The organism is Microvirga sp. HS2 (assembly GCF_055792805.1).
In genome coordinates this window covers 1-55,770 of the sequence record NZ_JBVVAJ010000012.1, presented here as the reverse complement: position 1 = coordinate 55,770, position 55,770 = coordinate 1, and the positions used below count along the sequence as shown (strand labels likewise).

The following is a 55,770-nucleotide window of genomic DNA, read 5'->3' as shown; positions in this document are numbered from 1 at the left end:
CACCGTCTCCTCGGGAGACACCTGAGCCCCGATCGTCCGCACGGAGAACTCGGCCATGCCCTGGATCGGCGCCCGGAGGACGGCGGTGCGGGCGTTGATCGTGGCATCGGCGCTCGTGCCCAGCAGATACTCTCCGATGATGACGTAAAGTCCGCCGAGGACGAGGATCGCCCCCAAAATAATGCGAAAGACCTTCATGATGTGGGCGCTGTTCCGAATTGACGACAGGGAGATTTTCAACAGGTCGCCCACACTCCGATACTGCGCCGCTTCTACGCGCACACTGGCCGAATCATTCCGGTAGGCAATTTGAGGAAAGGATACCTCCAAAGGGGTAGCCCTACAACTCAGAGTCGGTCCTGGTGACCAGGCCAATATCTCAGAGGAGGTCCGATACCCAGAGCACCAGCTCGGTCGCGGCCTTGCCGAAGGCGTCGTTGAGGCCCGCCGCCGCCGCTGGCGCGTCGGTGGCCTTGACCGGAACGCTCGCATGCACGACGCGCGCGCCGACGATCCGCCCGTCCGAGGATAGGACCTTGGCCGAGAACTCCACGTCGGCGTTTGGCTCCGGGAGCAGCTCCAGCTGAAAGCCGCGGATGTCGATCAGCAGCTGGTAGTCGGCGGTCAAGCCTTCCGTGGGATATGCGACGCCCTGCGAGTCATGCGCGTTCTCGAAGCTCTGGATGATCTTGGCCTGGAGGAGCTTCGGCAGGCTGTCGCTCCACTGCGCGTCCAGCGCGACGCTTTCGTCGGCTTTCGGCCGCACGAGGATCTTCTGCGTCTGGAACAGCGCGAGGGCGGTCGGCTCCGGAACCACGAGCTGCCCGCTCGCCCCCTTGCTCGGCGGGGAGAAGGCTGTCGGGGCGATCAGGTCATAGACCACGGCCGGCGCTTTGGGCGCGCCTGCGCCGCCCAGACGCTCCAGGGCCTCCATGATCCGGTCGAGACGGTCCGCGTTGCGCGCGAGCGCCTCCGAGAACGTCTGGAGATTGACAATGGTGCCGTGCAGCGGCTCCGCGTTGTCGGCGATGAGCGTGTCGAGGCGGTGCAGGGCCTCCCGCGCCGCCTGGCTCAGGTCCTGGCTCGCGGCCGGATCGGCCTTGAGCACGGGCGCGCCGTCCGTCGCGCTGGGGCGCGATCCCGCGGCGGTGCCCCCCTGGAGGGCGATGGACGGCGCGCCCATGAGCCCCTGAGACGCGAGGCCGACCTTGGTGTCGGCCCTGATGGGCGTCTGCGGATCGAGGGAGAGCGTGGCGATCACCTGGTTGGGATCGTCCGGATTGAGCCGGAGCTCGGTGACCTCGCCGGCCGGGATGCCGTTGAACAGGACCGGTGAACCCCGCAGCACCCCCGTGACGGGGCTCTCGAAGACGACCCGATAGGTTTGCCGTTCGCTGAACCCGCCGGCGCCGCGAAGCCAGTAGATGAAAGCGAAGCCCCCCGCGATCACGCAGAGCGTGAAGAATCCGATCAGAGAATATCGTGCCTTCGTCTCCATGATCCCGTCTTCACAGCCCCCTCGAGGCTATCGCGTACCGCCTACCGGACCCGGCTCATGGTGATCGAGACCTGAGACAGCTCGGTGCCCTGGGAGCGGATGCTCACCGCCTGCCGCGTGCCTTGAGGGGCCATGGCGATCCCGGCCGAGAAGCCGGGTCCCTCCGCGACGGCGTCGATCCGACCGGCCGAGATCCGGCCGGAGATCCTCCCTTGCGTGTTGCGCGTGGCCTCCAGCCATTGACCGGCGACGCGGCCGCCCTGGGCGTTGATGTCCGTCCTGAGCTCGAAGGTGTAGCTGTCGCTCGCGCACCGGAGGTTCTGCCGCAGGTTCGTGCCGGCGGACGCCACCGCGTACGTGGCCTGACAGCGGAGGCGCTCGGTGGTGCCGTTCGAGAGGGCGATCGTGCCGCTGCCGGACCACGATCCGGCAAAGCCGGAAAAGGGACTCGAAGAGGCGGCTTGGGCCTGCGCCGCCACCGGCGAGCCGCACAACAGGGCCACCAATGCGCCAAGAGGCAGATGGCGTGTGCGCGAAAGTGCGTTGAGCAGGCCCGCTGGCATGATCGACGTCCATGACGTTCGGACAGGAGAAGCGTAGCGCCGATGACGCGAATTGGCGAGGCGGCACGAGCGCACGGCGGCGGCAGGGCCGACACTCCTCTCCTCCCCCCTCTCCTGTCCTCGTGCGACAGGCGAGGCTTGGGCCTCCTCCCCCTTCCAGGGTATCGTCTCAACGAAATGGCTAAGCCATTGAGCTTCAATAAAGGAAAAGAGGAAAACGGAAGCGATCCGGGACTTGGCTACGGTCTGATGAACGGTCCTGCTGCCGTGCCGATCGACCTGCGATTCTCTGTCCAGGGCCCGATCCGGGGGCTCATGGAGGTCTCTCCGCGCTCGAATCCCCGGAGAGCCCCTTCCCGCTCGAACTGGTTAGCAGAGCGCAGGCAGAAACGTCTACAAACGATCCGTGAATCCTTCCTTTCACCCCCATCTCTTCGCCCCGGCGAAGCGGTTCCCTTGGGACAGGTCTCCCCCACGGACCGTCGGCATCGTGGGCGCGAGCTTGACGCCTGACGACGCGCGACCGGCGCGGAAACAAGCATCCGCCGCGGCGAGAAACCTGCCGTAAGGACACAGGTCCGATCTGCGCACCTTGGCAGCGCGGATCGGGAACCTCGAGCCATTCCCGCATCAGCGGTCCGCCCCGCTTCGGCACAGAGTTCAGCGGATGGGACGAAGAGCAACGCCCCTCCCCTGCCGGGATGATTCCGAGCACCCGCGCCAAGCGGTGAGTTGAGCCGCCCTCTGCCGGGACTCCGGGCTCGATCAGGATCGGTGCCTCGGCCAAAGCGCCAGACGGAATCGAATCGGATGAGCTCCCGTCATTGCCCTCCTCGCCATGGACCCGGCGGAGCGGTCTGCCGGAGAAGACAGGGCCGGGAAGGCGCTTCCTGATCCCGCCCCATCCGCCCGGTCCTTCAGCCACACAGAGATACCCGTAGAAAGGGATCCTCGTGGACTCCGAATGCGGCATGGTTCTTTCGGCTGCCCTGCCCGGAGCCTTCCGGCCCCGCCTCTCTGCGGCCGCACCCGATGGCGGAATTCTGGAGAATTGGGAGCCGGCAACAAGCGGCCTGCCCTACCCGGAGAAGAGAGCCCATCGCCACCCCGATCGCTTCTTTTGTTTCCCGCTTCGGACCAAAGGGCACCGGCGCTGCTCCATATTACTCCGCACAATACCGAGGGCAGGCGAACGATGGAGAACACAAAGCGGTCGACGCGCATGGGCGGGCCCGTCCCCCCTCCCCGATCCAGCGCGGCGGGCGTGAGATCTGGAGCCTTTTCGGCGGAGCGGATCCGGTTCGCCGACAATGCGGCGTCGCGGATGATGTCGAGCTGCGACGCGAGGAGAGCCCGAATGGCGCAGGGAGAAGGTCTTCGCATCCAACCAGTGCGGAGTTGTCCCTTTCGCTTTCGGTGTTGGGAGCTCCCAACATCGGCGTTGATACCTGCTCGCGGCGCGAACGCCCTCAACCGCCTAGCATCAGAAGCGCAGGCGAATCGAAGGAGCGAACGTGGTGGCAGCGGCATCATGCTCGGAGCCGCGACGCCATCGGATTTCGGCATCGCTCCCGTCTCGTTGTCGACGAAGGAACCACTCTCCTTCCCAATGAACCGGCGGCATGAGGATCCGACGATGCTCCAACCCGGCAGGCTAGGAACGACGCTCCGAGGCGCCGGAAACCCGACAAGGGCTGCGCCATGAGGCACACGCCTCCCGACAGGCCGTCACGTCGCAGATCCGGGTGCCGCTCCGGCTCAGGCATCTGCGAGGAAAGCCCATCGCGGCCGATGATCCAGCAAGCGCGTCCTTCGGGGAGACGCCGGAGGACCGCATGGATTCGCATCAAGGCGTCGTCAGCCATCCATCGTCCGGATGGGAAGGGTCGGCGCGCCCGGCATTCAGGATGAAGCCCCCGTCGCCCTGAGCCGATATCCGCGCCGCTGCTTGCGCTGCAGCCATAGCGCCAGGGCTGCCGCCGCCCGCTCGGGCGTGTCATGCAGCTCGATCTTGCGCTGTCCGGACGTTCCGATACGACCCCATTCACGGACGAGCGCGGCATCGCCGAACAGGCTCGCCTGGATCGACAGCATATAGAAGCGGGCCATGTTTGCGCCCGGATCGCAGCGGTCGAGAATGAGGTATTGAATCGTGTCCTGAGGCATGCCGCAATGTCGCGCGGGCCCCGAATCGGATCCAATTCAAAGGTTGAATCCGTTACGCAGCAACCGATTCACGCCGCTGATGGGTGCCGGGTTCTCAACAGGTAAATGCCGTTGGGACCTCCCAACCGACTCGACTCTCGAGCCGAATCGAAGAATCCATTAACCTTTACGGTAGTAGGCGTGTATTTGTCGATTTGCCGTAAATGAAAGGACCGCCGTGAAACAGCAAGCTGTGCGATCAGACGCTGCAATGCCGTCTCCCGAATCGGGCTCTGCCATCGGCGAGCACGCTGCGATCCTACGCTCGCAGCTGCAAGCGATGGCAGCGGCCTTTTACCCCCCCAGCGCAGAGAAGGTTCTGCGCCGTTTCTCGTCCGGCGAGGCCGCGAAGATCCTCGGGATCTCCGACAGCAGGCTCCGACAGCTCTCCATCGAAGGCCAGGGCCCTCAGCCGGAGGTCACCCAGCACGGACGCCGGTCGTATTCGCTGGCAGATCTTCACGCGCTGCGCGACTTCTTCGACGAGACGACAAAATCGGGCCGGAAATTCTCACCCCGCCGCCAGGGCGACGAGCATCTCCAGATCATTTCCGTGGTCAATTTCAAGGGCGGTTCGGGCAAGACCACGACCTCGGCGCATCTTGCCCAATATCTCGTTCTCAAGGGCTATCGCGTCCTCGCCGTCGATCTCGACCCGCAGGCCAGCCTGTCGGCCCTGCACGGCGTGCAGCCTGAGATCGACGTCGGCCCGGGAGAAACCCTTTACGGCGCGATCCGCTACGGCGAGGAACGCCGCCCGCTGTCCGAGATCATCCGCCCGACCTATTTCACCGGCCTCGACATCGTGCCCGGCAACCTCGAGCTCATGGAGTTCGAGCACGAGACGCCCAAGGCGCTCACGTCGCGCCAGCGCGATCAGCTCTTCTTCGAGCGGGTCGCCAAGGCCCTCGATTCCGTGGCCGACAATTACGATGTGGTCGTGATCGACTGCCCGCCTCAGCTCGGGTTCCTCACGCTCTCGGCTCTGTGCGCGGCGACCTCGCTGCTCATCACCGTCCACCCCCAGATGCTCGACGTCGCCTCCATGTCGCAGTTTCTCGCGATGACGGACGACCTTCTCGAAGTCGTGCGCGGGGCAGGGGGCGTGATCCGCTACGACGCGCTGCGGTATCTGATCACCCGCTACGAGCCGCAGGACGGGCCGCAAACGCGCATCACCGCTCTGCTGCGCAATCTCTTCGGAGACTCGGTCCTCACCAGCCCCATGGTGAAATCGTCCGCCGTCTCGGACGCGGGGCTCACCAAGCAGACGCTTTATGAGGTCGGCCGCGAATCCATGAACCGGCAGACATACGACCGGGCCGTCGAGGCGCTCGATGCCGTGAACGGCGAGGTCGAGGCGATGATCCGCAAGGCATGGGGACGCGCAGCATGAGCCGCAAGACAGCAATGGATGCCATCTTCTCGGCATCGGTCAAAGCTCCCGAGAAGTTGGGAGCTCCCAACGATGCTCCTCAGACGCCGTCCGCGCCGCGCATCCGCAGCGGCGCGATCGCCGCGATGGGCGCCTCGCTCCAGCAACTGACGGATATCCGCGACCAGGTGGAATCCGGATCCGCCATCATCGAGCTGGACCCTGTCCTGATCGACGGATCCTTCGTGTCCGACCGCATGGCCGACGCCACGGACGCGAGCATCGATGCCTTGGCGGAGAGCATCCGGGAAAGCGGGCAGCAGGTGCCGATCCTGGTGCGTCCGCATCCGGACGCCCGCGACCGCTATCAGATCGCGTTCGGCCACCGACGGGTGAGGGCGGCCCGCCGGCTCGGCATCAAGGTCCGGGCCGTCGTGCGCGACCTCACCGACCAGGAACTCGTCGTCGCCCAGGGCAAGGAAAACCTCGATCGGCGGGACCTTTCCTTCATCGAGAAGGCCTTCTTCGCGCTTCATCTCGAAGCCCTCGATTTCGACCGCGCCGTCATCATGCAGGCGCTGTCCACCGACAAGGGCGACCTGAGCCGCTACATCGCGGTCGCGAAGTCGGTTCCCGAGAATATCGCAAGCGCCATTGGTCCCGCTCCGAAAGCGGGCCGGGCGCGTTGGATGGCGCTCGCGGATGCGCTGGCGACGGGCCCGGCCCGGAAAGCCGCCGAGACCGCGATCGCCGAACCGTCCTTCGCAGGTCTCGATACCGACAATCGCTTCTCCCGCGTGCTCTCGGCCGCCACGAAGAAGCCGCCCGTCGAGAGCCCCCAATCCGGCAGGGGAGGGGCCGAGATGATTTCAACCGTTTCTGGTCGGAAGGTCGCCAAGGTCAATCGCACCGGACGCGATCTGAAGATCAGTGTCGATAAGGGGTTTGACGCGGACTTCGCGGCATACCTTGTCGAGCAGCTTCCAGTCCTGGCCGAGGCCTATGCCAAGGCGAGGGAGGAGGGGACTTCGTGATGTAACCGCGGCAAAGCAAAAGGCCCCGAGGTTTGGCGACCTCGAGGCCTTTGGATCTCACCACTGGGTGGCGAGGATAAGTCACACCATTCTTATCCACCCAGACGAATCGCGTGTCAAGACACCGGTCCGGTGAACGGTCCCGCTTTGCCCTCGATAAGGAGGGTGTGGTGCAAATTGCATCGACAGGAGGCCGGCGGCTGGTTCATGCCGCTCTGGTCGCGAAGAAGCTCGCCCTGGAGGCGGGCAGTACAGTGACGCGCAAGGAGCTCTCGGCGGCGGCCCGCGACGCGGAGAAGGCGCTCGCCTTGCGCCCCGCGCAGCGCCTGGTGCTCTCGGAGCTCGTCGCTTGCTGGGGCGAGCAGGAATGGGAACGGCTGCTGGTGTGGCCGTCCAACGATTATCTGGCGAGCCGCACGGGCCTGAACGACCGCTCGATCCGGCGCATCCTGGCGCAGCTCACGGATCTGAAGCTGATCGTGGCGAAGGACTCGCCCAACGGGAAACGGTTCGCCATCCGCGACATGGCAGGCGCCATCGTGGACGCCTATGGTTTCGACCTCACCCCGATCTATGCGAGGCGAGGGGAGTGGACCACGATGCTGGCCGAGCAGAAGGTCATGCGCGACATCCGCAAAAGAGCCTACGACGAGGTCACGATCGCCCGGCGTGCCACGGAGGAGGCCCTCAGCGCCCTCGCGCAGCATTTTGCGGCCGTGGATCGCTCCGATCTCGAAAAGCGCTACACGGAGCTTCTGAAGCGCACCCCGGCCCGATCGACGGAGGAGCTTCCCCGGGACCTGCTGCACGACTGGCAGAGCTTGAGGCATCTGGCCGAAGAAATGTTCGATCAGACCGGCAATGGCGGACTCGGAGTCCGACACAGAGAAACAGAGAAAGAATCTCCCAGGGAATCTTGTACAAGGCGCGTCCGCAAAAAAGCCGAAGCCATCCCTTCGAGCATGCGTCCAACGGCTCCTCTCCCTCCGGGATTGGTCGTCGAGGCCTGCCCGGTCATCGCCGATTACGGACGACCGATCCACGACATGGGTGATCTTGTCGGAGCAGGGCGCTATCTGCGTGCATCGCTCGGCGCTCATGAAAGCGCATGGAATGAGGCCGTCGCCGAAATCGGTCCCGTCAACGCAGCGGCAGCGGTCGTCTATGTCCTGCAGCTCTGCGATGACGATGCTGCGGTCGGAGAATCCCGGATTCACAATCCCGGGGGCTATTTCCGAGCTCTCGTCCGGATGGTGAAAGGCGGGACACTCAACCTTGAAATGGAGCTCCAGGCGATGCGCAGGCGGAGAATGAGCTGAGGCATGCGAAGAGTCAGGCGAAAAGACGGAACGAACCTCACTCTGGATCGGGACCGCAACCATCCGATGACGGAGCAACCGGGACAAGTCCGGCCGGACATCGCTTTATCTCCGCACATGGCAGGTGACGGGCGGGAGGGACAGAGCGTCTCGTGGACGGGCGAACAGAGCCTCATTGGGAGTTACAGGATCCTTCAGCGCCGTCGATGTCGGTCCGGAGCGCGGATCGGCCCTATGCGGCGCCCGGATCCGGTCGCTCTGCCATGGTTTTCGAAGAACTTTCACCATCATCCATCACCGTAGCAAAGCCTTGCTTTGCTTCCTCTCGTTAAGCTATAGCTTGAAGCATCAATCATTTAGATGCGGGATCGAAGCGTGGCATTCGTTGGCAGGGGGGGTGACTTCGATGACGAGGAGTGGTCAGGCTCCCGTTCCTACGCGCTGCCGGAGCTGCCCTGGGAAACGATCGCCGGCAGGCTCGAGCAGGTCACGGTCGGCATCCTTCGCTTCGATGCCCGCCTGGAGGCGAGTGGGCTCTCCGCCGGCTGGCAGTCGCGTTGCGACACGACGGAGGCCGTGCGGGCACTGATGCTCGACGGACAATTGGTCGAGATCGGCGATCTGGTGCTCCACGATGCCGGCATGGATATCCGTCATCCCACCCACGAGCTGACGCGCGCGGCCACGACCCTGCGGGCCCGGCGAACCGCGCTCGCGCGTCCGGCCCCCTGGCCGCTCTCCATCGACGGGCTGGCGGCCCTGCGCGGCATCGCGCCCGGGCGAGGGGAGGGGGATCGCAAGCGGGCGAAAGGCATGCCGGATACGCAAGACGACGAGGCCTATCCGCCCTTCGCCAACGATGCCGATCCGTGGAAGGTGCATTTCGCCGAAATCGACGCTCTGCTCGAGCGCACCGACAAGGTGCTTGCCGGCGAAACCCCGCTGCTCCGGAGCCGGTCGCACCTGGTCTATGACCCCGATCTCGACGAAGCCGAGAACGAGGATCTCTGGCTCGATGTCGTGAAAAGAACCGCTCACTGGCCTGCCGTCGCCGCCGCCGCCATCGCCTGGGATGCCTGGCTCGATCTCGGCCTCTACACCCGCCTGCCGTGGCTCGGCCTGATCATGGCTGGAGCGGTCCTGCGGGCCCGCGGCCTGACCGGCCATCTGCTCCCCCTCGCGGCTGGGTTCAAGCAGTCCAAATTCCGGCCGCAGGGCCGGGAAGGCGCGCCTGAAAAGCTCGAAGGCTTCTGCACGGTCGTGGAGGAGGCGATCGCCATCGGCAACCGGGATCTCGACCGCCTGATCCTCGCCCGCGAGTTGATGCAGCGCGTGACCAGGGAATGCCGCTCGAACTCCAAGCTGCCCGAGCTGGTCGAGCTGTTCCTGTCGCGCCCGCTGGTGACGGTGCCGCTCGCCGCCAAGCTCCTGAAGGTCACGCCCAAGGCGGTCGATCTGATGCTGGCCCAGCTCGGCGGCGCGCTGCCCCGTGAGCTTACCGGCCGCACCCGCTATCGCGCATGGGGGATCGTGTAAGGCTCGTCAATCTCCGTCCGCATCCCGATCCGCCGACGAGACATTCACGCACCGGGCCGCTATGAGGGATGCCCGCCGATCCCATCCGTCGCCAACATCGCCCAGCCGATTGGACCCTCCTTGCACCCATGTTGACCCTGGAACGCCCCACCACGCTCGAACAAATCATCAAGAAGAGCCGGTTCATCGCGACAGCTGGCCCGGTTGCGAGCGAGCAGGACGCCAGGAACTTCATCGCCGCGCATTCGGATGAGGGGGCCAACCACAATTGCTGGGCCTGGAGGCTCGGCCAGAGCTATCGCTGCAGCGATGACGGCGAACCCAGCGGCACGGCCGGCAAACCGATCCTTCAGGCGATCGACCGGCTGGCTCTCGACAATGTCGCCGTCGTCGTCACCCGCTGGTTCGGAGGCGTTCTCCTCGGAAGCGGCGGTCTTGTCCGGGCCTATGGCGGAACCGCTGCGGCCTGCCTGCGGGCGGGGCCGTTGGTCGACGTCATTGCCGTTCAGGAGGCCATGATCGTCGTGGCGTTTTCCGATCTGGCTCTGGTGAAGGCGCGGCTGACGGGCACCCCAGGGGTTCGGATCCGCCAGGAGAGCTTCACCGAGACCGGCGCAACGCTGATCGTCGACCTGCCCGAAGCAGACGCCCTATCCATCGTCCGGATGATCACGGACATCACCAGCGGTCGGGCATCGGTCAGGATGGATCCGTCAATGTCCTCTTAGCGAATAATCGGCAACGATCATCCGGGATCGGGCGGCAAGGGAATGCGCGTCCTGAGACCCTCAGCGCTTGGTCATGAACGCCTTCACCCGCTCGACATAGCCCGGATCCTGTCCGGCCTCGCGCTGCAGGTCGCGTTCCAGGTCGAGCTGATCGTCAAGGCCATTCGTCCCGGAGGCTTCGAGCGCCTGCTTGATCAACGTCAGGCCGAGCGTCGGCTTCGATGCGAGGCGCGCGGCGATCGTCCTGGCCTCGGACAACAAGACCTCGTCCTCATGGACTCTCCAAATGAGCCCCCATGCCTCCGCCTGTTCCGCCGGGAGCGGTTCTGCGAGCAGGGTAAGGGCCCTGGCGCGGGCCGTCCCGATGGTCCGCGGGAGAAACCAGGTCCCGCCGCAATCGGGGACGAGGCCGAGATTGGAAAACAACTCGAGGAAGCGCGCCGAGCGCGCAGCGACGACGATATCGCAGGCCAGCGCGATATTCGCGCCCGCGCCGGCAGCGACGCCGTTGACGGCGGCGATGACGGGACAGCGGAACGAGCGCAGCCGCCGCACGAGCGGATTGTAGGAGCGGTCGAGGCTCGCTCCAAGGTCCGGCGCCGATCCGTCCGGACGAACCCGGTCCGCGAGATCCTGTCCCGTGGAGAAGGCGCGCCCCGCGCCGGTGAGGATCACGGCCCGGCAATCCGCATCCGCGTCCGCTTCATCGAGGGCAGCCATCAACGCCTCGTGCATGGCGATGTTGAAGGCGTTCAGGCGCGCGGGCCTGTTGAGCGTCAGGACGCGATAGCCCTCGCCCCGTTCCGTCAGGACGGGGGCGGCCTCTGCAGCGGATGGATCAGGAATATCGTTCGACATCGCGAAATTCGAGCTCGACAGGGGGAAGGGAACAACCCATTCGGGTGCCGTCACTCTAGCGGAGCCGCTGCGGGGAAACGGCATAAACTGTTCCGCACAGCGGAATAGTTTTCCGCAATTTTGCTTGACCCTTCCCCGGGCCGAGGCTCTTTTAGGAGCCCCTCGGGAGGCGCCATTCCGCAACCGGCCCGCGTGCTCGTCACGGCCGCGGCGGCACGGGAAGGTTGTGCACCGGGACGCAATTCGTGCGGGGCAGGAAAGGACAAGAACAATGGGGAACATCAACGAAGCACGCATCACTCTGGGCATCGTCGGAGCCGGCGCCATGGGTTCCGGCATCGCACAGGTCGCTGCCACCGCGGGGGTCAGGGTGATGATCTTCGATACGCGCGCGGATGCTGCGGCCAAAAGCAGAAGCGACATCGCGAAGCGCCTGCAGAAGCGGGTCGACGAGGGCAAGCTCAAAGCGGAGGACGCGCAGGCGACCGTCGCCTGCCTGAATGCGGTCGACAGCATCGAAGCCCTTGCCGATTGCGATGTCGTCGTCGAGGCCATCGTTGAGGATCTCGGCGTGAAACGCGCGCTGTTCCAAACGCTCGAGGGGATCGTCCGCGAAGACGCCATTCTCGCGTCCAATACTTCCTCGCTGCCGATCGGCGCCATCGCGGCGGGCCTTAAGCATCGCAAGAGAGTCGCGGGTCTGCATTTCTTCAACCCGGTTCCCCTGATGCGTCTGGTCGAGGTCATTCCCGGCCCGGAGACGACCACGGAGGTCATCGACACCCTCGTCGCGCTGGGCGAGCGGTTCGGGCGAGACCCGGTCGTCGTGCGCGACACGCCCGGCTTCCTCGTCAATCTCGGCGGACGCGCCTACACCACCGAGGCGCTTGCGATTCTCAACGAGAACGTGGCGACCCCTGCGCAGATCGATGCGGTCATGCGCGATTGCTGCGGCTTCCGCATGGGGCCGTTCGAATTGATGGACCTGACGGGAATCGACGTGAACTTTCCCGTCACGCGTTTCGTTCACGAGAGCTTCTTCGGCGATCCGCGCCTGCGCTCGACGCCCTTCCACCGCTACCTTCTCGAGACCGGACAACTCGGCCGGAAGACGCAACGCGGCTTCTACGATTATGGCGAGGGCGCGCAGAAGCCGTCCGCAGATGCGGCAAGAACGGATGGCACGGCCAAAAAGGTCTTCCTCGTCGAGCCGAGCGAGCCGCTCAAGGCTCTGGCCCGCGAACTCGGGCTGACCCTGCTCGATCAGGATGACGGCGCGTCGCCGTTGCTGGGAGCTCCCCTCGGAGAGGACGCGACCGCATTCGCCGTGCGGACGAAAAGCGATGCCCGCCGGCTCGTGGCCCTGGACCTGAGCTTCAACACATCCGAGCGGATCACCCTCATGATGGCTCCCGGCTTCGATCCCGCCATCCGGCAGTCGGTCGTCAATTCCCTGATCGAGAGCGGGCGGGCCGTGACCGTGATCGCGGATTCTCCCGGCTTCATCGCGCAACGGATCGTCGCCATGGTGGCCAATCTCGGATGCGAGATGGCGCAGATGGGGCTTGCGGCTCCTCACGACATCGACAAGGCCATGCGTCTCGGCCTCAACTACCCGAAAGGTCCGCTCGAATTCGCCCAGGCGGTCGGCCCGAGCAACGTTCTTGGCGTGCTGACGGCCCTGCAGTCGCTGACGGGAGACGACCGCTATCGCCCGAGTCAGTGGTTGCGCCGCCGCGCTTCGCTCGATATCGCCGTCTGGACCGAGTGAGCTGGCGCATCGAGCGGATCCAGCGGGTCCGCTCGAATGATGCGCTTTTTCAGGAAGGGAGCATCGGTCCCAAAAGTGCAAGTCCACTTTCTCCGTCCGGTACTCCAGGGTCCAAACCCAATCAGCGTCTTGAGATCGCTGCAATAGGCTGAATCTCATGCCATCTTTCGATGGATGGGATGGAGGCGCGCGATGCGGGGATCGCTGTTTTGGCTGTCGGGCGAGGCGTGGGCGCGGATCGAGCCGCAGCGGCCGAACTGCTGACCAAGGAGGCGATCCGCTTCCGTCGTCTCGTCGCGGACAAAGGCTACGACACCAACCGCTACGACAAGCTCGCCGCTCACTTCTTGTCCAGCGCTGGTCAGTGAAACCGCTCGCCGCGCTCCAACTGGGCCAGCATCAGTGCCATCCGCTTGGCCCGCGTCTCGGGCTTCTTCGCCGTGTGAAGGCGATAATAGATCGGATAAAGGTTCTTGCGGTCGAGGGTCAGGAAGAACGCCTTCGCCTTCGGCTTTGCTTCCAGGGCGTCAAGGAAGTCCTGAGGGATCGTCATCGTCGCTGAGCCAGCATAAGCCTTGTCCCACCGACCGTCGGCCTTCGCGGCCTCCACCTGCTCCAACCCGGCCGGAGCCATCCTACCTTCCGCAATCAGCGTCGTCGCATGAGCGCGGTTCTTGGCGGACCAGTTGGACTTCGGCTTCCTGGGCGTCAGCCGCTGCAGGAACGACTCTGTATCGAGCGGCTGTTTCTGCCCATCGATCCACCCGAAGCGGATCGCCTCGACCACGCAATCAGCCCACGTCACAGAGGGCCTGCCCGCGCTTGACTTGAAGATCCTGACCCAGAATTCCGTTGCCGTCTGATGATGCGTCGCAAGCCAGGCACCGAGCTCAGCAGCCGTCTGAAACGCCAGGGGTGTATGCCGTGTGCCAACCATTCCAAACACTAGCCTGCCGCCAAACATGTTGCAAAGCCGACACGACGGCCGTTCCATCAACACGATTGAGTCTGGATGCTCGAGCTGCTTCCCCTTCCGTGAAATTACCTTTTCTCTTTGTCATGCCGCATTCTTTGCGGCGGACCGGGTCCACGTCGCCGCAAAAACTGCTCTAGCCCCTCGGCCCCCACAGGGATCCAACGGTGTCTTTCAGCGCATCGGCGAGGCGGCCGCGCATGTCTGCTTCGCTCACGCTGCCGGTGGCGATCGGGATGGTGATGGCTCCCATCTCGCCGTTATCCTCGAAGCCGATGGCGATGCCGCCGATGCCGCGCCGCCAGGCGTCGCGAACGAAGGAGATGCCGAGCTGGCAGGCTTCCGCCAGTTGGGCCTTGAAGGCCTCGACATTGCCGCCGCGTTTGGCGAGATGGGACGAGACGCGGGTGGCGATGAGACGGCGATCCCGCTCCGGCATCGCCGCGAGCATGGCGATCCCCGCCGCCGACACGGCAATGGGCAGCCGTCCGCCTGTCGCGAGGCGCACGGCGACGAGCTCGGAGCCCTGGACCACTTCGACAAAGGTCACGTGAAGCCCGTCGCGGATCGTGAGCCCCACCGTCTCGCCGGTCTTTTCGGAAAGCTGCTTCAGGAGAGGCTTCGCGCGGTCGAGCATCGTCATTCCCGCGAGCACGGGATAGCCGAGCGTCAGGTTTTTCGGAGTCAGCTCGTAGGCGCGCTTCGACTGGCTGAACCGGAGATAACCCAGTTCCATCGCCGTATGCGTGAGCCGACTGACGGTGGAGGGCGGAAGACCGGTCGCCCGCGAGAGCTCTCCGTTGCTCAACGGACGCTGCACACGGGACAGGGCTTCGAGAATAGCCAGCCCCCGGGCAAAAGCGTCGACGAATTGTCGGTCCTCACGTTCCATGCGGCCCTCTCATAATTCCGCTGTGCGGAAAGGCTTTTCGCAAATACACATTGCGAATAACACCGCTCTCGGAGAAAGTCCACGCGCCCGCCGTGACAGAAGCGGACGTTGTCGAACGCAAGAATTGGGGAGGAAATGGATGCTGACTGGTGACATGTTGCGTCGCTCGGCCGAGCGTTTTCCGACGAAGCCCGCCATCCTCTGGCAGGGCACGTCGCTGAGTTACCGGGATCTCAATCTCGCCGCCAATCGTCTCGCGAATGCTTTGATCGATCTGGGGCTGGAGAAGGGAAGCAAGGTCGGCATCATCAGCCGCAACCGGACCGAGTACGGTATCACCTTTTTCGGCGCAGCGCGTTCCGGCGGCGTCCTGGTCAATGTCTCCGTTCTCTATGCTCCAGAAGAGCTGCAATACGTGCTCGACAAGGCGGATGTCGAAATCCTGATCTTCGAACACGTCTTCGCCGAGAAGGTCATGGCGGTCCGGGACAACCTGCCCAAGATCGGGACATATATCTGCGTCGGCGGCGCGGTCGACGGGGCGGTGGCGTTCGAGGATGTCCTCGCGCGCGGCTCCGATACGTATCCCTCCGTCGAGATTCACGAGGACGACCCCTTCAGCATGACCTATACGGGCGGCACGACCGGCCGCCCGAAGGGGGTTCTCACCAGCCACCGCAACCGCATGATCACGGCTCACACGGTCATGGTCGAGGAAGCGATCGACGAGCGCGACGTGGTCGGCATCGTGACGCCGCTCTTCCATGTCGCCGCGCTCAACATCATGTTCCAGCCTGCGGTCCTCGCCGGGGCGACCTCCACCTTCCTGTCCAAGTGGAACGTTTCCGATTTCGCCGCCATGGCGCGGGAGACCGGCATGACGGCGGCCTTCATGGTGCCGACCCAGGCCAGCATGGTCGTCAGCGATCCGAATTTCGACGCGGCCAACTACGCGACATGGACGAAACTCTCCTTCGCCGGCGCGCCGATGCCTGATTGGGTGCAGCGGGAGATGCTGGAAAAGCTGCCGAACGTGAGGCTGACCCAGATTTACGGCCAGTCCGAAGTCGGCGTGCTGACGGTGCTCCGCCATTGGTACCTGCCCGCCAAGCTCGGCACCGTCGGACGCCAAGCCTACAACGTGGATGTCGCGGTCGTGGACCGCAACGGGCATCCGGTGAAGGCAGGAGAGATCGGCGAGCTCGTCTCGCGCGGCGAGAACGTGATGCTCGAATATTACAAGGAGCCCGAACAGACCGCGAATTTCTTCCGGAACGGCTGGGGCTGGACGGGCGATCTCGCCACGGTGGACGAGGAAGGCTTCGTCACGCTCGTCGACCGGTCGAAGGACATGATCATTTCCGGGGGCGAGAACGTTTACCCCAAGGAAATCGAGAACGTGCTTTACGAGCATGAGTCGGTGTCCGAATGCGCGGTCTTCGGCATTCCCGACGACAAATGGGGCGAAGTGCCGGCGGCCTATGTCCAGATCAAGGCCGGCATGCAGGTGAGCGAGGACGACCTCGTGACCCATTGCGCCGAGCGCCTCGCCCGCTTCAAGCGGCCCCGCGTCGTGAAGTTCGTGGCGGAGTTCCCCAAGACTCCGATCGGCAAGATTCAGAAGAACATCCTGCGAGAGCCCTACTGGAAAGATCGGGAGAAAAAGATATGAGCGGCCCCTATGACAGCTATCGCCGGTTGAAGTTCGATTGGCCGGAAGAGCGCATCCTGCGGATCACGATGGAGAATCCGGGCCGTCTCAATTCAGCCGACGAGATCATGCACGGCGAGCTGGTTCGGATCTGGCGGGACATCGATTCCGATCCGAACGTCTCGGCGGTCATCATCCGCGGCGCGGGCGAGGCCTTCTCCTCGGGCGGGGATCTCGATCTCGTGAAGGAGATGACGGAAGACTTCAACACCCTCACGCGGGTGTGGAAGGAAGCGCGGGATCTGGTCTACAATCTCGTGAACTGCTCCAAGCCGATCGTGTCCGCCATGCAGGGCCCGGCCGTCGGTGCGGGCCTCGTCGCAGGCCTCCTGGCGGACGTGTCGATCGCCGCGCGCTCGGCGCGCATCATCGACGGGCACACGCGCCTCGGCGTCGCCGCGGGCGATCACGCGGCCATCGTGTGGCCGCTCCTGTGCGGCCTCGCCAAGTCGAAATATTATCTCCTCCTCTGCGAGCCGGTGAGCGGCGAGGAAGCGGAACGCATCGGCCTGGTGTCGCTCTGCGTCGACGACGCGGAGCTTCACGACAAGGCGCTCGCGGTGGCCAAGAAGCTCGCCGCGGGATCCCCGACCGCCATCCGCTGGACCAAGTACGCGCTGAACAACTGGCTGCGCATGGCCGGGCCGACCTTCGACACGTCCCTCGCGCTCGAGTTCATGGGCTTCAAGGGCCCGGACGTTCAGGAAGGGCTGGCCTCCCTGCGGGAGAAGCGCCGTCCGAACTTCACCAAAGACTGCCCCCTCTAAGGAGATCGCCCCATGGCGGAAGCATATATCTGCGCGGGCGTGCGCACTCCGATCGGGCGTTACGGCGGTGCGCTCGCCTCCGTTCGGCCCGACGACATGGCGGGCCTCGTCCTGCGCGAGCTGATGGCGCGTGCGCCCCAGCTGCCTGCTGAGGCCATCGACGATGTCATCATGGGCTGCGCCAACCAGGCCGGCGAGGACAACCGCAACGTCGCGCGCATGGCGGTGCTGCTGTCGGGCCTGCCCGACACGGTGCCGGGAACGACCATCAACCGCCTCTGCGGCTCCGGCCTCGACGCGGTCGGCCAGGCGGCGCGGGCGATCCGCGCCGGCGAAGGCGATGTCTTCATCGCGGGTGGCGTCGAATCGATGACGCGGGCGCCCTTCGTCATGGGCAAGGCGGACACCGCTTTCTCCCGCTCGGCGGAGATCTTCGACACGACGATCGGATGGCGTTTCGTCAATCCGGTCCTGAAGGAGCGGTTCGGCATCGATTCCATGCCGGAGACGGCGGAGAACGTCGCCGAGCAGTTCCAGGTCTCCCGGCAGGATCAGGACGCTTTCGCCGTGCGCAGCCAGCAGCGCGCCGCCCGCGCGCAGCAATCGGGCCGCCTCGGCCGCGAGATCGTGGCCGTGACCATTCCTCAGCGCAAGGGCGATCCGATCAGGGTGGAGCGTGACGAGCATCCCCGCGAGACCACCGTGGAGAAGCTCGCCCAGCTGTCGACGCCGTTCCGGAAGGGCGGCAGCGTCACGGCGGGCAATGCCTCGGGCGTCAACGACGGCGCCGCGGCGCTCATCGTCGCCTCGGGCGAGGCGGTGGCCCGATACGGCCTGACGCCGCTGGCGCGCGTCGCGGGCCTCGCGACGGCCGGCGTGGAGCCGCGGATCATGGGCATCGGCCCCGTTCCCGCCAGCCGGAAGCTGATGTCCCGCCTGGGTCTGACGATCGCGGACATGGACGTGATCGAGCTCAACGAGGCTTTCGCGGCTCAGGCGCTCGCATGCCTGCGCCAGCTCGGGCTGCCGGACGACGCCGAGCATGTGAATCCCAACGGCGGCGCCATCGCCCTGGGGCATCCGCTCGGCATGTCCGGCGCGCGCCTCGCGCTGACGGCGGCGTTGGAATTGCAGGAACGGGACGCGAAGCGGGCCCTGTGCAGCATGTGCATCGGCGTGGGGCAGGGGATCGCCCTCGTGTTGGAGAAGGCGTGATGGACAAGTCAGAGCATCCGGAAGTCATTCTCGATCGCAGGAGCGACGCCATCGCGGTGGTGCGCATCAACCGGCCGAAGGTGCGCAACGCCCTCAACATGCCGGTGCGCCGCAGGCTGGCGGAGATCTTCGAGAGCTTCGTCGAGGATACCGCGCTGCGTTGCGTGGTCCTCACCGGCGATGAAACCAGCTTCGCTGCCGGCGCGGATATTCAGGACATGGCGGAGATCAGCGCCGTGGACATGTATCTGCGCCACAACGAACGCCTCTGGGAAGCGATCGGCCGCTGCCCGCAGCCGGTGATCGCGGCGGTGAACGGATTCGCGCTCGGCGGCGGACTCGAACTCGCGATGCACGCGGACATCATCGTTGCCGGACGCAGCGCGAAGCTCGGTCAGCCCGAAGTGCGCGTCGGCATCATGCCGGGCGCGGGCGGGACGCAGCGCCTGACGCGGGCGATCGGCAAGTTCAAGGCGATGCGCCTGTGCCTGACCGGCGAGATCATCGACGCCGAAGAGGCGTTCGCCATGGGGCTCGTCAGCAAGCTCGTCGCGGACGAGGCCGTGTTCGACACCGCGATGGCGATGGCCGAGCAGATGGCCAAGCTCCCGCCGATCGCTCTCGCGCAGATCAAGGAGGTCATCCTCTACGGTCAGGACGCATCGCTCGGCGCGGCGCTCGCACTGGAGCGCAAGGCTCTTCAGGTTCTGTTCGCGACCAGCGACAAGAACGAAGGCATGCGGGCGTTTCTGGAAAAACGGTCTCCCAACTATACGGGGGCGTGATTGGGTTGCCCCTCCTTCAAAACGGGTGGGGCAACGATCGTTTGAAAAAGCTAGAACAGCAGACGATTCGGGAAAGGGCGGACGATGGATCTCAGGATAAGTGGCGAAACCGCGCTGGTGCTGGGCGGGACGAAGGGGCTGGGCCTCGCCTGCGCCCGTGAACTGAGCGCCGCGGGCGTTCGGGTCGCGGTCAACGGGCGCAATGCCGACGAGGGCGCTCAGGCCGTCGCTCTTCTCGGGAACGGCGCGATCTTCGTGCAGGGCGATCTCGCCGAGCCGGATCAGCCCGCGCGCCTCATCGAGGAGGCCCAAAGCCAGCTCGGACCAATTCACATCCTCGTCACGAACGCGGGCGGTCCTCCGACCGGAGAGTTCACGGATCACGCCATCGAGACCTGGCGCAAGGCGCTGGAGGTCAACATGCTGTCGGCGATCCAGGCGGCGCAGATTCTTCTGCCGGGCATGATCGAGGCCCGCTACGGCCGGATCGTGAACATCACGTCTTTCGCCGTGAAGGAGCCCTATCCGAACATGGCTCTCGCCAATGGCGTCCGCGCCGGATTGACGGGTGCGATGGCGACCCTGGCGCGGGAAGTCGCCGGCAAGGGCATCACGGTCAACAACATCCTGCCCGGCCTCATGGCCACCGGCGCGCTCGATCGCGTCATCCGGGCCCGCGCGGCGCGGGATGCGATCACGGAACAGGAAGCATCGGCGCGCATGGCCGCATCCGTTCCGGCGGCGCGCCTCGGCACGGCGGAGGATTTCGGTCCCCTGTGCGCCTTCCTGTGCTCGCGGCATGCGGATTACATCACGGCGCAGAACATCGCGGTCGATGGAGGCCTCATCCGCGGCCTCCTCTGATCGAGGATTTCGACGGGAAGCAGGACGGCGGCGAGGAAGCGAGCGCGTCGTCCCGACTTGCCGGCGACATCCGTTGCACGGCACAGGGTAGCTTTGAGGCTGCCCTGCCCGGAAACGGCCGTATCCTTCCGCATAGCGGAATACTTTTTTGCTCAACGGTAGCGGTTTTCTGGCAAGCTCCGGGCAAAGCAATAAGGCGTAAAGAACGCCATCACCTTCATAAAAACACTCGGGAGGACTCTCATGAAAAAACTCTGTCTCGGAATCATCGGCGCTGCCTGTTCCATCACGGCGGCTTCGGCGCAGGTCTCGGACGGCACCGTGAAAATCGGCGTGCTGACCGACCAGACCGGCGTGTTCTCGTCTCTCGCCGGCAAGGGCTCGGTCGTCGCCGCGGAGATGGCGGTCGAGGATTTCGGCACCAAGATCGGCGGCAAGAAGGTCGAGCTCGTCAGCGCCGATCACCAGAACAAGGCCGACGTGGGCACCCAGATCGCCCGCCGCTGGTTCGATGCCGAAGGCGTCGACATGATCATCGACGTGCCGAACTCGTCCGTGGTGCTGGCCGTTCAGGAGCTGGCGCGCGAGAAGAACCGAGTCCTGATCGTGTCCGGTGCCGGAACGGCGGACCTGACCAACAAGGCCTGCTCGCCGAACGGCATTCACTGGACCTGGGACACCTATTCCGCGGCCGTGAGCACCGCGAAGGCCATCGTGCAGGAGGGCGGCAAGTCCTGGTACTTCCTGACGGCCGACTACGCGTTCGGCCACACGATGAAGGCCGACGTGTCGCGCGTCGTCGAGGCGACGGGCGGAAAGGTCGTCGGGGCGGTGCAGCATCCGCTCAACACCTCCGACTTCTCCTCGTTCCTGATGCGGATTCCGAGCACGAAGGCCGACGTGATCGCGCTGGCGAACGGCGGCAGCGACACCATCAACTCGCTGAAGCAGGCGCAGGAGTTCGGCCTCACGCAAACAGCCAAGATCGCGGGCCTCGCGATCTTCCTGACCGACGTTCACTCGATCGGTCTCCAGACGGCGCAGGGTCTCTATCTGACGACCGGCTTCTATTGGGACCGCAACGACGAAACCCGTGAATGGGCGCAGCGCTTCTTCAAGCGCCATGGCGCCATGCCGACGATGTCTCAGGCCGGCGTCTATTCGGCCATCATGCACTACCTGAAGTCCATCGAAGCCTCGGGGAGCGATTCCGCCGAGAAGGTGGTCGCCCGGATGAAGGAAACGCCCGTCAACGATTTCTTCGCCAAGAACGGCAAGATCCGCGCCGATGGCCGCATGGTCCACGACATGTATCTGGCGCAGGTGAAGGCGCCGGCCGAGTCCAAGGCGCCGTGGGACTACTACAAGATCCTGCGCACGGTCCCCGGCGACGAAGCCTTCCGTCCTCTGTCCGAGAGCGATTGCCCGCTGGTCAAATAACGGCACGCTTCAAGACGGACTTCGATCCCTTCCAACATGAAACTGGCGCGTACCTTCGGGTGCGCGCCATCGAACAATGTCTGTGGAGCCATGGCGGACGATATCATTCTGAGCGCATCGGAGCTCACCAAGGAGTTCAAGGGCTTTGTCGCCGTGGACGGGGTCAAGCTCGCCGTCCGGCGCGGCACGATTCATGCCTTGATCGGCCCCAACGGAGCCGGGAAGACGACCTGCTTCAACCTCCTGACCAAGGTGCTGAGCCCGACGAGCGGACGCATTGTCTATAACGGCCGTGACATCACCGGAATGTCGCCGGCCAACGTCGCCCGGCTCGGCCTCGTCAGGTCGTTCCAGATCTCGGCGGTGTTCGGCCACATGACGGCGCTCGAAAACATCCGGATCGCGCTTCAGCGCAGGATCCGGGGAGATTCGTTCGACTTCTGGCGCTCAGAACGTGTGCTCGCCTCCCTTCACGACGAAGCCTGGGCGTTGATCTCGGCGGTCGGCCTCGATGATTTCGCCCTCGTTCCGGCCCGCGAATTGTCCTACGGGCGCAAGCGCGCCCTCGAAATCGCGACGACGCTCGCTCTCGATCCCGAGATGCTTCTGCTGGACGAGCCCATGGCGGGCATGACCCAGGAAGACGTCGAGCGCGTCTCCGCGCTCATCCGGAAGATATCGCAGAACCGGACGATCCTGATGGTGGAGCACAATCTTTCGGTCGTGGCGTCGCTCTCCGACCGGATCACCGTCCTGACACGGGGGAAGGTCCTCGCCGAGGGCGATTACGCCACCGTGTCCAAGGATCCTCGCGTCATCGAAGCCTATATCGGGGTGCCTCATGCATAAGGTTTCCGCCGAATCCTCCGCATCCAATCCGCTGCTTGCCGTTCGGGGGCTCGAGGCCTGGTATGGCGAAAGCCACGTTCTCCACGGCGTGACGTTCGACGTCCCGGCCGGTGAGGTCGTGACGCTCCTCGGGCGCAACGGCGCGGGCAAGAGCACGACCCTCAAATCCATCATCGGGATCATGCGCCGGCGCAAAGGATCCATTCGCCATTCCGGCCAGGAGATGATCGGGCTGAGTGCGCGCGCCATTGCGAAAAGCGGAATCGCCTTCTGCCCCGAGGATCGGGGAATCTATTCGAGCCTCAATGTCGAGGAGAACCTGCGGCTCCCGCCCGTCGTGCGGGAGGGGGGACTCTCCGTCGAGGAAATCTTCGACATGTTTCCCAACCTTCGCGAGCGCCTCAAGAGCCAGGGCACGAAGCTTTCCGGCGGCGAGCAGCAGATGCTCGCGATCGGGCGCATCCTCAGGACCGGAGCCAAGCTGCTCCTCCTCGACGAGCCGACGGAAGGGCTGGCCCCGGTCATCGTGCAGCAGATCGGCCGGACGATCAGGCAGTTGAAGGAGCGGGGCTACACCATCGTGCTCGTGGAGCAGAACTTCCATTTCGCCTCGACCGTCGCCGACCGCCACTACGTCATGGAGCACGGACGCGTGGTCGACATGATGACCAATGCCGATCTCGGGGCGAGCGCCGAGAAACTCAGCCGTTATCTCGGCGTGTAGAAGGGGGAAATCATGTTCGAACTGCTTGGCATCCCTCCTCAGGTCTTCTTCAGCCAACTGCTGCTGGGGCTCATCAACGGCGCATTCTACGCCATGCTGAGCCTCGGGCTGGCGGTCATCTTCGGACTCCTGAACATCGTCAATTTCGCCCATGGCGCGCTCTACATGATGGGCGCGTTCGGCGCCTGGATGCTGCTCAACTACCTGGGCATCGGCTATTGGTGGGCGCTTGTTCTCTCGCCCGTTCTGGTGGGCGCGTTCGGCGTTCTCATCGAGCGCTTTCTGCTGCGCTGGCTCTACGATCTCGATCATCTCTACGGGATGATCCTGACCTTCGGCCTCGCGCTGATGATCACCGGTCTCTTCCGCAACTTCTACGGCGCGACCGGCATGCCCTATACCTTGCCGCCTCTTCTGACCGGCGGGCACAATCTCGGGTTCATGTTCCTGCCGAACTCGCGGGCCTTCGTGATCGTCACGTCGCTCATCGTCTGCCTGTCGACCTGGTTCGTCATCGAGAAGACCCGCCTCGGCTCTTATCTTCGCGCCGCGACCGAGAATCCCGCGCTGACGGAATCCTTCGGCATCAACGTCTCGCTGCTGGTCACCATGACTTACGGCTTCGGCGTCGCGCTCGCCGGTTTCGCCGGGGTGCTCGCGGCTCCGATCTACTCGGTCAATCCGACGATGGGCTCCGATCTCATCATCGTCGTCTTCGCCGTGGTCGTCATCGGCGGCATGGGCTCGATCCTCGGATCGATCGTCACGGGCTTCTCGCTGGGGCTCGTCGAAGGCCTGACCAAGGTGTTCTGGCCGGAAGCATCGGCGACCGTCATCTTCGTGATCATGGCCATCGTTCTGATGGCAAAGCCCGCGGGCCTTTTCGGGAGAAGCTCCTAACATGTCGACTCACAGCCATGCGCCCGTCGCGGCCTCGATGCAGAAGCTGGGCATGCCGCGCTACCATCTCGCCGTCATGCTCGGGCTGGGCGCGCTGCTTCTCGTCGCGCCGTCCCTGCTTTACCCGATCCTGGTGATCAAGATCCTCTGCTTCGCGCTGTTCGCCTGCTCGCTCAATCTGCTGCTGGGCTATGTCGGTCTCCTCTCGTTCGGACATGCGGCGTATTTCGGCATGTCGAGCTACGTGGCGGCCCATGCGGCGAAGGTCTGGGGGCTGTCGCCGGAACTGGCGATTCTGTGCGGGGCCGGGGTCGCCGTCCTTCTGGGCTGCGTGTTCGGCGCGCTTGCGATCAGGCGCCAGGGCATCTATTTCGCGATGGTCACGCTGGCCTTCGCCCAGATGGTCTATTTCTTCGCGCTTCAGGCGCCCTTCACGGGGGGTGAGGACGGCATCCAGAAGGTGCCGCGGGGAGCGTTGTTCGGGCTCGTCCCTCTGTCCGACGACAGGACGCTGTACTGGTTCGTCGTCGCCGTCTTCCTGGCTTGCCTGTTCGCGCTCTACCGCATCATCCATTCGCCGTTCGGCCAGGTCCTGAAGGCGATCCGGGACAACGAGGCGCGTGCCGTCTCGCTGGGATATCGCGTCAATCAGTACAAGCTCATGGCCTTCGTGATATCGGCCGGGCTGGCAGGCGTCGCCGGCGGAACCAAGGCGATCGTGTTCCAGCTCGCGACCTTGACGGACGTCCACTGGACCATGTCCGGAGAGGTCGTTCTCATGACCCTGATCGGCGGAATGTACACGTTCTTCGGTCCCATCGTCGGCGCGGCGCTCGTCGTTCTTCTGCAGAACTACCTCGCCTCCTTCGGCGATTGGGTCACCGTGATTCAGGGCGCCGTCTTCGTGCTCTGCGTGCTGCTCTTCCGCGAGGGAATCGTCGGGTTCATCGCATCGCGGCTGCGGCGTCCCCTGTAGCGAGCGGGCAGCGCCCTTCCGACAGGCGTAGGGGCGCGGGGCCGGCGGCGACTGATACGCGCCGGCCCCGCGTGCCGGACACCCGATGCAGGGACCGGCGCTGCGGCGCTGTGTTCAGGACCGCTTCACGACAAATGCTGCCGATGGGTCGGCCCGACGATTCCGGGCAGCCCGGCCATCTGCACGAGGCCGGCCCTATCCACGATTTCGATTTCCTGGGGCGTCACCAGCCGGATATGCCCGCGCTGTTTCAGTCGCGTCAGCGAGCGGCTGACGGTTTCGACGGTCAGGCCGAGATAGTCCGCGATGTCATAGCGGCTCATGAGCAGCTCGACTCGGTTTCCCGAACCGCCCTGAACGGCCGAGTGCCGAGCCGACATGATCAGGAACGACGCGACCCTTTCCAGGGCCGACAGGCATCCGAGCAGCACCTGCCGCTGGCTCGCCGCATGAAGGGACGCCCGGGTCATTTCGTTCCATTGGCCCGCGAGGCTCGGATGCCGCTCGACGAGGTCGCGGAAGTGCTGACGCGACACCGCATAGACCTCGGACGGCACGACGGCCTCCGCATTCTGCCAATAAATGCTTTCGTCGAGCATGGGCAGAAGATCGCCCGGCCTGGCAAAGTCGGTGATGTGCCGCCGGCCGTCGGCCAGCGTTTGAAACACGCGCACCAGCCCGGATGCGAGAAGATAGAGCGAGTGGCATGTATCACCCGAGGAGAACAGCGCCTGGTTCATCGCCAGCTTGGTGGGCTTCATGCAGAGCCGGTGCTCCGCGGCAAAGAACCTGAGCGATCGTTCCAGGGTCGGCAGGCCCGGAATCGGGGCCGATGCGCGGGCATCGCCGGTGCGCGCATAGGGAGCGCCGGGTTCCCGCGTGGACGAGGATATGAAGGAGGTCAAAGCCGTTCCACCGCAGTTCGTCGGGTTGCGTCTAGAGCATCGGACCCAAAAGTGGACCTGCACTTTTGGGATCAATCCGATGCTCCCTTCCTGGATGAGCGCATCGTGGGACGCGGAAAACCGGGTCCACTTTTCACTGACGTGGCCCTTCGGGTCGCTGCGCGGCCCGCTGGGTCCGCACGATGCGCTAGATGAGATCCCAGAAGGCTCCGAGCTCTCCCTTCAGGGAGATGAAGCTGTCCATCGCGCCCCGTCTCTGGGCCTCGGTGGCGTGGGGCGTTCGCGCGGTATCGGCGTCGGCGCGCGTTCTGTGAGCGGCGGTTCGCATGCGAAGAGTCGAGTGGGAGCTGTCGGCCACCTCGGCTGCGAGAATGGCGATGCTGTTGAAGTCCCCGTAACGGCAGGACCGGGCCTGCTCCTTCCAACGGGCGCGAATGGCTTGATCGATATTCATGTGGTTTCTCCTGAGTTCCATGGCTTCGGCTCGAGCGAGCGGATTCTCCCGGAAGGCATGACAGGATTTGTGCAATCGTCCGTGTCGTGAGCGCCCTGGGCCGAACGATCCTCATCGTCACGTCCGCCGCTCATACGAGCAGGCGGTCTTCGTGATCTGATGTGAGAGGATCATGCTTCAGGAGCGAAACGGCTGCTCTCGGTCCCCGCCCGGTCGCGTCGGCGGATGGGCGCATGCGCCATCAATCCCCGGATCAACGAATTGTCCGGGGCTCAGAATCCCGTCTTCAGACGGCCCGCGCGCATGGCTGAAAGGGCATTGATCTTGAGCATGGCGCCGCAAGCTCGGCCACCGGGACCCGAAAGTCAAGCTGATGAGAAACGGCCCGGCAGGCTCCGGAAACCATTCCTCGAAGCGCGTCGACCCTTGGGATTTTATCCCGACGACACTGCGCCGCGGTAATCAGAAGCCGAGGAACAGGATATCGAGCGCCCGTTTGATCGCGTCCTGATCCGCGGCGAGGGAGCCCACGCGGCGCTGCAGCTCACGGGCCGGAATCGTGGCCAGCTGATAAGTCAACAGAAGGTGGTCGCCCTCCCTGAACCGGACCACCGGCGTCAGTCCGGCGATGACCGCGGCATCCTCGCAAGGCACCAGAGGCGCGACGATCCGGACGGCCAGCCGGTCCAGCAGGTCCGATTGCAGCTCCACCACATAGCTCCTGCTGCGGCCGACTCCGGCATAGACATCGAACTGGGCCATCAGAACGATCGGAACTCGTCCAGGATCAGGCCGTCGCGCTCGATCATCGCATTGTGCGCGTCGATCGCCTCCTTGTTCTCCTCCAGCCAGCGGGTCCGTCGTGCTTCCGTAACGGAATTGGCCAACCCGCTTTCGCAGGCTTGGGAGATATTGACCTGAAGGGCCTTCGCTTCGGCCACGAGCTCGACAGGAAGCGTGACGTTTGTCGGGCGTCGAACTCTCGTTTCCCCGGCTGGCTTGGGCATCGCGTTCACTCCAGAGCTGAATATGCATAAGGTATGCGCATATATGACGCGCGTAAAGCCGGTTTATGCTCAGCCGGCGAGGCCTTCGAAGCTGAAAATGTTCCCTATCGTCACGGTCCGCCGCGGAATGGCGCACCGGCGGGCTCTATGGCGCTCGCCCTTGTCCCATCGCGCCTCGGCGCCGTTTCCTGTCGGCCGGCCCGCAGAAGGAGCCAGCCGCCGACCAGCATCACCGCGCCCCAGACCAGAAAGCCGATGTCCCAATAGATCCATTGCTCCCGCGGCACCGTCTCATTGACGTGGTGGATGCCGAGAATCTGGTGGTCGATGGTGCCCTCCACCAGGTTGAAGAGGCCGAACCCCATCAGGAGTGTCCCCGTCAGGAGCTTGCCCGACCATCGGATGTGGTTGGTTCGGGAATAGCGCCACAGGACCCAAAGACCGATCGCCGTGAAAATGTAGGTGCTGGCGTGGAAGAGGCCGTCCCACAGCGTATTCACCCGCAGGTTCTCCACGCTGTCGGGCGGGTAGCCGGCGCTGGTGAGCATGTGGTGCCACTGGAGGATCTGGTGCAGCACGATGCCGTCGAAAAACCCGCCGAGCCCGAGGCCCAAGAGGATCCCGGCCGAGATCGGGAAGCCGATATTGTTTCGCCTGTTCCCGTCCATGGCAGCCTCCAGGATGAACGAGTCGGCTCAGAGCCGTGCCGCCTGAAGGGCATGGCTGGCACGGCTGTCATGGTCATGAGGGTCCGGACCGATGGGTCCGAAATCGCCCCGCAGCGCCTTCAGAGCATAGCGCTCGGTGTCGATCTCCCGGGCCGTGCGAAAGCCAAGCCGCCGCAGAATCGGCAGGGGCGGGCACCAGCCCTGCACCGCATGCTGGAACAGAAACGCGGTCACAAGCGCGGGGAGGGCGAGCCAACGCTTGTCGACTGCCGCTCCGAGCATCACTCCCGTGAAGGCGAGAGTTGAAGCGTTCGCTTCCAGCGTCCGTTCGATATCCCACTCCCGATCGAGCTCTCGCAGCCGGCGGCCGATTCCTTCGGGATGGGCCGCATGCCAGCGCGCACTGTCTGCGATCTCTTGCATGATCTGCCGGTTGATGACTTCGCCCGTATGCCTTGAGACGCGCTCGACGGTGTTTGCAACCATGGCTCAGCTTCCTGCAACAACAGGAGCAACGAAGCGTTGGCGGGTCGGTTCCACAGGATAGGCGGGAGCCGAGGCAAGCCCCTTGCATATTTATAAGAAGATACTAAATTAGACTAAACTTATTGAGTGAGGTAAAAGTATGCCCAAGATCGAACTCGACCTTGAGACATTCGAGGGGCAAGCGACCGAGGTCGCGGACATTCTGCGGGCGCTTGCCAACGAGCGGCGGCTGATGATCCTGTGCAAGCTGGTGGAGTGGGGCGAAGGCAATGTGACCTCGCTGGCGGAAGCCGTCGGTCTCTCGCAGTCGGCCCTGTCTCAGCATCTGGCCAAGATGCGCGACGAAGGCATCGTTGCCACCCGGCGCGAGAGCCAGACGATCTGGTATCGCATCGCCGATCCGCGCATCGAGCAACTGTTTGCGACGCTTTACGGCCTGTTCTGCAAACAGGCAAAGATCAAGAAATCCGCTTAACAGGTATCTGTCATGGACAACTTCACCCCTGTGTCCGCCCTCATCGGCGGCCTTCTGATCGGCGCATCCGCCGCCCTGTTTCTCGTGCTCAACGGGCGCATCGCTGGCATCAGCGGTATTCTCGGCGGCCTGCTCCAGCCGGCTCGAAACGAATTCGGCTGGCGCCTGGCCTTCCTAAGCGGAATGTTCATCGCCCCGCTCGCCTATGTGGTTTTCGGCGGAGCCCTGCCGACAGTTACCCTGGACGCCTCGCTGCCTTTGCTGATCGTGTCCGGTCTGCTCGTCGGATTCGGCACGCGCCTGGGTGCGGGCTGCACCAGCGGCCACGGCGTCTGCGGCATCGGCCGTGGCTCGCCGCGCTCTCTCGTTGCCACAGGTGTCTTTATGGCCACCGCCATCGCCACCGTCTTCCTGACCCGTCACGTCATTGGAATGTAAGCCATGCCCTTGATTGTTTCCGCCTTCGCGTCCGGCCTATTGTTCGGTCTCGGGCTGATCGTCTCGCAGATGGTCAACCCGGCCAAGGTGCTGGGCTTCCTCGACATCTTCGGTAACTGGGACCCGAGCTTGGCTCTCGTCATGGGCGGCGCGGTCGTGGTCTCCGCGCTGGGCTATCTCGTCGCCAAACGTCGCGGTGTGCCTGTGCTGGCTCCGCGCTTGGAGATCCCGAACCGGCGCGACCTGGATCCTCGCCTGATTGGCGGGGCCGCCCTGTTCGGCATCGGCTGGGGCCTTGTTGGCCTGTGCCCCGGCCCCGCCCTCGTCGGCCTGACCTTCGGTCCAACCGAGATCTTCGCCTTCGTGGCCGCGATGATCGTCGGCATGGCCATCTTCCGCCTCGTGCCTGCCGATTGGCCGCAGGTCACCTTCCGGCGGGAGCCCGCCGGAGTTGACGGGTAAGCCAGAGGGGAAACCGACCGTTTCCTTTCTGATCAGACCCGCTGTCCATCACCAAGAGGAGCAGTCCGTATGCCGACCCCGACTTCGACACCTTTGCATGGCCGCCCCATCGTGAAAGGCTTCTATGAGAAGCGCACCGGCAGCATCCAATATGTCGTGGCCGACCCCGAAACGAGGAGCTGCGCCATCATCGACCCGGTGCTCGACTTTGATCCGAATTCCGGCGCAACAGCGACGGTGTCGGCAGACGAACTCCTCGCCTATATCGAGCGCGAAGGATATCGCTTGGAGTGGATCCTCGACACGCACCCGCATGCCGACCACTTCTCAGCCGCCGGCTATCTCAAGGACAAGACCGGGGTTCCCACCGCCATCGGCGAAAAGGTGGTGGAGGTTCAGAAGCTCTGGAAGGGCCTTTACAACTGGCCGGACAGCTTCCCAACCGACGGTTCGCAATGGGACCGGCTCTTTGCCGATGGTGAGCGCTTCAAGATCGGCAATCTGGATGTCGAAGTAATGTTCACTCCCGGCCACACGCTCGCGTCCATTGCATATGTCGTCGGCGACGCTGTCTTCATTCACGATACGATCTTCATGCCGGACAGCGGCACGGCGCGGGCCGATTTTCCCGGCGGCTCCGCCAAGGCGCTTTGGCAGAGCATCCGGCGCATCATGGCCCTGCCGGACGAGACGCGCCTGTTCACCGGGCACGACTACCAGCCGGGTGGGCGCGAGGCGCAATGGGAGAGCACGGTTGCCCAGCAGCGGTGCGAGAACAAGCACCTCGTGAAGGCCAGGACGGAAGAAGAGTTCGTTGCCGTGCGCGAGGCGCGAGACCGCGAATTGCCCATGCCAAAGCTGATCCTGCAGGCGCTTCAGGTGAACATCCGCGGCGGGCGTCTGCCGGAGCCCGAGAGCAACGGCAAGCGCTATCTCAAGATCCCTCTCAATGCCCTCGAAGGCGCCCCCTGGGGCGAGTGATCCGGGAAGGACGGAAGGTTGCCTTGCAATCCAGCGTAACCCCTTCCGTTATCGCCGGCGAAGGGCGCGAGACAGAGAGCTGTTTCCACGTGGCTGGAAACAGCTCTCTGTCTTTGTCCCGGCTGCAGTTTCTAACGGTGAGCCGGATCCACTTCGCCGAAAAATCGGTCTGGCCGGCAGAGAGGCCCGCCTGACATCACGCCGAGGACGTATCCGTATCAGGAACGTTGTTCTCCAACTCCTCCAGCCAGACCTGCGGCCCCGCATCCGACGGTGCACGCCAGTCGCCCCGCGGGGATAGCGACCCGCCGGAGGAGATCTTAGGGCCGTTCGGCATGGCGGTACGCTTGAACTGGCTGGTAAAGAACCGGGAAAGGAACACGCGCAGCCATCGCTTGATCTCGCCGAGTTCGTAGGATCGGTGCGCGCTTGCCGGAATGTTCGGCGGCCAGGTGCCGCTCGTCGCGTCTTTCCAGGCATGCCATGACAGGTACGCGATCTTCGACGGGAGGAAGCCGTAGCGCGTGAGATAAAAGAGGTTGAAATCCTGGAGGGCGTAAGGCCCGACGATGGCTTCCGTCGATTGGATCTGCCCTGCGGCATCCTGCGGAACGAGTTCCGGCGATATCTCGGTTGCCAGGATCGCATGAAGAATAGCGGCCGTTGCCTGATCGACATCGCCGGAAGCCGCGACGAAGCGGATCAGATGCTGAATCAGGGTCTTCGACACCGATGCGTTGACATTGTAATGCGACATCTGATCGCCAACGCCATAGGTGCACCATCCGAGCCCCAACTCGGAGAGATCGCCCGTGCCGACGACGATGGCCCGGTTGTGATTGGCGAGGCGGAACAGGTAGTCGGTTCTCAGGCCGGCCTGCACATTCTCGAATGTCACATCATAAACCGGCTGCCCTTCAGCGAAGGGGTGCCCCATATCCTTGAGCATCTGGCGAGCGGCCGGGCGAATGTCGATCTCAGCCGGCCGGACGCCGAGTGCCCGCATGAGTGCCCAGGCATTGCCCTTCGTGCCTTCGCTGGTTGCGAAGCCGGGAAGCGTATAGGCGAGGATATTCGTGCGTGGCAGCGCCAACTTGTCCATGGCGCGGCAGCAGACGAGAAGCGCCTGCGTGGAGTCGAGGCCGCCGGAAACGCCAATCACGACTTTCTCAGTACGCGTGGCCTGCAGGCGTTTCGCGAGGCCTTGGACCTGAATGTTGTAAGCCTCGTAGCAGTTCTCCGCGAGCTTCGACGGGTCGGACGGAACATAGGGAAACCGTTCGATGGGGCGGCGGAGCGGGAGATTTTCTTCCGGGGCATTCAGCGTGAGCCGTATTGTCCGGAAGTCATCTGGGGCGATGTCCAGGACGCGTCCGCAATCGCCGAAGGTTCCGCGACGCATCCGCTCCTGCCGGAGGCGTCCCACATCCACGTCCGCGACCGCCATCGTGGAGCCTGACGGAAAACGCTCCGTTTCGGACAGGCGCAAGCCATCCTCGAAGATCCCCCCGTGGCCATCCCATGCGAGATCCGTGGTCGATTCACCAGGACCTGCCGCCGAGTAGGCGTAGGCGGCGATGCAGCGCATCGACTGCGATCCGCACAGGAGCCGGCGATCCTCAGCCTTGCCGATGGTGATGTTGCTCGCGGACAGGTTCAACAGAATCTCCGCTCCGGCAAGAGCGGCGGCAGTGCTGGGTGGGTGGGGCACCCACATGTCCTCACAAACCTCCACATGGAAGGTGAAGGCGCAAGTGCCCTTCGAGCGGAACAGGAGATCGACCCCGAACGGAACGCGGTGCCCCGCAATGTCGATCTCCTGCTCACGGATCGTCGCTCCAGGTGCAAAGTAGCGGCGCTCGTAGAACTCCCTGTAATTCGGCAGATAGGCTTTGGGAACGACGCCGAGAATACGCCCGGCATGGATGACAACGGCAGCATTGTAGAGGCGATTTTGCCAACGGAGCGGGGCTCCGACCACAAAGCTCGGGAAGAGTCCGGAGCTCTGTTCCACGAGGTTGGTGATTTCCTGTTCAACGGCGTTCAGCAAGGCGTCCTGATGCAGCAGATCATCGATCGCATAGGCGGAAAGGCCAAGTTCAGGGAAGACCATGAGGGCAATGCGCTCCCGATCCCCTTGGCGAAGGAGTTCGAGGGTCCTCTGAACATTGAAACGCGGGTTCGCCACATCAATCTGCGGCACGCAGGCTGCGATACGAACGAAATCGTGGCGGTAAGGCGAAAAAAACGGGATCATTCTGCACCCGGTCCAATGGTATGCGATTTCAGATCGATAACTTAACGTCGACGGACCGGGAATAGTCTAGATCCAGGCTGCGAGTTTCATCGGTTCCGGCCGAGCTTCAGAAAGAATACGGCCATCGGCAGACCAAGCGGCGGAGCCACTCCCAACGCACAATCGGCGCTGGCCGTTGACATCTGTCAAGGTCCATTCAGGCTCTCATGGGATCCTGGAGACGTCTCAGCAATGAGGGCTTGCATGTCTGGAGATAGCGATGCAGCTGCGATCAAGCGCTTTCGAGGTAGGTAACTCGATCCCACGCCTCTTCACATGCGATGGTGAGGATCTCTCCCCGCCGCTTGACTGGAGCGATGCTCCGCAGGAGACGCGGAGCTTTGCCCTGTTATGTATCGACCCCGATGCGCCAGCGGGAACTTGGCATCATTGGGCGGCCTACGACATTCCTGCCGACCAGACATCTCTTGCCGCCGGGGCCGGCAAACAGGCAGCCGACCGCCGGTTTAGACAGGCCGTCAACGACTTCCACCGTGTCGGCTACGGCGGACCATGTCCGCCGCATGGACATGGATCCCACCGGTATACGTTTTCCCTGTTCGCCCTTCCGGAGGAGCATCTTTCACTACCGGATCGAGCCACCTGCCGCGATGTGGAAAAAGAGGCGCGGAGATGCGCGCTCGCAGAAGCGCGCCTTACTGGTCTGTACGCGCGGTGAGCGTCGAGGAGCGGGGTCTTCGATGCTGTTCCGGGAAGCGTCGCGCGTCGGCATGTTCCTGTGCCATCGGAGGGAGCGAGCATGAGACATGACTTTCGTCAAAGTCGGACAGGGGCTCCACGATAAGAAGTTGAAGACGTCGTCAGCGCAAGCAGGGAGGAGGGAAAGCCCGTGAAACAGAAGATCCGCATACCGCACAATAGCTACGTTCTGGTCGGAGATGGGCGAAAAGGACTTCTGCTCAGGAACGATGGGGACGACGTTTATCCCAACCTGCAACTTGAGCGGCAGATGGATGCCCCGGCCAATCCCCCAACCCATCTTCAGGGATCGGGAAAGCCTCCGCGTGCCATATTTGGCGGGCGGAGGAGCGCAATCGAACAAACAGATCTGCATGACCGCGCGGAGATCGACTTTGCAAAAGACCTGGCCTCCGCCCTCGAGAACGTATGCAGTCGAGGCAACGTTCAGTCGGTTATTATCGTTGCTCCCCCGAGAACTCTCGCCCAACTGAGAGACGCGCTGCCGGCCTCGGTTCATCGCCTTGTCGCTGCCGAGGTCGACAAGGACCTGACCAAGATCCCGATTTATGAGATCGAGCGGCACTTGACCCAGGGCTGACAAGGCCGTTCTGGCTGTCGAGACATATACGCAAAGGTGCCTGAATGAACGCTTCAGATGTGATGGTCCGAGCAGTCGTGACGGCCCGGCCGGATGCAACGGTCCGGGATGCCGCGCAGATTATGCTCGACCATGGTGTAAGCGGGTTGCCTGTCGTCGACGAAAAAGACGCTCTCGTCGGCGTGATCAGCGAAGGTGACCTGATCCGTCGTGCGGAAATTGGAACGCAGGGGAACAGGTCATGGTGGATCGAGCTGTTGAGCTCACGCGATCAGCTTGCCCGCGATTTCACCAAAACACATGCCCTCAAAGTTGCGGACGTCATGACCCGAGAGGTCGTTACGGCTCGCGAAGATACGCCGCTTGCTGAGATCGCAGCACTTCTGGAACGGTATGGAATCAAGCGCGTCCCGATCGTGCGCAATGACAGGGTGGTCGGGATCGTCAGCCGGGCGAATCTGATCAGGGCGCTGGCATCTGCACCCGTGCATTTGCCTGTCGTTCAGGATGATGTAGCCCTGCGAGAACAGGTCACTGAACACGTCAAAGCCGTGCCGGGTGGCATGCCCTGGCTGCTTTCAGTTCTCGTGAAAGACGGCATTGCCGAACTCTGGGGGCCTGTTCATTCGGAAGAGCAACACGCGGCCCTTCGGGTGGCAGCCGAAACAACTCCTGGGATCAGGGATGTCAGGGACAGGATGTACAAGATGCCGAGACCGAGCGACTGAATGTGGTGGACCATACCGGCAGATGCGAAGGAATATTGTCGCATCGGTCACAAACGGTCACAAAAATGTGCACTTGCTTACTGAAGGACGATACAGATGTAACGGCGACCTGCTTACCTGCATGAGGCAACACAGTCAGTGGAGCTTCCCATGCACGCCTTGCCGTCTCCGGTGCCGACAAGCAGATTCTCCTTTCCAGCAAGAAGCTCCACATCTGATCCGATGACGCTGGAAAGATTGTTCGCTTCCCAACCCGCTGAAAAACTCTGTGCCGGCGCGGCAGCATTCTGGGAGGGAGACCCTGCCTCCCACCTGTTTCAGCTTGTCGAGGGTTGCCTACGTCTCTATCGCGTTTTTGCCGACGGCCGAAGGGCAGTTATAGGATTTCGCTTTGCAGGCGAAACGTTCGGCATCTCCTGCCCGAGCACATACGCTTATACAGCCGAGGCTGTTACCCCTGTGCGACTTCGCCGGATCAGCCGCAATCGCCTTCATGCCCTGGCGGAGGAGCGGGTGGTCGGAGTGCAGAGCCTCCTGATGTCAGAAATGCTCGATGAGATGAAAGCCGCTCAACGGCACATTATCGTACTTGGCCAACTTGGCGCCGAGGAAAGAGTGAAAGATTTCCTCATTTCGGTGGCGCTCCGAACGAATGTCGAGCTGGAGAGATCGGCGCTCATCGAACTGCCGATGACTCGGCTCGATATTGCCGATTATCTGGGGTTGACCATCGAAACGGTCTGTCGGGCCATGTCGAAGCTCAAGCGAAATGGCACAATTACATTGCAGGGGCGTCATAAAATCATCCTGCGTCGAATTGACGAAATGCGCGACATGGCCGGTTCGATAGATGCCTTCCGTGACGTTGCGGATGAGGCGGCCTTGGCCAAGCTCCCTAATTGATTGCGACCTCTTTGAAGCCTCGCGTGTAGGGATTGCGGAGACAAGATCGCGCCTGGATGAGGATCTGGTCCGCGATTGTTTCTTCTTACGGAAAGGTCCGACATGATGATTTTCAAGGGACAGATCTGTAATGACAATCAAAGAAGCCTTGAGTCCGTGAACTCCATAAGGCAACTCACCCACGGCCGTGTTGCATCCGAAGCCAATCTGCTGGTAGCAGCCGCTACCCTCATCTCGCCGGGCAGAGAAGTAGGCCGCAGCCTGCCCCTCATCGTTGGAATTGCTGTCTCAATCTGGATGCCGGGATACGGATACGACTGAGCTCAGATAATCCCTAAGGAGGTAATGAGCGGCTGATCCCGAAGAGCGCCCGCTAGGCATGATCTAAGAGTGAACCCGGTAACGATGGGCGGTCGATGATCATCTCCCTTGGCGATAAGCTGAACGAAGGAAGGAATGCCAGAAGGTCCGAGAGCGCGCGTCGAACGCAGCGTTACGGAAAAAACCACGTCCCATCCTGCAGGGATATGGTCAAGTTGCCAATCCGCTCCAGCCTCTCTCGCTCGCTCGAACAGATGACGGGTTGTCTCATGGTGAGGCAAAGACATCTTTTAGACCCAATTTGGAGAAATTGATAGGCTACCTATGCAGTGAGAGTCGGGTCCTACGCTGACGCGTCAGGTTGTTCCTCCACACGGGGTAGTCTCATGCTTTCCCGAGAACGGGCTTCAAGCTCCAAGCATTCCTTCGAGGATCTTGCGTCCCATGCCCATTTACTCGTGGTCGACGATGATCCTCGAATTCGGTCGATGCTGTTGCGCTATTTTGAGTCCGAAGGTTTTCGGGTCAGCCTCGCCGAGAGTGGGGCGCAAATGCGTAAATGCCTAGCGGCTTCGCATATCGATCTCGTTCTTCTCGATCTAGGCTTGCCGGACGCCGACGGCCTGACGATTGCGCGGAATGTACGGTCCACTTCCGACCTCGGAATCATCATGCTTACAGGTCGCGGAGACGACGTCGATCGTATCGTTGGATTGGAAATCGGGGCCGATGATTATATCGCGAAGCCATTCAACCTGCGCGAGGTTTTGGCCAGGGTAAAAAGCGTTCTCCGGCGCCTGCATGCTGCTGACAGGGTCTCCGCAGGTGGACAGGAGGCCGGAGCCGAGGTGCTGAGCTTCGACGGCTGGGTATTGGACCGTACGCGCCGACAGCTAACATCGCCGGATGGCCAGGATGTCACTCTCACCACCAGCGAGTATGATCTTCTGAGCGTCTTCCTTGAACATGCCGGGCACGTTCTCACGCGCGACTACCTGATGGATCAGACACGAGGTCGCACGTGGGAGGCCTTTGACCGGAGTATCGACGCTCAAGTTTCTCGTCTGAGGCGTAAAATCAAGGACGACGTTCAAAATCCCAAGATTCTCAAGTCCGTGCGGGGGGCGGGCTATGTTCTCACAGCCAAGGTGGAAAAGGGTTTGAAGCCCTTGGGCTCATAGGTGGTCTACTTTTCGATGTGGAAAGGCCCCATCTCTGCGTGAATCGAGGATCGAGCGCAGTTTATGAGCAAGGTCCGCGGCGGTGTAGGGCTTCCTGATCCAGTTGCTGCTCTCAGCCTCGGCTTGTCGGACAACAGCAGGCTCGGCATAGCCTGATGTAAAGAGCATTCTCATCTCCGGGTAAATGCGGTGTACTTCCGCCGCGAGTTGGGCTCCCGAAAGGCCCCCGGGCATCACCATATCCGTGAACAGCAGATCAACACTCTTGGTACAGGTCAAGATTTCAAGCGCTTCGGGGCCGCTCCCGGCCTCCAGTACATGATATCCCAAGTCGCTGAGGCGGGCCGCCGTGACCCGACGAACCTTCTCCTCATCCTCCACGACGAGGATCGTCTCGCCATTTGATCTTGGCAGGAACGGGCTATGGCCAGCCTCGACATCCTCACCCGCCGTTTCCTCGATCGCAGAGGGGAGATAAATTCGGACTGTCGTCCCACGGCCGAGCTCACTGTAAAGAGTAATGTGTCCTCCGGACTGCTTCACGAAGCCATAGACGGTGCTCAGGCCCAGTCCGGTTCCAGATCCCGTCGGCTTTGTCGTGAAAAACGGCTCGAAAGCCCGTTCCTGCACCTGCTGCGACATGCCGCTTCCCGTATCGGTTACCGAGACGAGGACGTATTTTCCAGGACGAACTTCCGCATGGAGCTCCGCATAATCCGTATCCAGGTCCACATCCGATACTTCGATGGTGAGTTTTCCTCCATTTGGCATCGCGTCACGGGCATTAATGCCAAGATTCAAAAGCGTGTTCTGGAACTGGGCAGGGTCTATAAGAGCTTGGGATCGGCTCTCGATGATGGTCCGAACCGTGATGGTCTCGCCAAGGGTACGCCGTAGAAGATCACTTGTGTTCGATACGAGCTGACCTGGATCGACCCGTTTCGGGCTGAGGGGCATGCGCCGGCCGAAAGCCAACAGGCTTGCCGTTAGTTGAGCCGCAAGATCCACCGCCTCCTGGGCTTCAGAGATGAGATCCTTGTATTCGTCGCCGGCAAGCCGCGCCTCGATCATCTCCAGGTTGCCTTTGATGACCGTGAGAAGATTGTTGAAATCGTGGGCGACGCCGCCAGTCAACTTGCCGATTGCTTCAATCTTCTGTGTTTGCCGCAATTCATGCTCAATCTGCCGCATCTCGGTGAGATCGCGGATAAATCCGGTGAATACTCTTTCCCCATTTGTGTTGGCTTCACCGACATTCAGCTCCATGGGAAAAAGCGAGCCGTCCTTGCGCAGTCCCGTCACAAGGCGCCCCTTGCCGATGATCCGACGCTCTCCAGTCTTAAGGTAGCGCTGAATATAGCCGTCATGAGCGCTTCGATCAGGCTCGGGCATGAGGATCTGCACATTGCGTCCGATGACCTGATCGACTCGATACCCGAACAGCTTTTCAGCAGCGAGGCTGAACGACTGGATCGTTCCATGTTCGTTGATCACGACCATTGCACTGGGAACGGTTTCGAGGATTGAGCGAAGATGTGCCTCTCTGTTTCGCACTTGACCAGATGCAATCGCAAGCGCATGCCCTACCTCGTTCACCTCAAGAACCGATGTTGCCACTGGAGGGGTGCAAAGACCGTGCGCTACGGCAGTCCCTGCGTCCTTAAGACTCCGGATCGCGTGTGAGAGGCGTGAACCGGCCCAGTATGCAAGACTAGCCGCTAATGTAAGCAACAATACCCCTATGCTTGTAAGGGTCAGTAAGGCACGTCTCAGGGGCGCATTGAAGGTGTGCTCAGGTACGGCGACTGCGATGGCCCAGTTGGTCTGCGGAGATCGAGCATATGCCGTTCGCACCTCAGTCCCTTCCAGATTGCGACCGGTCCATACTCCTTCGGGAAGCGTCGTTTGAGTGGCCCAGTCGCGGGGCGCTGATTGGCCGACAAAACTCTCATGATTGATAGATCGCGCGATGATGGTGCCGTGATTATCGACGATGGCAGAGATCCATCCCGGCGCGATCTGAACCTGCCGAAGAACTTGGGCTAGTTGAACAGCAGGTATGTCCAGGGAGAGGAGATAAATGACCTTTCCATCCTTGATGACAGGAACCAGGACGGTGACAACCCAGGTCTTTCGCAGCAGATTTTTTGTCAAGTTCGTGACAACCGGCTGCTTGGTGAGGGTCATCTCCTGCATGTATTGTGAGAGATCTGGGTAATCTTCCCCGGGCGAGGCGCCCCACGGAACGGACGTATTCAGAACTTCCTCAGCTTGTCCGGGGACACGGAGCGCGATCGTTAAATTAAGCGCTTGCGTGATATCTTCCGCCTGGGAGTAGAAGCTCTCGAGATCACCCGACTGAAGAAAAGGTGAGGTCGCCAAGGCTTGGAGCATGAGGCGCGGGCCTGCCAATTCGCGATCGATGGCGACAACAAGCTCTCGTGCCGATAGGCGAGCTTGCTCCTTCGCTCGCTCTTGCTCTGAATCGACGTAAAACCATGCCAGAACACCTGCAAACAGGATGACGGGGACGAGGAGGGCGAAGGCGAATGTCAAAAGATGCGCCCAGACTGAACGAGCCTGTCCAGGTAGAGAGCCGTGCATGCTGTCGCTGCCTTCTTTACCGCGGGCAGCTTGCGACGTAGCCCGAGGCTCCCATTTCTCGCCTGAACCCCTTTCGGCTTCCCTCATCACGGTAGAGGCTCCGGAGAGGCGCGCGAAGAGCGGCTGGCGAACATCGCGCCTATTGTAGGACGCCGAGCCTGCGGGTTTACTGTAGCAGAGCATCCGCATTGGCTTCTTTGATATTTTGGGGACGAACCGTGTGTTCGATCCCACTCATAGTGTCGACCCGATAGCATAGGGATCCCTCTATGCCCCACGGAGCTATATCAACGACGCAATAGGTATGTTGATCCCCAGCGTCGGATTTTGTTTCAGCCAAGTGGAACAGCTGGCCGATCGGGAATGTAGGCTCCATCAGCTCCTCCTGATGGTCTCCAAATGCCCTTGCAGTGTCGCGCAACAAAGTACCATTCCACTCTCCTGAATCCGAGCAGATAAGGGTTTCGCCGATCGTCGTTCCTCTACCATGATCTATGTCAATCTGGGCTCACATGCGGGCCGCCTGCTTCGACGTGATTAAACAATACCCATATCGTCCTCGATGACGCAGTCTCGCAAAGATTGCGCAACAATGCTCGAAATGTCGATAATCGTAAGTCGGTCGCCTAGAGGCACCGTAAATTCACGGGGCTGAGGGATTGTGTTCGATAGCAGAATTTGGTCGATCGCTGGTTGAAGCAGGTTCGGAAGCGCGCTGGCGCCGCCGACTCCGTGAGTGGCGACGACGATCACTCGCCTTGCTCCATGTTCTCGGCATTGCGCTGCTACGCGCGCCATCGTCGTGCCTGTGCTGATGAGATCATCCAGGATAATCGCCGTACAGCCGGAAACATCTCCTGCGAAGAGATCTCCGGAGACGCGGCCCATGCTCCGCTGCTTGTCAGCAATACACTTCGAAACCGGTCGGCGGAGACGATCTTCGAGCTCCTGGCGGAATGTCTCGGCTCTCTTTGATCCTCCAATATCCGGAGAGACAATGGCGATGGGCGTATCTGACAAGAGAGTTACGAGATGTTCGCAGAACGCTGCATATGGCGTCAGATGGATCGTATTGCAGCGGAATGCATTCTGAAATGCCGCCAGATTATGCACCTCCATCGTTGTGAGGCAATCTCCTCCTGCGGCCTCGAAGAGCTGCCCGATGTAGCGGCTCGTGACAGGGTCTTGCAGCTTGGTCTGGCGATCCTTTCGAGCGTAGCAGAGATAGGGGGCAACCACGTTGACCCGTGACGCACCTGCATCCTTCAAGGCTGCGATGAAGAAGAGCATGCGGCAAAGTCTGTCATTGACACTCTGGCCTTTCTCGCCGTGAAGGCTGGCCATCACATAGACGTGTTGGCCTCGAACGTGAGTGAGAGGCCTGATTTTATGCTCTCCATCTTCAAAGTCGCGCTCCTCATGACTTTGAAGCGGTTGCCCAAGGCGCTGGGCGACCCGTTGCCCCAGATCTCGGGCGGAATTCAAGGCAAACAAGAGCAGCGGCGCTGCTCTGGCCGGTCTGAGAGGCGCATGAAAGCCGGGCTTTTGAGGTGAATGCAGGTGCCTGAGAGCCAACCCCCCAAAAAGTCCGTCGACCGAACGATTGTCGTTCGAAAGAGGGGCGAGAAACATTTCGGCGCGCAGCGGCTCTCCTCCTGCGGCACGCATGGTAAACTCTACCAGGACGGGTTCTGCGCGCTGTCGCACGAGCTCGGCGAGCCTTCGCAATCTGACGAGGCCGCGCGGCTGCGATGCCTCGGTGAGGAGCATGGCGCCGGGGTCACAGGGACCGACCAGGGTTTCGAACGTCGCTCCGCCGAACATCAAAGCCGGTGCGTCTCGATCGTGATCGTATTGGAGCATGAAAGCATCGACAGAGCTTTCTCTTAGATCAGAGCGATTGATCTCTTGAGACGTCGGCGCTGTCCGGCCATCTCTCTTCTTGACCCAGTATCCGAACAGTTGAGACAGCGAAGTGTCCTTGGGTTGAGGGGAAAAATCGAGCCTGTCGAACAATCTTCGGAGTGCGGGATCCGTTACGGCTAATGTCGTCATAGCTCACCTCGTCACAGGCGAGAGAGAAAATTCATCGGCGTTGGGATCCAGAGGTCTCTCCAGGCGACAATTCAGGCATGCGGTTCGGCTGAGGCGAGTCCTGATTGAACGCTGGTGGCTGAGGGGCCTCTTGAAGAAGGTGGATCACTTCCGCGTCGGTCAGTTGATGGAAGTCTTCATAGAATGAGCTGATGCCGAAAAAGGCCCTCGCCGGAATAAGGCAAACGACAGACGTGACCTGCTTTCGCAACGACGCGATCTCGTCTGCGGCGGCAACCGGAACAGCAAGGACGATTTGCTCAGCGCCACGTTGGGCGAGGGCCTTCAGGGCGGCGCGAACCGTTGTGCCAGTCGCAATTCCGTCGTCGACGACGACAGCGGTTTGCCCTTTGACGGATACCGGAGGACGATTGGAAAGATAGGTCCTGCGGCGGCGCTCGATCTCCTTGAGCTCCTTCTGTGCCAAGGCGTCGAGTGTCTTCACGCTCAGCCCCGACCAGGCCATGACCTGCTCGTTGATAACGAGATTCACCTGTTCTCCATCGACAATAGCCGCAGCCGCCAACTCGGGCTGGCTCGGAACGCCTATTTTGCGGATCAGGATGAGGTCGAGGGGCGCTTGCAGAGCCTTGGCGATTTCGAGCGCAACCGGTACGCCACCCCTCGGCAGTGCGAGGACCACAGGATCTTTGAGGTTCATCCTTATGAGCTCTTCTGCCAAGAGCCGACCGGCGCTCGTGCGGTCTTGAAAATGGTCCATGAACGAATGCCTCCGTATACGCAATGAGGAGGGGCATGGGATAAAGAGGCCGATCCTCCTGCCGATATCGATCGACTGGATCCTTCATCGCTACCAACTCGGGCAATGGCCATATTGACGATAATCAAGGTCGCGATAGTGATGTTAGGCTCTCCTTAGGCCATGTCACTTGACCCTGCGGATATGTCCGGTGCCGATGGAAAACCGACCGATGCAGAGTTTCCTACGCTTGAGGAGAAAGTCCGCTTTTTGGGCGACCCCTCATCCTACACTCATGGTCAGGGCCGCGTCACAATCAAGGAAACCCACATGTCGTGGGTGTTTCTCACGGATGATAGAGTCTACAAGCTCAAGAAGCCTGTTCGTTACCCCTACCTTGACTTTAGGTCGCTCGCTGCGCGTGAAAGATATTGCCGCGAGGAAGTCCGCCTGAACTGCCGGCTCGCACCTGGAATCTATCTGGGTGTTACGCCTCTAACGCGATCACAACTCAATATCCTCACATTGAACGGAGAGGGTGAGGTCGTCGACTGGCTCGTCGAGATGAAGCGGCTTCCTGCAGAATGCATGTTGGACGTCCGACTGAAGGAGAGAAGCGTCGGCGAGAGCGATGTCACCCGCCTAGCTGAGGTGCTTGCGAATTTTTACCGAAGTACTGAACATCCAAAGGTAGAACCAGAGAAGCCGTATCTGCATTTCCTGGATGAACTGACGGAGAACCGAGCGGTCTTGCTGCATTCAGGCCTCCTGCCTGAACCATCCAAGGTATCAAGGCTCCTCGACCAGATCGAGGCGGTTTTGGAGGGCCAGAGAGAACCGCTTCGCGCACGGGTGAGGGGCGGCCATATCGTCGAAGGACATGGTGACCTCCGGCCTGAGCACGTTTGCCTTACCGATCCGGTGGTGATCTTCGATTGTCTCGAGTTCAGCTGGAATCTTCGGCTCCTTGATCCCTTCGACGAATTGTCATTCCTCGGGATGGAATGTGCTCGACTCGGCGCGGCATGGTTTGGCCCTGCGTTGAACAAACGCGTTGCGGATCTCCTCGGGGATCATGCTCCCGGCGACCTGGTCGCCCTGTATACAGTGCTCCACGCAATCTTAAGGGCGCGCTTGTCCTTGGCTCATCTTCTCGACCCGGTCCCACGGGATCCTCAAAAATGGGTGCCGTTGTCGCAACAATATCTCAATCTGGCGCAGGAGGCACTCGCCGCGATGCCATGATACAACAGACAACACCTGATTGCTCACTGGCCTGCGATTGTCCTTCGCACCTCGCGCTCATGCTCCTGAAGTGATGCGCTGATATCAACGCGGTACGGAGATGTGCATGCGTCTCGGGAAAGGAGGTTTGAGGGAAGCTGTCCGATCATTAATCGGGTGTAGTCCCTGATGGTGTCCAGATCACGAGGAGAGCTGACACGTCTCCCCGCGATCATTACGGGCTTCATGAGCGGGGTGCCCTCGAGCGTGTCCGGACGGCGGGTGATCACGTCATACTGCGCCATATCGCCATCGAGATTGCGAAAGATCTGCTTACGACCAGGAAATGTGCGCTTCTCTGGCGACAGCTTCATTCGACCTTGCCCAGCATATTCGACGAGCTTGTAAGCGATGTCGAGAGCCGGTGCATCCTCAGAAACGCTCATGCTGGTGCCGACCCCAAAGGCGTCGATGGGGGCTCCGCGTGCAATCAGGTCGGCGATTGTGTACTCGTCGAGGCCACCGCTGGCAATGATCTCGAGATGCTGCAGACCCGCATTATCAAGAATGGACCGTGCACCTTGAGCCAACCCGGGAAGATCCCCGGAGTCGAGCCTCACCCCGCGGATCCGACACCTCGATCCAAGCTCCTTCGCAAGTTGTGCTACATGACGGACGCCCTCGAGCGTGTCGTATGTGTCAACGAGAAGGATCGTTTCCGGAAAAACCCAGGTAAAGCTTCGAAACGCATCAAGTTCGGTTGCAAACGCCTGAACAAAGCTGTGAGCCATCGTGCCGGCGACAGGTATTCCCCACCGCCGTCCGGCGGCGAGATTAGAGGTTGCTGATACGCCTGCGATATAGAATGCCCTTGCTCCCTTGATAGCCGCATCGGTTCCCTGAGCGCGCCGGGCACCGAAATCGATGACCCGGCGCCCTTGGGCAGCTTCGACGATTCTCACCGCCTTGGACGCCAGGATCGTTTGCAACCCGATCTGATTCAAAACCAGCGTCTCCAGGATCTGCGCCTGTCCAATCGGTGCTACGATTTCAAGGAGCGGTTCGTTGGGGAAGACCGGAGTGCCCTCTGGAACCGCATAGACGTCGCCCGTGAACCTGAAGTCTTTCAGGCTTTCGAGAAACTCTCTCTGAAAGAGCGCAGTCGATGACAGGTAGGACAGATCGTCCTCACTGAAAGTAAGGCTTTCAAGCTCCTCCAAAAGCGGTCCAATGCCACAGCAAATCAGAAAATTTCGCGACTTCGGGAGCTTCCGGAAGAAGAGTTCGAATACACCAATGTCCGTCATCGCGAGGTCGCGGTAGGCTCGGAGCATCGTCATCTCGTAGAGATCCGTGAACAACGCATGACTGCAATGAGGTTTGTCTGACTGAGAAGGCATGGTCATGGTCATGACGGTAACGTCCTGCTCAAGCGGGTGAGCCGCTGCATCAGTAATTGATCGCCGCAAAAAACATTGCGAAAAGACCGTCAGCTGCGATTACCATGAAGATTGCTTTCACAACCGACGACGTGACATGTCGCCCGAGCGATTCCGCGGATCCCTGAACTTCGAAGCCTTCTATCGCAGCGATCAGACCAATGATAAGCGCCATGAACGGCGATTTGATGAGACCGACCAGGAATGTATTGAGTGCGATAGCATCCCTTAAGCGGGAAAGAAAAATATTCGGACTGATCCCCTCATAGATCCATGCGACGAAGCCGCCCCCGACGAGTGCGGCAATGTCCGACAGGAAAGTCAGCATGGGCAGGCCGATAATCAGGGCAAGAAGGCGTGGAATGATAAGAACTTCCATCGGCTCCAAGCCCATGACGCGGATGGCATCGATTTCCTCCCGCATCTTCATGGAGCCGATTTCGGCCGTGATGGCCGATCCCGACCGACCTGCGATCATGATCGATGTCAGAAGAACGCCTAACTCACGCAGTGTAAGAATGCCGACCAGATCGACGACGAATGAGGTAGCTCCGAACCGGCGAAGCTGGAAGATGCCTTGCTGAGCAATGATTCCTCCGACGAGGAACGAAATGAGGGCGATGATCGGTACCCCTCTCCAGGCTACGAGATCCAGTTGATGGACGAGCGATATCCCTCGAAAGAAACGCGGTTTGAGAGAGACATGTGATAAGGCTGCTACGAATGCGCCGAGAAAGCCCAGCCCTGAGAAAATGCTTTCTATTGCTGCGGATACGGTATGGCCGAGGTTGGCGAGGAGATCGTATAGGGTAAACGCCTCGACGGCCTGTTTGGGGGGGATATCGTAATGATCGACCTCATCGAGCAGGACCCGGTGTTCATCACGCGCGCTCGTGAAAGTGACGTCGCAGCCTAACTTTTGAAGTTCATGTCGGCTGCGATCCAAGATCCAAGCCCCTGCCGTGTCGAGTCTGTCGACATGAGAAAGATTGAAGCTGATTCGCGGAGAGTCCTTTGTGGCTGACGTGAAAGTAGCTGCGGCAGACTCCATCCATGGAGCATTCTCGGCAGTCCAAAGGCCGGTGAGTGTAATGAGTGCTTCCTCACGTCGGCGCTCGATGCGCCACATCGGCGTCGATGAAAGATGATCATAGCCGTTATGATCAGGTATATTGGCGCCAAGAGCCATCGAAGATCCATCGTGACCTAATGGGACATGAATACTGGTACTGTCATCGACCTGAGGATCTCCCGTGTCGTACCACCAAGGACAAATTCCCGCAGGCGCGAGTGACTGTAGCCACCCATTACGATCATATTGGTGTCGTTGTCGGCCGCATGAGACAGAAGCGCATTGGCGACGTCAATGTCTTCGCTCGGGAGGAGCTTGATGGCTGCGTTAATCCCGTGTCGGGCTAAGTGTCTGCTGAGATCCTGTCCGGAGTGATGCGTCTGTTGCTGCTCTGTGCCAATCGTAATGATGTGCACATGACGCGCGAGCTTGAGAATGGGTATGGCGTCGGATGCTGCCCGGGCCGCTTGAATGCCGCCGTCCCAGGCAATGAGCGCGTTTTCGGTCTTTTGACGGGTGCCGATATAGGGGATGACGAGAACAGGCCGCCCGGATCCGAACAGAACGTCCTGTATGATGCGCACGCCATCGGACCCGTCCGAGGCTGGCTGCTGGAGGATGCTGACGTCGAAGCAGCGGGCCAAGCGGCTGAGTGGGTAACCTATATCGCCAGGGCTTACATCGAATGGAACTGTGTCTGCCGTTGCATTCATATCACGCGCGGCTTCCATGAAGGATCGAGCAGTTTTAGACGCCTCCGCCTCTGCCTCGTCCCGAAGGCGAGCCATGAAATCCTCCGGCAACTCTGCCGTGAGGCCCGGTGGAGGAGAGAGGGTCACAACAGGAATGGCTCCGGTGAGGAATGCGCCTATTTGATGGGAGAGCCAAATTCCATAAGTGCGCGCGGTATCGGTGCCTGCTCCACCAAGAACAAGGAGATCCCGGAAAGACATTTTTTCCTCCCGCTGGGATGCAGGACGATCTCTCAGCCGTCGTCTTGCTCCTACAAACTTGACCGATTCTGCCGACCATTGTGAATCAGTGTGCCCCTCCAAATTTGACCAAACGCAAAGCGCAGCCGCCTTGCTTTGGCATGGGCGCGAATGCACTGTTGCAGATGACTTGCTTCAGGCCAACGAGTAGGCTAGCGTCGATCTGATCGTCACAGGAGGATATGGCCACACCAGGCTGAAAGAGTGGGTGTTTGGCGGAGTGACGGGCGACCTGCTGCGGCACAGTCCAAAATGCTGTTTCCTTTCTCATTGATTTGGGGGCAGGGTAGGAACATCGGACGCTAGATCAGGAGGCAGGATTTATGATGTCTGGCTTCGTCCCATTTTCTTCTCGAGGTCGATCACCCGCATTGTGGTCTTCAGGATCGAGTCCGGGTTGAGGCTGATCGAGTCGATTCCGAGGCGGACAAGATACTCCGCGACCTCGGGATAATCGGAGGGGGCTTGGCCACAGATGCCCGAGTGGCGGCCATTGCGCCTAGCACCCTCCACCGCGAGCGCAATCATTTTCATGACGCCCGGGTCGCGCTCGTCGAAGTCGAACGACACGATTTCTGAATCCCGATCGACGCCGAGAACCAGCTGCGTAAGATCGTTGGAGCCGATCGAGAAACCATCGAAGTGCTGTGCGAATTCGTCGATCAGGATGACGTTGTTCGGGATTTCGCACATGACATAGATTTCCAGTCCGTTTTCGCCACGGACTAAGCCATACGTACTCATCCGCTCGATCACCCGTTGCGCCTCCTCGACACGCCGGCAGAAGGGAATCATCGGGACGATGTTGGTCAATCCCATATCGTTGCGAGCCCGCTTCAAGGCCGCACATTCGAGCGCGAAGCCGGGTTCATAGGCAGGATGAGCATACCGAGATGCACCACGAAAGCCAATCATGGGATTGGCTTCCTCGATCTCAAAGGTTCTGCCGCCAACAAGGCTTGCATATTCATTTGTCTTGAAATCGGACAAGCGCACGATAACGGGCTTAGGGTAGAATGCAGCAGCAATCGTGCCAATACCTTCGGACAGACGTTCGACGAAGAAATCCGATGGATTTTCATAGCCCTGCGTCAGACGCGCAATCTCGTCCCGTTCCGCAGGGCTCAGCCGGGCTTGATCGATGAGGGCCATCGGATGGACCTTGATGAAGTTGGAGATAATGAACTCCATGCGCGCGAGACCGACGCCATCATTGGGCAGAAAGCTCAGAGCGAATGCCTGGTCGGGATCACCCACATTCATCATGATCTTCGTCGCAGGGCGAGCAATTTCTGAGAGATTCGCTCTGTCTATCTCAAAGGGCAAGAGACCCTCATAGATTTTGCCCGTAATACCCTCAGCGCACGATACGGTGATGGGATCTCCGGTACGGATCGCTCGGGTAGCGTTGTCGGTGCCGACAATCGCCGGCACACCGAGTTCGCGGGCGACAATGGCTGCATGGCAGGTCCGCCCTCCTCGATTGGTGACGATTGCCGCCGCCGATTTCATGACAGTGCCCCAATCGGGAGAGGTGGTGTCTGAGACGAGGATCTCGCCCGGCTGAAAGATGGCGAGATCCGATGGGCTTGAAATGACGCGGGCTTTGCCAGAGGCGATCTTGGTTCCGACTGCTCTGCCTGTCGCCAGTAGGGGACCCGTGGAGCTCAGACGATATTCCTCCAACTTGGTTCGATCGAGTTTGGATGTCACCGTCTCGGGACGGGCTTGAACGACATAGATCTTGCCGTCTGTGCCGTCCTTGGCCCACTCGACGTCCATGGGGCGGTTTTCGCCTGCCTTTTCGCTATAGTGGCGTTCTATTTTGACGGCGTAATCGGCTATTACGAGCGCCTCCTCGTCACTGATGCAAAATCTCTCCTGGTCCTTCTTGTCGGTTGGGACATTGCGCGTGTGATCCCGTGACCCCACTTGAGCATAGACCATCTTGATTTGTTTCGCGCCGAGCGAGCGTCGCAAGATTATGCGTTTGCCTTGGGCGAAGGTAGGCTTGAAAACGTAGAATTCATCGGGATCGACCGCGCCTTGGACTACGTTCTCGCCCAGGCCGTAGGCGCCGGTGATGAAAACCACGCTGGGAAAGCCTGTCTCGGTGTCGATCGAGAAGACGACGCCCGAGGAGGAGAGATCGGAGCGTACCATCTTCATGACGCCGATTGAGTTGAACACTTTATAATGATCGAAGCCATTGTTGATCCGGTAACGGATGGCTCTGTCCGTGAACAGGCTGGCAAAGCAGCGGCGCACCGCGTCAAGCAGCTGCTGTTCCCCGACGATGTTGAGATAGCTCTCATGCTGGCCTGCAAAGCTCGCGTTTGGAAGATCCTCTGCCGTTGCTGAGCTGCGTATGGCAACCGCGAGGGAGGCGCCGTATTCATCCTTTAAGTGCTGATAGGCACGTCGGATGTCGTCTGCCAGCTTCGGCGGCAGGGGCGCGCTGTAGACCAGTTCTCGAGCCTGGTGCGCCCGTTCCGCGAGATCCGCTATATTCGATGGGTCCACGGGATCAAGGATCGTGTGCAGGCGCGGCCATGCCCCAGCCTGCCGCAGTGTCGAACGGTATCCGTCAGCCGTCACCGCAAACCCGTTGGGTACCAAGACTCCCTTTGGCGCGAGCTCACGGTAGAGCTCTCCAAGCGAGGCGTTCTTTCCACCGACCAAAGGAACATCCGTCAGGCCGATATCCTTAAAGAAGCGGACATACTCATAGCTGTGTTCCATCACGTATCCCGTTCTAGACTCTGTTTGTCTCGGCTAGACGTATCCGGTCACTCTGCAGGCCAGAACCGTGCGAATACGTGAGGCCGGCATCGGACTCGTTTGAGTTCTACAGAGCAGGTTCAACGGACGACGAGAACGGGCAGCTTGGAATGAGTCAGCACTTTCAGCGTTTCACTGCCGAGCAGCATAGCGGACACACCGCCGCGTCCGTGAGAGGCCATCACGATTAAGTCGCAGCCTCTTCCTTCGGCGGTCCGGATGATTGCCTGATAGGGCTCATCGTTTTCTTGATGGGTCGACGTTGCTTCGACTCCGGCTGCTTCTGCAATCTTCGTCGCTTCCGAGAGGGTTCGCGACGCCTGCTTTGCCATCTGATCCCTGAACGAGGATGTCGTCTCTTCGATCTGCTCTGCATCCAGGGTGAAAGTGTGGAACCGTTCTGAGACGGTCAACAACGTGACCTTGGCTCTCAATGCCTTGGCGAGGCCGATGCCATGCTCGACACCCCGAGATGCCAGTGAGGATCCGTCCGTTGCGATCAGGATATGATGATACATAGGTGCACCTTCAGATGCTTGGGCTATCCCGCCTGACTTCCTCGCGCTTCGTGCTGGCCATAACGAGCCATTTGCGCCGCCCTGCTGTGCCTGTTGGACTGACGTTCGAGAATGTCCTCTGCAGGTCCAAACGGGTGGCGCTCAACTCATGACGAGCAGTCGTCGCTGACTATCACCTCGGCAGCATGACCGAAGACACTCATCGCGGAAACCGCAGAGGCTTAGTCTCGCACCTAGGCGGGGCCGTCGAGACAGTTCTGGGAGACTTGGCCATCAGTTTCCTCCTACGGGAATTATGATTGGCGCACTTCCTTCAGTCCTGAATTGACAATCCTCAAACACTGTGGCCGCGGCTGCCGGTTGTTCGGTGCATGGCCGCTGACGGTTCGATAAAAGAACGCGGTGCCGATGGGCTGGAACCGGGCCAAGAGAGCCAAGCCGATCGTTGCCGGTCGTCCTTGGCGTGTCGTGTGGACGGAGCGGGCTGCGCTGAACAGCGAATCCGGAAATCTCTGTACAGGCCTTCCAGCGGTGAACCTGTCTCGCCAAGGCTGTCTGAAGGATGCATTGTCTTTGGTCAGTCGGACAACGTCTCGCCGAGCTTTTTGGCGGCGGCCTGCATCAGTGGCAGGTGCTGTACCGCCTCCTCAAGTTTGAATCGCGCACTGGGGCCATGGCAGGCAAGAGCTGCGAGAGTTTCTCCGCGATGGTTTCTCACGGGAACCGCAATAGCCACGAGACCCAGGAGAAATTCCTCGCGATCAACGCTGTATCCTAGTTCCGAGATCAGCGACAACTCCTTCTCGAGAGCGTCGCGTTCGATAATGGTGTGAGATGTGAAAGGCGGAAGCTCCAACAGATCGAGCGCTCTCTTGCGGCGCTCCGGATCCATGAATGCCAGGAACAGCTTCCCGCTTGCAGTGCAATGCATCGGCACACGCGAGCCGGGTTCGAGGTGGAGGCGCAACGGCCAGCGAGCCTCCACACGATCCAGATAAAGCACCTCATGACCGACCAATGCAGTAAAATTGCATGTCTCTCCGATCTGGTGAACCAGGCTTTCCAGGACCGCTCTGCGATCCGCGCTCGCGCCGGACCGCACAACGTCCAGCCCGATCCTTAGCAATCGTGGACCGATGCCGAAATGTCGCCCCCCCGGTTCTCGAACCAGATATCTCTCATTTTCGAGGCGCTGGCACAGGCGGTGCACCGTTGCTTTCGGCAGATCGAGCAGTGCGCACAGTTCCGAGATCGTAAGTGCGCGACCTGACTCTGACACTTTTTCCAGGAGATGGAGAGCCCGGAAGACCGCCGACCCGCTCTCGCGCTCATCACTCTTCGCCTGAGGCAATTTCCCGACACTCCCTAAGCCAGGGCACCCGCCCTGTGTGACGACATATCAGGGATGTCTCTGAGGTCAATCGGCCCTTGAGGCTTCGGCTAGGCTGAACGCTCAGTAATCGTCGCACTCAGTGGAACGAAACGTCTCATTTATATTGACACGGCTGTTGGACTGAGACAGCATTCAAGGACAACGGGAGGAGAAAAGTACGATGGTCATCGAAAGGGAGTTCGATTTCGTCATCGTCGGCGCTGGGTCCTCAGGCTGCGTACTTGCAAATCGCCTCTCCGAAGGCGGTCGTTACACTGTGGCTATTCTTGAGGCTGGGCCTCGCGACAGCAATCCTTGGATCCATCTGCCAATCGGCTACGGGAAGACCATGTGGAACGACCGGATCAACTGGCGTTTCTACACGGAACCCGACGAACACATGGGGGGACGGAAAATATACTGGCCCCGCGGGCGGGTCCTGGGTGGGTGTTCTTCCATCAACGGTTTGATCGTGATCCGCGGACAGCCGGAGGATTACGAGCACTGGCGGGAGCTTGGGAACACCGGCTGGGGATGGTCCGACGTTCTTCCTTATTTCATCAAGCTGGAGAGAAACGAAGACTTCGCAGGCGATCAACTGCACGGCAGCAATGGCCCTTTGCACGTCAGCAGCATCGGCAGAAAGAACGAACTGATCGAAGCCGTCATCGGCGCTGCCGAGACGTGCGGTGTTCCTCGCACCCAGGACTTCAACGGCAAGAACCAAGAAGGTGTCGGTTACTACCAGCTCACGACGCGAAAGGGTTTCCGGTCCAGTGCGGCGCGATCATATCTTCGGCCGGTCAGAACACGCTCGAATCTCTCGATCATCACCGATGCGCATGTCACCCGCGTCCAGTTCGAGGGGAAGCGAGCAACAGGGGTTGTCTTCCAGCACAAGGGCGGCGTCAACGCCGTCAGAGCGAAGCGCGGCGTCATTCTCTCATCGGGGGCCGTCCAGACCCCGCAGATCCTCATGCTGTCCGGAATCGGTCCGGCTCAGCATCTCAAAGATCACGGCATTCCGGTCCTCATGGACCACATTGGAGTCGGGCAGAACCTCCAAGACCATCTACAGATCCGCCTCATCTACCAATGCACCAAACCGATCACGACCAATGATGCTCTTCGCACGCTGCCGGGCCGCGTTCGGATGGGCCTGGAATGGCTCCTCTTCAGGTCCGGGCCTCTTGCCATAGGGATCAATCAGGGCGGACTTTTCACGAAGGTTCTGCCGGAGTCGCGCACTCCCGACATCCAGTTTCACATTGCGACGCTCTCCGCAGACATGGCCGGCGGCAAGGTGCACGACTTTTCAGGCTTCACGCTGTCCGTCTGCCAGTTGCGGCCGGAGAGCAGGGGGGCAATCACTCTGGGATCACCTGATCCGCTTGCACCACCGCGGATCCGCGCGAACTATCTTTCCACCGAGACGGATCGCCGTTGTGTCACTGGCGGCATGCGCTTCGCGCGTCGGCTGTCAAATACGCGTCCGCTCTCGGACTATGTTGCGGCCGAGATGCAGCCCGGTCCTGAATTCGCTTCGGACGATGACCTGCTGGATTTTGCACGCCATCACGGCGCGACGATCTTTCACCCCGCCGGTACGTGCCGGATGGGACCGGACGGCGACCCGCGTGCGGTCGTCGATCCCAATCTCCGGGTGCGAGGTGTCGACGGACTTTGGGTCGTCGACTGTTCGGTCATGCCGACTCTCGTGTCCGGCAATACGAACGTTCCCGCGATCATGATCGGCGAGAAAGCTGCCGATCTGATCCGAGAGGACGTCGAAACGGGAAGAAACACCAGGAGGGAACAATGGCACAGCCAAACCAGGGACTTGCGGATGGTCAGTTAAGGCGCGTCGTCTTCGCCAGCGTCATCGGCGCGACAATCGAGTGGTACGACTTCTTTCTTTACGGCGTTGTTGCAGGCATCGTCTTCAATAAACTCTTCTTTCCGACAGGCGATCCCGTCATTTCGATCCTGTTGGCCTACACGACATTCGCCGTGGGTTTCATCGCACGGCCGCTCGGCGGGGTGATTTTCGGGCACTTCGGCGACAAGATCGGGCGCAAGAGCATGCTCGTCCTGACGCTGATGATCATGGGCGTCGCCACGGTTCTGATCGGCCTGCTCCCGACCTATGAGCAGATCGGAATCGCTGCGCCGATTCTGCTGCTTCTGCTCCGCATTGCGCAAGGAATTGGTATCGGGGGAGAATGGGGCGGCGCGGTTCTCATGGCTTATGAGTACGCTCCCAGCAACAAGCGCGGCTACTACGCCAGCTTGCCGCAAATCGGGCTTGCCCTCGGGTTGTGCCTGTCATCCGGAGTCACTGCTCTGGTGTCGGGCCTGCCGGAGGAGCAATTCATGTCCTGGGGGTGGCGGATCGGCTTTATCGGCAGCATTTTTCTCGTGCTGGTGGGGATGTATATCCGCTTGAAAATCATGGAAACGCCGGAGTTCTCGAAGGTGAAGGCCACCGGCACGGAGGCCAAGATACCCTTCGTGGACATGGCCAAGCGCTATCCCAAGAACATCATTCTCGGCATGGGAGCGCGCTTCATCGACGGCGTATTCTTCAACGTCTTCGCGGTGTTCTCCATCGTCTATCTTTCGAACTACGTGAAGGTCGACCGGACGACAGCATTGTGGATGGTCACGCTGTCGGCCTTCGTCATGATCTTCGCGATCCCGTACTTCGGAAAGCTCTCAGACCGTTGGGGACGGCCGAAGACTTATGGGATCGGCTCGCTGATCCTGGCTGCATGCGCGTATCCCGCATTCTGGATGATGAGCACCGGTAATCCGCTGCTAATCGGCATCGCGCTCGTGGTGCCCTTCGGCATCCTCTACGCCATGTGCTATGGCCCCGAAGCGGCGCTCTTCGCCGATCTTTTCGACGCTCGGGTGCGATATACCGGCATCTCGTTCGTCTACCAGTTTTCCGGAATCTTCGCGAGTGGTCTGACGCCGATCATCGCCACGTATCTCATTGCGCAGGGCGGAGGCGATCCCGTGTATCTGTGCGCATACGTCGTGTTCGCTGCGTTGATCAGTGCGATTTCGGCCTTCGGCATCCGGAGACCGGAGGAAATCGCGACACCGATAAGAGCAAAAGTTGCCCAGGTTTGATCCTGTTGCAGCGTGTGAGCGGCATCGTCCGCTCACACGAAAGACACTGATGCGATGACCTCGTGTCGCCGCGTCCAACAAGAGCCACACCGATGCCTGCGGATGATGGCAGGCTGATCCAAGCTAGGACGAGATCGATGAGGATGACGACGGAAGAGGCGTTTGTGAAGGTTCTGCAGATGCATGGGATTGGGCATGCGTTCGGCATCATCGGCTCGGCCATGATGCCGGTCTCGGACCTGTTTCCG

The 55,770-nt window shown here is 61.4% G+C and carries 53 protein-coding genes and 1 pseudogene (1 of these 54 only partly in view); 31 read left to right on the top strand and 23 right to left on the bottom strand.

The window, feature by feature from the left end; translation table 11 throughout:
• The 4 genes from ACS5Q0_RS12820 to ACS5Q0_RS12805 form a co-directional block, all read right to left on the bottom strand.
• Positions 1 to 198 carry the 5' portion of an HlyD family secretion protein gene (locus ACS5Q0_RS12820; RefSeq protein WP_473127027.1) on the bottom strand. 1,008 nt of this gene lie to the left of the window's left edge, so only the first 198 of its 1,206 coding nucleotides appear in the window; the start codon lies at positions 196 to 198; its stop codon lies off the left edge, out of view.
• A 181-nt stretch (positions 199 to 379) separates the two neighbouring features.
• Positions 380 to 1,498 (bottom strand): ABC-type transport auxiliary lipoprotein family protein, encoded by a 1,119-nt coding sequence (locus tag ACS5Q0_RS12815; RefSeq protein WP_473127026.1) that lies wholly within the window; start codon positions 1,496 to 1,498, stop codon positions 380 to 382.
• A 41-nt stretch (positions 1,499 to 1,539) separates the two neighbouring features.
• A complete protein-coding gene (locus ACS5Q0_RS12810; protein ID WP_473127025.1) occupies positions 1,540 to 2,061 on the bottom strand; it encodes a hypothetical protein in 522 nt (173 codons plus the stop codon).
• 1,902 nt (positions 2,062 to 3,963) lie between these two features.
• The gene (locus ACS5Q0_RS12805; protein ID WP_473127024.1) at positions 3,964 to 4,227 is read right to left on the bottom strand and encodes a WGR domain-containing protein; all 264 of its coding nucleotides are present in this window, start codon (positions 4,225 to 4,227) and stop codon (positions 3,964 to 3,966) included.
• Positions 4,228 to 4,477: 250 nt separating this feature from the next.
• On the opposite strand from ACS5Q0_RS12805, the gene repA reads away from it, so the two are divergent.
• The 5 genes from repA to ACS5Q0_RS12780 all read left to right on the top strand — a co-directional run bounded on the left by repA (position 4,478) and on the right by ACS5Q0_RS12780 (position 10,258).
• Positions 4,478 to 5,662: a plasmid partitioning protein RepA gene (gene repA, locus ACS5Q0_RS12800; RefSeq protein ID WP_473127101.1), complete on the top strand. Its 1,185-nt coding sequence runs from the start codon at positions 4,478 to 4,480 to the stop codon at positions 5,660 to 5,662.
• Positions 5,659 to 6,675 (top strand): plasmid partitioning protein RepB, encoded by a 1,017-nt coding sequence (gene repB / locus ACS5Q0_RS12795; protein ID WP_473127023.1) that lies wholly within the window; start codon positions 5,659 to 5,661, stop codon positions 6,673 to 6,675. Before repA ends, repB begins: the two co-directional genes overlap by 4 nt.
• 170 nt (positions 6,676 to 6,845) lie before the next feature.
• Positions 6,846 to 7,994: a plasmid replication protein RepC gene (gene repC / locus ACS5Q0_RS12790; protein ID WP_473127022.1), complete on the top strand. Its 1,149-nt coding sequence runs from the start codon at positions 6,846 to 6,848 to the stop codon at positions 7,992 to 7,994.
• A 375-nt stretch (positions 7,995 to 8,369) separates the two neighbouring features.
• Positions 8,370 to 9,530, top strand: a complete 1,161-nt coding sequence (locus ACS5Q0_RS12785) for an RHE_PE00001 family protein (RefSeq protein ID WP_473127021.1) — start codon at positions 8,370 to 8,372, stop codon at positions 9,528 to 9,530.
• A gap of 128 nt (positions 9,531 to 9,658) precedes the next feature.
• Complete coding sequence (locus tag ACS5Q0_RS12780; protein WP_473127020.1) at positions 9,659 to 10,258, top strand: IMPACT family protein; 600 nt, start codon at positions 9,659 to 9,661, stop codon at positions 10,256 to 10,258.
• A gap of 60 nt (positions 10,259 to 10,318) precedes the next feature.
• Here ACS5Q0_RS12780 and paaG read toward each other — a convergent pair whose 3' ends face one another.
• Positions 10,319 to 11,116, bottom strand: a complete 798-nt coding sequence (paaG, locus tag ACS5Q0_RS12775; protein ID WP_473127019.1) for a 2-(1,2-epoxy-1,2-dihydrophenyl)acetyl-CoA isomerase PaaG — start codon at positions 11,114 to 11,116, stop codon at positions 10,319 to 10,321.
• 271 nt (positions 11,117 to 11,387) lie between these two features.
• Here paaG and ACS5Q0_RS12770 point away from each other — a divergent pair, with 271 nt between their 5' ends.
• Both ACS5Q0_RS12770 and ACS5Q0_RS12765 read left to right on the top strand, forming a co-directional pair.
• Positions 11,388 to 12,887, top strand: coding sequence for a 3-hydroxyacyl-CoA dehydrogenase (locus ACS5Q0_RS12770; protein ID WP_473127018.1), 1,500 nt, complete (start codon positions 11,388 to 11,390; stop codon positions 12,885 to 12,887).
• A gap of 179 nt (positions 12,888 to 13,066) precedes the next feature.
• Positions 13,067 to 13,255: a hypothetical protein gene (locus tag ACS5Q0_RS12765; RefSeq protein ID WP_473127017.1), complete on the top strand. Its 189-nt coding sequence runs from the start codon at positions 13,067 to 13,069 to the stop codon at positions 13,253 to 13,255.
• On the opposite strand, the gene ACS5Q0_RS12760 is transcribed toward ACS5Q0_RS12765, so the two are convergent.
• On the bottom strand, positions 13,249 to 13,692 hold the full coding sequence (locus ACS5Q0_RS12760; RefSeq protein ID WP_473127016.1) for a YdeI/OmpD-associated family protein: 444 nt from the start codon (positions 13,690 to 13,692) through the stop codon (positions 13,249 to 13,251). The two genes, ACS5Q0_RS12765 and ACS5Q0_RS12760, sit on opposite strands and share 7 nt — an antisense overlap.
• Before the next feature lie 304 nt (positions 13,693 to 13,996).
• Entirely contained in the window at positions 13,997 to 14,752 is a 756-nt protein-coding gene (locus ACS5Q0_RS12755) for an IclR family transcriptional regulator (protein ID WP_473127015.1), read from the bottom strand.
• A gap of 139 nt (positions 14,753 to 14,891) precedes the next feature.
• Here ACS5Q0_RS12755 and ACS5Q0_RS12750 point away from each other — a divergent pair, with 139 nt between their 5' ends.
• The 10 genes from ACS5Q0_RS12750 (at position 14,892) to ACS5Q0_RS12705 (ending at position 24,983) form a co-directional block, all read left to right on the top strand.
• Positions 14,892 to 16,424 carry a class I adenylate-forming enzyme family protein gene (locus ACS5Q0_RS12750; protein ID WP_473127014.1) on the top strand — a complete coding sequence of 511 codons (1,533 nt, stop codon included), beginning with the start codon at positions 14,892 to 14,894 and terminating at the stop codon, positions 16,422 to 16,424.
• The gene (locus ACS5Q0_RS12745; RefSeq protein ID WP_473127013.1) at positions 16,421 to 17,230 is read left to right on the top strand and encodes an enoyl-CoA hydratase/isomerase family protein; all 810 of its coding nucleotides are present in this window, start codon (positions 16,421 to 16,423) and stop codon (positions 17,228 to 17,230) included. Before ACS5Q0_RS12750 ends, ACS5Q0_RS12745 begins: the two co-directional genes overlap by 4 nt.
• A 12-nt stretch (positions 17,231 to 17,242) precedes the next feature.
• A complete protein-coding gene (gene pcaF, locus ACS5Q0_RS12740) occupies positions 17,243 to 18,445 on the top strand; it encodes a 3-oxoadipyl-CoA thiolase (protein ID WP_473127012.1) in 1,203 nt (400 codons plus the stop codon).
• Positions 18,445 to 19,230 (top strand): enoyl-CoA hydratase-related protein, encoded by a 786-nt coding sequence (locus ACS5Q0_RS12735; protein WP_473127011.1) that lies wholly within the window; start codon positions 18,445 to 18,447, stop codon positions 19,228 to 19,230. The genes pcaF and ACS5Q0_RS12735 overlap by 1 nt, the downstream gene beginning before the upstream one ends.
• An 84-nt stretch (positions 19,231 to 19,314) precedes the next feature.
• Positions 19,315 to 20,094: an SDR family oxidoreductase gene (locus tag ACS5Q0_RS12730; protein ID WP_473127010.1), complete on the top strand. Its 780-nt coding sequence runs from the start codon at positions 19,315 to 19,317 to the stop codon at positions 20,092 to 20,094.
• A 243-nt stretch (positions 20,095 to 20,337) separates the two neighbouring features.
• The gene (locus ACS5Q0_RS12725; RefSeq protein ID WP_473127009.1) at positions 20,338 to 21,534 is read left to right on the top strand and encodes an ABC transporter substrate-binding protein; all 1,197 of its coding nucleotides are present in this window, start codon (positions 20,338 to 20,340) and stop codon (positions 21,532 to 21,534) included.
• Between the two features lie 90 nt (positions 21,535 to 21,624).
• Positions 21,625 to 22,383: an ABC transporter ATP-binding protein gene (locus ACS5Q0_RS12720; protein ID WP_473127008.1), complete on the top strand. Its 759-nt coding sequence runs from the start codon at positions 21,625 to 21,627 to the stop codon at positions 22,381 to 22,383.
• On the top strand, positions 22,376 to 23,107 hold the full coding sequence (locus ACS5Q0_RS12715) for an ABC transporter ATP-binding protein (protein ID WP_473127007.1): 732 nt from the start codon (positions 22,376 to 22,378) through the stop codon (positions 23,105 to 23,107). The genes ACS5Q0_RS12720 and ACS5Q0_RS12715 overlap by 8 nt, the downstream gene beginning before the upstream one ends.
• A gap of 12 nt (positions 23,108 to 23,119) precedes the next feature.
• Positions 23,120 to 24,007 carry a branched-chain amino acid ABC transporter permease gene (locus ACS5Q0_RS12710; RefSeq protein ID WP_473127006.1) on the top strand — a complete coding sequence of 296 codons (888 nt, stop codon included), beginning with the start codon at positions 23,120 to 23,122 and terminating at the stop codon, positions 24,005 to 24,007.
• A gap of 1 nt (position 24,008) precedes the next feature.
• Positions 24,009 to 24,983: a branched-chain amino acid ABC transporter permease gene (locus ACS5Q0_RS12705; RefSeq protein ID WP_473127005.1), complete on the top strand. Its 975-nt coding sequence runs from the start codon at positions 24,009 to 24,011 to the stop codon at positions 24,981 to 24,983.
• 125 nt (positions 24,984 to 25,108) lie between these two features.
• Here the strand turns inward: ACS5Q0_RS12705 and ACS5Q0_RS12700 are convergent, their stop codons facing one another.
• From ACS5Q0_RS12700 to ACS5Q0_RS12675, 6 genes are all read right to left on the bottom strand, one after another.
• Positions 25,109 to 25,888, bottom strand: a complete 780-nt coding sequence (locus ACS5Q0_RS12700; protein WP_473127004.1) for a Crp/Fnr family transcriptional regulator — start codon at positions 25,886 to 25,888, stop codon at positions 25,109 to 25,111.
• Positions 25,889 to 26,075: 187 nt separating this feature from the next.
• On the bottom strand, positions 26,076 to 26,342 hold the full coding sequence (locus tag ACS5Q0_RS12695; RefSeq protein WP_473127003.1) for a hypothetical protein: 267 nt from the start codon (positions 26,340 to 26,342) through the stop codon (positions 26,076 to 26,078).
• Positions 26,343 to 26,804: 462 nt separating this feature from the next.
• Positions 26,805 to 27,104 carry a CcdB family protein gene (locus tag ACS5Q0_RS12690; RefSeq protein WP_473127002.1) on the bottom strand — a complete coding sequence of 100 codons (300 nt, stop codon included), beginning with the start codon at positions 27,102 to 27,104 and terminating at the stop codon, positions 26,805 to 26,807.
• Positions 27,104 to 27,349 (bottom strand): type II toxin-antitoxin system CcdA family antitoxin, encoded by a 246-nt coding sequence (locus ACS5Q0_RS12685; RefSeq protein WP_473127001.1) that lies wholly within the window; start codon positions 27,347 to 27,349, stop codon positions 27,104 to 27,106. Before ACS5Q0_RS12685 ends, ACS5Q0_RS12690 begins: the two co-directional genes overlap by 1 nt.
• Before the next feature lie 110 nt (positions 27,350 to 27,459).
• Entirely contained in the window at positions 27,460 to 28,017 is a 558-nt protein-coding gene (locus tag ACS5Q0_RS12680; RefSeq protein ID WP_473127000.1) for a DUF2243 domain-containing protein, read from the bottom strand.
• 27 nt (positions 28,018 to 28,044) lie between these two features.
• Positions 28,045 to 28,503 (bottom strand): hypothetical protein, encoded by a 459-nt coding sequence (locus tag ACS5Q0_RS12675; protein WP_473126999.1) that lies wholly within the window; start codon positions 28,501 to 28,503, stop codon positions 28,045 to 28,047.
• A gap of 139 nt (positions 28,504 to 28,642) precedes the next feature.
• On the opposite strand from ACS5Q0_RS12675, the gene ACS5Q0_RS12670 reads away from it, so the two are divergent.
• The 4 genes from ACS5Q0_RS12670 to ACS5Q0_RS12655 all read left to right on the top strand — a co-directional run bounded on the left by ACS5Q0_RS12670 (position 28,643) and on the right by ACS5Q0_RS12655 (position 30,859).
• Positions 28,643 to 28,978: an ArsR/SmtB family transcription factor gene (locus ACS5Q0_RS12670; RefSeq protein WP_473126998.1), complete on the top strand. Its 336-nt coding sequence runs from the start codon at positions 28,643 to 28,645 to the stop codon at positions 28,976 to 28,978.
• Between the two features lie 12 nt (positions 28,979 to 28,990).
• The gene (locus ACS5Q0_RS12665; protein ID WP_473126997.1) at positions 28,991 to 29,416 is read left to right on the top strand and encodes a YeeE/YedE family protein; all 426 of its coding nucleotides are present in this window, start codon (positions 28,991 to 28,993) and stop codon (positions 29,414 to 29,416) included.
• Positions 29,417 to 29,419: 3 nt separating this feature from the next.
• Positions 29,420 to 29,878, top strand: coding sequence for a DUF6691 family protein (locus ACS5Q0_RS12660; protein ID WP_473126996.1), 459 nt, complete (start codon positions 29,420 to 29,422; stop codon positions 29,876 to 29,878).
• Between the two features lie 69 nt (positions 29,879 to 29,947).
• The gene (locus ACS5Q0_RS12655) at positions 29,948 to 30,859 is read left to right on the top strand and encodes an MBL fold metallo-hydrolase (protein ID WP_473126995.1); all 912 of its coding nucleotides are present in this window, start codon (positions 29,948 to 29,950) and stop codon (positions 30,857 to 30,859) included.
• A gap of 196 nt (positions 30,860 to 31,055) precedes the next feature.
• Here the strand turns inward: ACS5Q0_RS12655 and ACS5Q0_RS12650 are convergent, their stop codons facing one another.
• Positions 31,056 to 33,116 (bottom strand): NAD(+) synthase, encoded by a 2,061-nt coding sequence (locus ACS5Q0_RS12650; RefSeq protein WP_473126994.1) that lies wholly within the window; start codon positions 33,114 to 33,116, stop codon positions 31,056 to 31,058.
• A 259-nt stretch (positions 33,117 to 33,375) separates the two neighbouring features.
• Here ACS5Q0_RS12650 and ACS5Q0_RS12645 point away from each other — a divergent pair, with 259 nt between their 5' ends.
• The 6 genes from ACS5Q0_RS12645 (at position 33,376) to ACS5Q0_RS12620 (ending at position 37,588) form a co-directional block, all read left to right on the top strand.
• The gene (locus ACS5Q0_RS12645; RefSeq protein ID WP_473126993.1) at positions 33,376 to 33,834 is read left to right on the top strand and encodes a YbhB/YbcL family Raf kinase inhibitor-like protein; all 459 of its coding nucleotides are present in this window, start codon (positions 33,376 to 33,378) and stop codon (positions 33,832 to 33,834) included.
• A 171-nt stretch (positions 33,835 to 34,005) separates the two neighbouring features.
• Complete coding sequence (locus ACS5Q0_RS12640) at positions 34,006 to 34,455, top strand: host attachment protein (RefSeq protein WP_473126992.1); 450 nt, start codon at positions 34,006 to 34,008, stop codon at positions 34,453 to 34,455.
• Between the two features lie 44 nt (positions 34,456 to 34,499).
• Positions 34,500 to 35,183, top strand: a complete 684-nt coding sequence (locus ACS5Q0_RS12635) for a CBS domain-containing protein (protein ID WP_473126991.1) — start codon at positions 34,500 to 34,502, stop codon at positions 35,181 to 35,183.
• A gap of 150 nt (positions 35,184 to 35,333) precedes the next feature.
• Complete coding sequence (locus tag ACS5Q0_RS12630; protein WP_473126990.1) at positions 35,334 to 36,086, top strand: helix-turn-helix domain-containing protein; 753 nt, start codon at positions 35,334 to 35,336, stop codon at positions 36,084 to 36,086.
• A gap of 102 nt (positions 36,087 to 36,188) precedes the next feature.
• Entirely contained in the window at positions 36,189 to 36,407 is a 219-nt protein-coding gene (locus ACS5Q0_RS12625; protein WP_473126989.1) for a hypothetical protein, read from the top strand.
• A gap of 386 nt (positions 36,408 to 36,793) precedes the next feature.
• On the top strand, positions 36,794 to 37,588 hold the full coding sequence (locus ACS5Q0_RS12620; RefSeq protein ID WP_473126988.1) for a response regulator: 795 nt from the start codon (positions 36,794 to 36,796) through the stop codon (positions 37,586 to 37,588).
• Here the strand turns inward: ACS5Q0_RS12620 and ACS5Q0_RS12615 are convergent.
• The 3 genes from ACS5Q0_RS12615 to ACS5Q0_RS12605 all read right to left on the bottom strand — a co-directional run bounded on the left by ACS5Q0_RS12615 (position 37,583) and on the right by ACS5Q0_RS12605 (position 42,968).
• Positions 37,583 to 40,279: a PAS domain S-box protein gene (locus ACS5Q0_RS12615; RefSeq protein ID WP_473127100.1), complete on the bottom strand. Its 2,697-nt coding sequence runs from the start codon at positions 40,277 to 40,279 to the stop codon at positions 37,583 to 37,585. The genes ACS5Q0_RS12620 and ACS5Q0_RS12615 overlap by 6 nt on opposite strands.
• A 450-nt stretch (positions 40,280 to 40,729) precedes the next feature.
• Positions 40,730 to 42,247, bottom strand: a complete 1,518-nt coding sequence (prs, locus tag ACS5Q0_RS12610) for a ribose-phosphate diphosphokinase (RefSeq protein WP_473126987.1) — start codon at positions 42,245 to 42,247, stop codon at positions 40,730 to 40,732.
• A 31-nt stretch (positions 42,248 to 42,278) separates the two neighbouring features.
• Positions 42,279 to 42,968 (bottom strand): phosphoribosyltransferase, encoded by a 690-nt coding sequence (locus tag ACS5Q0_RS12605; protein ID WP_473126986.1) that lies wholly within the window; start codon positions 42,966 to 42,968, stop codon positions 42,279 to 42,281.
• Positions 42,969 to 43,169: 201 nt separating this feature from the next.
• On the opposite strand from ACS5Q0_RS12605, the gene ACS5Q0_RS12600 reads away from it, so the two are divergent.
• The gene (locus ACS5Q0_RS12600) at positions 43,170 to 44,231 is read left to right on the top strand and encodes a hypothetical protein (protein WP_473126985.1); all 1,062 of its coding nucleotides are present in this window, start codon (positions 43,170 to 43,172) and stop codon (positions 44,229 to 44,231) included.
• A 23-nt stretch (positions 44,232 to 44,254) separates the two neighbouring features.
• Here the strand turns inward: ACS5Q0_RS12600 and ACS5Q0_RS12595 are convergent, their stop codons facing one another.
• Genes ACS5Q0_RS12595 through ACS5Q0_RS12585 form a run of 3 tightly spaced genes read right to left on the bottom strand, consistent with a single transcriptional unit; the run spans position 44,255 to position 47,674 of the window.
• Positions 44,255 to 45,622: a nicotinate phosphoribosyltransferase gene (locus ACS5Q0_RS12595; RefSeq protein WP_473126984.1), complete on the bottom strand. Its 1,368-nt coding sequence runs from the start codon at positions 45,620 to 45,622 to the stop codon at positions 44,255 to 44,257.
• 37 nt (positions 45,623 to 45,659) lie between these two features.
• Positions 45,660 to 46,838, bottom strand: coding sequence for an ABC transporter permease (locus ACS5Q0_RS12590; RefSeq protein WP_473126983.1), 1,179 nt, complete (start codon positions 46,836 to 46,838; stop codon positions 45,660 to 45,662).
• Positions 46,839 to 46,855: 17 nt separating this feature from the next.
• Entirely contained in the window at positions 46,856 to 47,674 is an 819-nt protein-coding gene (locus tag ACS5Q0_RS12585; RefSeq protein WP_473126982.1) for a universal stress protein, read from the bottom strand.
• Between the two features lie 193 nt (positions 47,675 to 47,867).
• On the opposite strand from ACS5Q0_RS12585, the pseudogene ACS5Q0_RS12580 reads away from it, so the two are divergent.
• Positions 47,868 to 47,987, top strand: a pseudogene (locus ACS5Q0_RS12580) (universal stress protein); the annotation flags it as partial.
• 47 nt (positions 47,988 to 48,034) lie between these two features.
• Here the strand turns inward: ACS5Q0_RS12580 and ppsA are convergent.
• The 3 genes from ppsA to ACS5Q0_RS12565 all read right to left on the bottom strand — a co-directional run bounded on the left by ppsA (position 48,035) and on the right by ACS5Q0_RS12565 (position 52,363).
• A complete protein-coding gene (gene ppsA, locus ACS5Q0_RS12575; protein ID WP_473126981.1) occupies positions 48,035 to 50,455 on the bottom strand; it encodes a phosphoenolpyruvate synthase in 2,421 nt (806 codons plus the stop codon).
• A gap of 119 nt (positions 50,456 to 50,574) precedes the next feature.
• Entirely contained in the window at positions 50,575 to 51,012 is a 438-nt protein-coding gene (locus ACS5Q0_RS12570; protein WP_473126980.1) for a universal stress protein, read from the bottom strand.
• Between the two features lie 577 nt (positions 51,013 to 51,589).
• Complete coding sequence (locus ACS5Q0_RS12565; RefSeq protein WP_473126979.1) at positions 51,590 to 52,363, bottom strand: IclR family transcriptional regulator; 774 nt, start codon at positions 52,361 to 52,363, stop codon at positions 51,590 to 51,592.
• Positions 52,364 to 52,565: 202 nt separating this feature from the next.
• Between ACS5Q0_RS12565 and ACS5Q0_RS12560 the strand changes: the two genes are divergently transcribed.
• On the top strand, positions 52,566 to 54,242 hold the full coding sequence (locus tag ACS5Q0_RS12560; RefSeq protein ID WP_473126978.1) for a GMC family oxidoreductase: 1,677 nt from the start codon (positions 52,566 to 52,568) through the stop codon (positions 54,240 to 54,242).
• The gene (locus ACS5Q0_RS12555) at positions 54,203 to 55,522 is read left to right on the top strand and encodes an MFS transporter (protein WP_473126977.1); all 1,320 of its coding nucleotides are present in this window, start codon (positions 54,203 to 54,205) and stop codon (positions 55,520 to 55,522) included. The genes ACS5Q0_RS12560 and ACS5Q0_RS12555 overlap by 40 nt, the downstream gene beginning before the upstream one ends.
• Positions 55,523 to 55,770: the final 248 nt, after the last annotated feature.

What these genes read in the sequence shown, in the direction of transcription:
- pcaF (WP_473127012.1), top strand. Translation starts at nt 17,243, where the DNA reads ATGGCGGAAGCATATATCTGCGCGGGCGTGCGCACTCCGATCGGGCGT.
- ACS5Q0_RS12650 (WP_473126994.1), bottom strand. Translation starts at nt 33,116, where the DNA reads ATGATCCCGTTTTTTTCGCCTTACCGCCACGATTTCGTTCGTATCGCA.
- repA (WP_473127101.1), top strand. Translation starts at nt 4,478, where the DNA reads ATGCCGTCTCCCGAATCGGGCTCTGCCATCGGCGAGCACGCTGCGATC.
- ACS5Q0_RS12585 (WP_473126982.1), bottom strand. Translation starts at nt 47,674, where the DNA reads ATGTCTTTCCGGGATCTCCTTGTTCTTGGTGGAGCAGGCACCGATACC.
- ACS5Q0_RS12600 (WP_473126985.1), top strand. Translation starts at nt 43,170, where the DNA reads ATGTCACTTGACCCTGCGGATATGTCCGGTGCCGATGGAAAACCGACC.
- ACS5Q0_RS12705 (WP_473127005.1), top strand. Translation starts at nt 24,009, where the DNA reads ATGTCGACTCACAGCCATGCGCCCGTCGCGGCCTCGATGCAGAAGCTG.
- ACS5Q0_RS12590 (WP_473126983.1), bottom strand. Translation starts at nt 46,838, where the DNA reads ATGGCTCTTGGCGCCAATATACCTGATCATAACGGCTATGATCATCTT.
- ACS5Q0_RS12780 (WP_473127020.1), top strand. Translation starts at nt 9,659, where the DNA reads ATGTTGACCCTGGAACGCCCCACCACGCTCGAACAAATCATCAAGAAG.
- ACS5Q0_RS12670 (WP_473126998.1), top strand. Translation starts at nt 28,643, where the DNA reads ATGCCCAAGATCGAACTCGACCTTGAGACATTCGAGGGGCAAGCGACC.
- ACS5Q0_RS12720 (WP_473127008.1), top strand. Translation starts at nt 21,625, where the DNA reads ATGGCGGACGATATCATTCTGAGCGCATCGGAGCTCACCAAGGAGTTC.
- ACS5Q0_RS12615 (WP_473127100.1), bottom strand. Translation starts at nt 40,279, where the DNA reads ATGAGGGAAGCCGAAAGGGGTTCAGGCGAGAAATGGGAGCCTCGGGCT.
- ACS5Q0_RS12770 (WP_473127018.1), top strand. Translation starts at nt 11,388, where the DNA reads ATGGGGAACATCAACGAAGCACGCATCACTCTGGGCATCGTCGGAGCC.
- ACS5Q0_RS12630 (WP_473126990.1), top strand. Translation starts at nt 35,334, where the DNA reads ATGCACGCCTTGCCGTCTCCGGTGCCGACAAGCAGATTCTCCTTTCCA.
- ACS5Q0_RS12570 (WP_473126980.1), bottom strand. Translation starts at nt 51,012, where the DNA reads ATGTATCATCATATCCTGATCGCAACGGACGGATCCTCACTGGCATCT.
- ACS5Q0_RS12665 (WP_473126997.1), top strand. Translation starts at nt 28,991, where the DNA reads ATGGACAACTTCACCCCTGTGTCCGCCCTCATCGGCGGCCTTCTGATC.
- ACS5Q0_RS12595 (WP_473126984.1), bottom strand. Translation starts at nt 45,622, where the DNA reads ATGACCATGACCATGCCTTCTCAGTCAGACAAACCTCATTGCAGTCAT.
- ACS5Q0_RS12695 (WP_473127003.1), bottom strand. Translation starts at nt 26,342, where the DNA reads ATGAATATCGATCAAGCCATTCGCGCCCGTTGGAAGGAGCAGGCCCGG.
- ACS5Q0_RS12620 (WP_473126988.1), top strand. Translation starts at nt 36,794, where the DNA reads ATGCTTTCCCGAGAACGGGCTTCAAGCTCCAAGCATTCCTTCGAGGAT.
- ACS5Q0_RS12755 (WP_473127015.1), bottom strand. Translation starts at nt 14,752, where the DNA reads ATGGAACGTGAGGACCGACAATTCGTCGACGCTTTTGCCCGGGGGCTG.
- ACS5Q0_RS12690 (WP_473127002.1), bottom strand. Translation starts at nt 27,104, where the DNA reads ATGGCCCAGTTCGATGTCTATGCCGGAGTCGGCCGCAGCAGGAGCTAT.
- ACS5Q0_RS12805 (WP_473127024.1), bottom strand. Translation starts at nt 4,227, where the DNA reads ATGCCTCAGGACACGATTCAATACCTCATTCTCGACCGCTGCGATCCG.
- ACS5Q0_RS12555 (WP_473126977.1), top strand. Translation starts at nt 54,203, where the DNA reads ATGGCACAGCCAAACCAGGGACTTGCGGATGGTCAGTTAAGGCGCGTC.
- ACS5Q0_RS12810 (WP_473127025.1), bottom strand. Translation starts at nt 2,061, where the DNA reads ATGCCAGCGGGCCTGCTCAACGCACTTTCGCGCACACGCCATCTGCCT.
- ACS5Q0_RS12715 (WP_473127007.1), top strand. Translation starts at nt 22,376, where the DNA reads ATGCATAAGGTTTCCGCCGAATCCTCCGCATCCAATCCGCTGCTTGCC.
- ACS5Q0_RS12680 (WP_473127000.1), bottom strand. Translation starts at nt 28,017, where the DNA reads ATGGACGGGAACAGGCGAAACAATATCGGCTTCCCGATCTCGGCCGGG.
- ACS5Q0_RS12660 (WP_473126996.1), top strand. Translation starts at nt 29,420, where the DNA reads ATGCCCTTGATTGTTTCCGCCTTCGCGTCCGGCCTATTGTTCGGTCTC.
- ACS5Q0_RS12655 (WP_473126995.1), top strand. Translation starts at nt 29,948, where the DNA reads ATGCCGACCCCGACTTCGACACCTTTGCATGGCCGCCCCATCGTGAAA.
- ACS5Q0_RS12745 (WP_473127013.1), top strand. Translation starts at nt 16,421, where the DNA reads ATGAGCGGCCCCTATGACAGCTATCGCCGGTTGAAGTTCGATTGGCCG.
- paaG (WP_473127019.1), bottom strand. Translation starts at nt 11,116, where the DNA reads ATGTCGAACGATATTCCTGATCCATCCGCTGCAGAGGCCGCCCCCGTC.
- ACS5Q0_RS12645 (WP_473126993.1), top strand. Translation starts at nt 33,376, where the DNA reads ATGCAGCTGCGATCAAGCGCTTTCGAGGTAGGTAACTCGATCCCACGC.
- ACS5Q0_RS12765 (WP_473127017.1), top strand. Translation starts at nt 13,067, where the DNA reads ATGGAGGCGCGCGATGCGGGGATCGCTGTTTTGGCTGTCGGGCGAGGC.
- ACS5Q0_RS12685 (WP_473127001.1), bottom strand. Translation starts at nt 27,349, where the DNA reads ATGCCCAAGCCAGCCGGGGAAACGAGAGTTCGACGCCCGACAAACGTC.
- ACS5Q0_RS12815 (WP_473127026.1), bottom strand. Translation starts at nt 1,498, where the DNA reads ATGGAGACGAAGGCACGATATTCTCTGATCGGATTCTTCACGCTCTGC.
- ACS5Q0_RS12635 (WP_473126991.1), top strand. Translation starts at nt 34,500, where the DNA reads ATGAACGCTTCAGATGTGATGGTCCGAGCAGTCGTGACGGCCCGGCCG.
- ACS5Q0_RS12710 (WP_473127006.1), top strand. Translation starts at nt 23,120, where the DNA reads ATGTTCGAACTGCTTGGCATCCCTCCTCAGGTCTTCTTCAGCCAACTG.
- ACS5Q0_RS12725 (WP_473127009.1), top strand. Translation starts at nt 20,338, where the DNA reads ATGAAAAAACTCTGTCTCGGAATCATCGGCGCTGCCTGTTCCATCACG.
- ACS5Q0_RS12675 (WP_473126999.1), bottom strand. Translation starts at nt 28,503, where the DNA reads ATGGTTGCAAACACCGTCGAGCGCGTCTCAAGGCATACGGGCGAAGTC.
- ACS5Q0_RS12735 (WP_473127011.1), top strand. Translation starts at nt 18,445, where the DNA reads ATGGACAAGTCAGAGCATCCGGAAGTCATTCTCGATCGCAGGAGCGAC.
- ACS5Q0_RS12750 (WP_473127014.1), top strand. Translation starts at nt 14,892, where the DNA reads ATGCTGACTGGTGACATGTTGCGTCGCTCGGCCGAGCGTTTTCCGACG.
- repB (WP_473127023.1), top strand. Translation starts at nt 5,659, where the DNA reads ATGAGCCGCAAGACAGCAATGGATGCCATCTTCTCGGCATCGGTCAAA.
- ppsA (WP_473126981.1), bottom strand. Translation starts at nt 50,455, where the DNA reads ATGGAACACAGCTATGAGTATGTCCGCTTCTTTAAGGATATCGGCCTG.
- ACS5Q0_RS12625 (WP_473126989.1), top strand. Translation starts at nt 36,189, where the DNA reads ATGATGATTTTCAAGGGACAGATCTGTAATGACAATCAAAGAAGCCTT.
- prs (WP_473126987.1), bottom strand. Translation starts at nt 42,247, where the DNA reads ATGACGACATTAGCCGTAACGGATCCCGCACTCCGAAGATTGTTCGAC.
- ACS5Q0_RS12560 (WP_473126978.1), top strand. Translation starts at nt 52,566, where the DNA reads ATGGTCATCGAAAGGGAGTTCGATTTCGTCATCGTCGGCGCTGGGTCC.
- ACS5Q0_RS12730 (WP_473127010.1), top strand. Translation starts at nt 19,315, where the DNA reads ATGGATCTCAGGATAAGTGGCGAAACCGCGCTGGTGCTGGGCGGGACG.